This is a genomic window from Aeromonas sp. R3-1 (assembly GCF_040908345.1).
Lineage (GTDB): Bacteria > Pseudomonadota > Gammaproteobacteria > Enterobacterales > Aeromonadaceae > Aeromonas > Aeromonas veronii.
Window position 1 is genome coordinate 1 of sequence record NZ_JBFODN010000249.1, and the last position, 46817, is coordinate 46817.

Annotated in this window: 44 protein-coding genes; 26 read left to right on the top strand and 18 right to left on the bottom strand. The window is 61.4% G+C overall.

The genetic code is table 11. From position 1 onward, the window contains the following. Both AB5Y85_RS16985 and AB5Y85_RS16990 read left to right on the top strand, forming a co-directional pair. The coding region (locus AB5Y85_RS16985) for a DUF188 domain-containing protein (RefSeq protein ID WP_368221839.1) at positions 1-336 on the top strand (336 nt) is incomplete at its 5' end. A gap of 125 nt (positions 337-461) precedes the next feature. Further along, positions 462-962, top strand: a complete 501-nt coding sequence (locus AB5Y85_RS16990) for a metal-dependent hydrolase (protein ID WP_031227918.1) — start codon at positions 462-464, stop codon at positions 960-962. Positions 963-1026: 64 nt separating this feature from the next. Here the strand turns inward: AB5Y85_RS16990 and AB5Y85_RS16995 are convergent, their stop codons facing one another. After that, positions 1027-2232 (bottom strand): NupC/NupG family nucleoside CNT transporter, encoded by a 1206-nt coding sequence (locus tag AB5Y85_RS16995; RefSeq protein ID WP_257686729.1) that lies wholly within the window; start codon positions 2230-2232, stop codon positions 1027-1029. 542 nt (positions 2233-2774) lie between these two features. Here AB5Y85_RS16995 and dbpA point away from each other — a divergent pair. Continuing rightward, on the top strand, positions 2775-4154 hold the full coding sequence (dbpA, locus tag AB5Y85_RS17000; protein WP_005335919.1) for an ATP-dependent RNA helicase DbpA: 1380 nt from the start codon (positions 2775-2777) through the stop codon (positions 4152-4154). Positions 4155-4243: 89 nt separating this feature from the next. Further along, positions 4244-4534, top strand: coding sequence for a YkgJ family cysteine cluster protein (locus AB5Y85_RS17005; RefSeq protein WP_005335921.1), 291 nt, complete (start codon positions 4244-4246; stop codon positions 4532-4534). 27 nt (positions 4535-4561) lie between these two features. Here the strand turns inward: AB5Y85_RS17005 and AB5Y85_RS17010 are convergent, their stop codons facing one another. Continuing rightward, positions 4562-4969: a hypothetical protein gene (locus AB5Y85_RS17010; protein WP_069554668.1), complete on the bottom strand. Its 408-nt coding sequence runs from the start codon at positions 4967-4969 to the stop codon at positions 4562-4564. Positions 4970-5237: 268 nt separating this feature from the next. Between AB5Y85_RS17010 and AB5Y85_RS17015 the strand changes: the two genes are divergently transcribed. Continuing rightward, positions 5238-6632, top strand: coding sequence for a PepSY domain-containing protein (locus AB5Y85_RS17015; RefSeq protein WP_257686727.1), 1395 nt, complete (start codon positions 5238-5240; stop codon positions 6630-6632). Positions 6633-6707: 75 nt separating this feature from the next. Here the strand turns inward: AB5Y85_RS17015 and AB5Y85_RS17020 are convergent, their stop codons facing one another. Further along, complete coding sequence (locus AB5Y85_RS17020; protein ID WP_026034945.1) at positions 6708-7613, bottom strand: 1,4-dihydroxy-2-naphthoate polyprenyltransferase; 906 nt, start codon at positions 7611-7613, stop codon at positions 6708-6710. Positions 7614-7821: 208 nt separating this feature from the next. On the opposite strand from AB5Y85_RS17020, the gene AB5Y85_RS17025 reads away from it, so the two are divergent. The 9 genes from AB5Y85_RS17025 (at position 7822) to AB5Y85_RS17065 (ending at position 19124) form a co-directional block, all read left to right on the top strand. After that, positions 7822-9144 (top strand): isochorismate synthase MenF, encoded by a 1323-nt coding sequence (locus AB5Y85_RS17025; RefSeq protein WP_257686726.1) that lies wholly within the window; start codon positions 7822-7824, stop codon positions 9142-9144. Positions 9145-9176: 32 nt separating this feature from the next. Next, positions 9177-10934 carry a 2-succinyl-5-enolpyruvyl-6-hydroxy-3-cyclohexene-1-carboxylic-acid synthase gene (gene menD, locus AB5Y85_RS17030; protein ID WP_257686725.1) on the top strand — a complete coding sequence of 586 codons (1758 nt, stop codon included), beginning with the start codon at positions 9177-9179 and terminating at the stop codon, positions 10932-10934. After that, positions 10894-11691, top strand: a complete 798-nt coding sequence (gene menH, locus AB5Y85_RS17035; RefSeq protein WP_257686724.1) for a 2-succinyl-6-hydroxy-2,4-cyclohexadiene-1-carboxylate synthase — start codon at positions 10894-10896, stop codon at positions 11689-11691. Before menD ends, menH begins: the two co-directional genes overlap by 41 nt. Continuing rightward, positions 11684-11809, top strand: a complete 126-nt coding sequence (locus AB5Y85_RS17040; RefSeq protein ID WP_257686723.1) for a hypothetical protein — start codon at positions 11684-11686, stop codon at positions 11807-11809. The genes menH and AB5Y85_RS17040 overlap by 8 nt, the downstream gene beginning before the upstream one ends. A 4-nt stretch (positions 11810-11813) precedes the next feature. After that, a complete protein-coding gene (gene menB, locus AB5Y85_RS17045; protein ID WP_197971580.1) occupies positions 11814-12662 on the top strand; it encodes a 1,4-dihydroxy-2-naphthoyl-CoA synthase in 849 nt (282 codons plus the stop codon). After that, positions 12662-13582: an o-succinylbenzoate synthase gene (gene menC / locus AB5Y85_RS17050; protein ID WP_257686722.1), complete on the top strand. Its 921-nt coding sequence runs from the start codon at positions 12662-12664 to the stop codon at positions 13580-13582. Before menB ends, menC begins: the two co-directional genes overlap by 1 nt. Before the next feature lies 1 nt (position 13583). Next, positions 13584-15011 carry an o-succinylbenzoate--CoA ligase gene (gene menE, locus AB5Y85_RS17055; RefSeq protein ID WP_257686721.1) on the top strand — a complete coding sequence of 476 codons (1428 nt, stop codon included), beginning with the start codon at positions 13584-13586 and terminating at the stop codon, positions 15009-15011. A 218-nt stretch (positions 15012-15229) separates the two neighbouring features. After that, on the top strand, positions 15230-17989 hold the full coding sequence (locus AB5Y85_RS17060; protein WP_257686720.1) for a collagenase: 2760 nt from the start codon (positions 15230-15232) through the stop codon (positions 17987-17989). A gap of 187 nt (positions 17990-18176) precedes the next feature. Next, positions 18177-19124: a vancomycin high temperature exclusion protein gene (locus AB5Y85_RS17065; protein ID WP_257686719.1), complete on the top strand. Its 948-nt coding sequence runs from the start codon at positions 18177-18179 to the stop codon at positions 19122-19124. 84 nt (positions 19125-19208) lie between these two features. On the opposite strand, the gene AB5Y85_RS17070 is transcribed toward AB5Y85_RS17065, so the two are convergent. From AB5Y85_RS17070 to AB5Y85_RS17080, 3 genes are all read right to left on the bottom strand, one after another. Further along, positions 19209-19823, bottom strand: a complete 615-nt coding sequence (locus AB5Y85_RS17070) for a superoxide dismutase (protein ID WP_101531140.1) — start codon at positions 19821-19823, stop codon at positions 19209-19211. A 17-nt stretch (positions 19824-19840) separates the two neighbouring features. After that, positions 19841-20320 (bottom strand): hypothetical protein, encoded by a 480-nt coding sequence (locus tag AB5Y85_RS17075; protein WP_005354955.1) that lies wholly within the window; start codon positions 20318-20320, stop codon positions 19841-19843. 176 nt (positions 20321-20496) lie between these two features. Further along, entirely contained in the window at positions 20497-21513 is a 1017-nt protein-coding gene (locus AB5Y85_RS17080; protein WP_005335957.1) for a chemotaxis protein, read from the bottom strand. Between the two features lie 201 nt (positions 21514-21714). Here AB5Y85_RS17080 and AB5Y85_RS17085 point away from each other — a divergent pair, with 201 nt between their 5' ends. Continuing rightward, complete coding sequence (locus AB5Y85_RS17085; RefSeq protein ID WP_101531139.1) at positions 21715-22434, top strand: SDR family NAD(P)-dependent oxidoreductase; 720 nt, start codon at positions 21715-21717, stop codon at positions 22432-22434. Here AB5Y85_RS17085 and AB5Y85_RS17090 read toward each other — a convergent pair. Both AB5Y85_RS17090 and AB5Y85_RS17095 read right to left on the bottom strand, forming a co-directional pair. Beyond that, positions 22421-24487: a tRNA(Met) cytidine acetyltransferase TmcA gene (locus AB5Y85_RS17090; RefSeq protein ID WP_101531138.1), complete on the bottom strand. Its 2067-nt coding sequence runs from the start codon at positions 24485-24487 to the stop codon at positions 22421-22423. The genes AB5Y85_RS17085 and AB5Y85_RS17090 overlap by 14 nt on opposite strands. Continuing rightward, positions 24484-24795: an HlyU family transcriptional regulator gene (locus AB5Y85_RS17095; RefSeq protein ID WP_101531137.1), complete on the bottom strand. Its 312-nt coding sequence runs from the start codon at positions 24793-24795 to the stop codon at positions 24484-24486. The genes AB5Y85_RS17090 and AB5Y85_RS17095 overlap by 4 nt, the downstream gene beginning before the upstream one ends. A gap of 136 nt (positions 24796-24931) precedes the next feature. Here AB5Y85_RS17095 and AB5Y85_RS17100 point away from each other — a divergent pair, with 136 nt between their 5' ends. The 3 genes from AB5Y85_RS17100 to AB5Y85_RS17110 all read left to right on the top strand — a co-directional run bounded on the left by AB5Y85_RS17100 (position 24932) and on the right by AB5Y85_RS17110 (position 26402). Continuing rightward, a complete protein-coding gene (locus tag AB5Y85_RS17100; RefSeq protein ID WP_101531136.1) occupies positions 24932-25138 on the top strand; it encodes a bacterioferritin-associated ferredoxin in 207 nt (68 codons plus the stop codon). 144 nt (positions 25139-25282) lie between these two features. After that, on the top strand, positions 25283-25759 hold the full coding sequence (gene bfr / locus AB5Y85_RS17105; RefSeq protein ID WP_005354959.1) for a bacterioferritin: 477 nt from the start codon (positions 25283-25285) through the stop codon (positions 25757-25759). 184 nt (positions 25760-25943) lie between these two features. Beyond that, complete coding sequence (locus tag AB5Y85_RS17110) at positions 25944-26402, top strand: methylglyoxal synthase (RefSeq protein ID WP_005354960.1); 459 nt, start codon at positions 25944-25946, stop codon at positions 26400-26402. Positions 26403-26491: 89 nt separating this feature from the next. On the opposite strand, the gene AB5Y85_RS17115 is transcribed toward AB5Y85_RS17110, so the two are convergent. After that, positions 26492-27643, bottom strand: coding sequence for an iron-containing alcohol dehydrogenase (locus AB5Y85_RS17115; RefSeq protein WP_257686718.1), 1152 nt, complete (start codon positions 27641-27643; stop codon positions 26492-26494). Positions 27644-27786: 143 nt separating this feature from the next. Beyond that, a complete protein-coding gene (locus tag AB5Y85_RS17120) occupies positions 27787-28242 on the bottom strand; it encodes a hypothetical protein (RefSeq protein ID WP_181222615.1) in 456 nt (151 codons plus the stop codon). A gap of 473 nt (positions 28243-28715) precedes the next feature. On the opposite strand from AB5Y85_RS17120, the gene AB5Y85_RS17125 reads away from it, so the two are divergent. Further along, entirely contained in the window at positions 28716-30188 is a 1473-nt protein-coding gene (locus AB5Y85_RS17125) for a C69 family dipeptidase (protein ID WP_257686717.1), read from the top strand. 60 nt (positions 30189-30248) lie between these two features. Here AB5Y85_RS17125 and AB5Y85_RS17130 read toward each other — a convergent pair whose 3' ends face one another. Genes AB5Y85_RS17130 through AB5Y85_RS17140 form a run of 3 tightly spaced genes read right to left on the bottom strand, consistent with a single transcriptional unit; the run spans position 30249 to position 31850 of the window. Further along, a complete protein-coding gene (locus AB5Y85_RS17130) occupies positions 30249-30995 on the bottom strand; it encodes an SDR family oxidoreductase (RefSeq protein WP_167574336.1) in 747 nt (248 codons plus the stop codon). Positions 30996-31051: 56 nt separating this feature from the next. Continuing rightward, entirely contained in the window at positions 31052-31297 is a 246-nt protein-coding gene (locus tag AB5Y85_RS17135) for a DUF3624 domain-containing protein (protein ID WP_257686716.1), read from the bottom strand. Between the two features lie 31 nt (positions 31298-31328). After that, positions 31329-31850, bottom strand: a complete 522-nt coding sequence (locus AB5Y85_RS17140) for a GNAT family N-acetyltransferase (RefSeq protein WP_167574337.1) — start codon at positions 31848-31850, stop codon at positions 31329-31331. A 186-nt stretch (positions 31851-32036) separates the two neighbouring features. On the opposite strand from AB5Y85_RS17140, the gene AB5Y85_RS17145 reads away from it, so the two are divergent. Next, positions 32037-33476 (top strand): RimK family protein, encoded by a 1440-nt coding sequence (locus AB5Y85_RS17145; protein ID WP_257686715.1) that lies wholly within the window; start codon positions 32037-32039, stop codon positions 33474-33476. A gap of 82 nt (positions 33477-33558) precedes the next feature. Here the strand turns inward: AB5Y85_RS17145 and AB5Y85_RS17150 are convergent, their stop codons facing one another. Together AB5Y85_RS17150 and AB5Y85_RS17155 are read right to left on the bottom strand one after the other, a co-directional pair. Then, complete coding sequence (locus tag AB5Y85_RS17150; RefSeq protein WP_257686714.1) at positions 33559-35187, bottom strand: alpha-amylase family protein; 1629 nt, start codon at positions 35185-35187, stop codon at positions 33559-33561. Positions 35188-35296: 109 nt separating this feature from the next. After that, a complete protein-coding gene (locus tag AB5Y85_RS17155; protein WP_257686713.1) occupies positions 35297-37264 on the bottom strand; it encodes a TonB-dependent copper receptor in 1968 nt (655 codons plus the stop codon). Between AB5Y85_RS17155 and AB5Y85_RS17160 the strand changes: the two genes are divergently transcribed. Continuing rightward, the gene (locus AB5Y85_RS17160) at positions 37253-37513 is read left to right on the top strand and encodes a hypothetical protein (protein WP_127006022.1); all 261 of its coding nucleotides are present in this window, start codon (positions 37253-37255) and stop codon (positions 37511-37513) included. The two genes, AB5Y85_RS17155 and AB5Y85_RS17160, sit on opposite strands and share 12 nt — an antisense overlap. Here the strand turns inward: AB5Y85_RS17160 and AB5Y85_RS17165 are convergent. Further along, a complete protein-coding gene (locus AB5Y85_RS17165) occupies positions 37510-37767 on the bottom strand; it encodes a DUF2442 domain-containing protein (protein ID WP_005335997.1) in 258 nt (85 codons plus the stop codon). The two genes, AB5Y85_RS17160 and AB5Y85_RS17165, sit on opposite strands and share 4 nt — an antisense overlap. 259 nt (positions 37768-38026) lie before the next feature. On the opposite strand from AB5Y85_RS17165, the gene AB5Y85_RS17170 reads away from it, so the two are divergent. Beyond that, positions 38027-39991, top strand: a complete 1965-nt coding sequence (locus AB5Y85_RS17170; protein WP_257686712.1) for an LTA synthase family protein — start codon at positions 38027-38029, stop codon at positions 39989-39991. A gap of 91 nt (positions 39992-40082) precedes the next feature. Here AB5Y85_RS17170 and AB5Y85_RS17175 read toward each other — a convergent pair whose 3' ends face one another. After that, a complete protein-coding gene (locus AB5Y85_RS17175) occupies positions 40083-40553 on the bottom strand; it encodes an Lrp/AsnC family transcriptional regulator (protein ID WP_005336001.1) in 471 nt (156 codons plus the stop codon). Between the two features lie 143 nt (positions 40554-40696). Between AB5Y85_RS17175 and AB5Y85_RS17180 the strand changes: the two genes are divergently transcribed. Continuing rightward, the gene (locus AB5Y85_RS17180; RefSeq protein ID WP_040067125.1) at positions 40697-41215 is read left to right on the top strand and encodes a cyclin-dependent kinase inhibitor 3 family protein; all 519 of its coding nucleotides are present in this window, start codon (positions 40697-40699) and stop codon (positions 41213-41215) included. On the opposite strand, the gene metA is transcribed toward AB5Y85_RS17180, so the two are convergent. Beyond that, on the bottom strand, positions 41216-42163 hold the full coding sequence (gene metA, locus AB5Y85_RS17185; RefSeq protein ID WP_199416194.1) for a homoserine O-succinyltransferase: 948 nt from the start codon (positions 42161-42163) through the stop codon (positions 41216-41218). It lies immediately after the preceding gene. A 144-nt stretch (positions 42164-42307) separates the two neighbouring features. Between metA and AB5Y85_RS17190 the strand changes: the two genes are divergently transcribed. The 3 genes from AB5Y85_RS17190 (at position 42308) to AB5Y85_RS17200 (ending at position 46666) form a co-directional block, all read left to right on the top strand. After that, positions 42308-43546, top strand: coding sequence for a DUF3391 domain-containing protein (locus AB5Y85_RS17190; RefSeq protein WP_005336014.1), 1239 nt, complete (start codon positions 42308-42310; stop codon positions 43544-43546). Positions 43547-43599: 53 nt separating this feature from the next. Then, positions 43600-44748 (top strand): CinA family nicotinamide mononucleotide deamidase-related protein, encoded by a 1149-nt coding sequence (locus AB5Y85_RS17195; protein WP_257686711.1) that lies wholly within the window; start codon positions 43600-43602, stop codon positions 44746-44748. Between the two features lie 250 nt (positions 44749-44998). Beyond that, positions 44999-46666, top strand: coding sequence for a FapA family protein (locus tag AB5Y85_RS17200; RefSeq protein ID WP_199416210.1), 1668 nt, complete (start codon positions 44999-45001; stop codon positions 46664-46666). Positions 46667-46817: the final 151 nt, after the last annotated feature.

Genomic DNA, 46817 nt, shown 5'->3' on the forward strand with positions numbered 1-46817 from the left:
GTGCCCCCCTCGCCTTTCATCAAAACCCAGCAGGTGGAGAAGGGATTCGATGTGGCAGATCATGTCATCGCCCAGCAGGTTCAGCCCGGCGATCTGGTGATCACCGGCGACATCCCCCTCGCCTCCTGGGTGATCGATGCTGGCGGCGAGGCGCTCAATCCCCGCGGCGAGATCTACACCCGCGAGACCATCAAGGCGCGGCTCGGCATGCGCAACTTTATGGAAGAGCTGCGCTCGGCTGGCGTGCAGACCGGCGGCCCGGCCCCCTTCAATGCCGCCGACAAACAGCGCTTCGCCAACGCCCTCGACAAGTGGCTGGTCAAAGGCAAGCTGTAAAGAGACCCTAAAAGCGCCCAACATGGGCGCTTTTTCGCCGTAACATCCTGATTTTTAAAATAAGAGCTGACCACAACCGTCAGGCTGGTAAGATGCGCCGCCATCTTGTCCACGCCGTAATCATCATGACCGCCCAAGGGCACCTGCTCTTCTCCGTTACCTGCACCCTGATCGCCCATAAACTGCAGCTCACTCCGGCGCTGGCCGATGCCAGCCTGTGGCAGACCATCCCTGCCGCGCTGGCCAGCGCCCTGTTGCCCGACCTCGACCACCCCAAATCGGTGCTGGGGCAGCGCCTGCCGTGGATCTCGAAACCTCTGTCGCGGCTGTTCGGCCATCGCGGCTTCACCCACAGTCTGCTGGCGGTCGCCGCCGCTGTCTGGGGGCTGAACCAGAGCCTGCCGCCGGGCACCCTGCCCATGGGGGTCAAGGATGCGCTGATCGTCGGCTACCTCAGCCATCTGCTGGGGGACTGGCTCACCCCGGCGGGCATTCCGCTCTTCTGGCCCATCAAACGCCGTTACCGCCTGCCGGGCTGGCCGCTGCGCAGTGGCGGCGCCATCGAAACCGGCTTTTGCACCCTCACCCTGCTCGTTGCCGGCTGGTGGTGCGGCTGGCGCCTGTAGGCCAGAAACAAAAAAGCCCCTGACGAAGTCAGGGGCCCAAGCAGTGGTGCGAACCACTAGAGGATCAGATCATGATGCCTGCGATAACAGCAGAGAGCAGGCTGACCAGGGTAGAACCGTAGACCAGCTTCAGACCGAAGCGGGAAACCATGTTGCCCTTCTCTTCGTTCAGCGCTTTTACCGCACCGGCGATGATGCCGATGGAGCTGAAGTTGGCAAAAGAGACCATGAAGATGGAGAGGATGCCGACGGTGCGCGGAGAGAGCTCGGCAGCCACCTTGCCCAGATCCATCATCGCCACGAACTCGTTGGTCACCAGCTTGGTCGCCATAATGGAGCCCGCTTGCAGCGCTTCACCACTCGGGATACCCAGGAGCCAGGCGATCGGGTAGAAGAGGTAACCCATGACGAACTGGAAGTTCACGCCAAATGCCATCTCGAACAGGTAGTTGATCAGGGCGATCAGAGCGATGAAGCCCACCAGCATGGCACCCACGATCACGGCAACGGTGAAACCGGCCATGATGTACTCGCCCAGCATCTCGAAGAAGTTCTCTTTCTTCGGCGTGTGGTGCTCGTCACCTTCGGCAATGGCCTTGATGTCGGTCACGGAGTTATCCGGCTCGTAGGGGTTGATAAGCGACAGCACGACGAAGGTACTGAACATGTTGAGCACCAGCGCGGCAACCACGTAGCGCGGCTCGATCAGCTGCATGTAAGCACCGACGATGGACATGGAGACGGTAGACATGGCCGTCGCCGCCAGGGTGTACATCTGCTTCTCGTTCAGGTGCGGCAGGATGTTCTTGAGGGCGATGAAGTTCTCGGACTGGCCGACGATCATCGAGCTGATGGCGTTGAAAGACTCCAGCTTGCCCATGCCGTTGATCTTGGCCAGCACGGTACCGATACCGCGGATCACCAGCGGCAGCAGGCGGATGTACTGCAGAATACCGATCAGCACGGAGATGAAGACGATGGGCATCAGCACCATCAGGAAGAAGGAGAAGGCCCCTTCGTTGACCAGACCACCGAACACGAAGTCGGTACCCTGTTTGGCAAACTCCATCAACTTGGTGAAGCCGGCCGCGAAGCCACCCACCACCGCCAGACCCACTTCGGAGTTCAGCATGAACCAGGCCAGCGCCAGTTCGACCACCAGCAGTTGGCCGATATAACGCAGTTTGATCTGTTTCCAGTTGTGGCGGTTCGCCAGCAGAGAGAGAGCGAGGACCATCACCAGTCCGAGCACAAAGTGAACGTATTCCATACCTGTAGCACCTGAGTAAATTGTAATTTTTGACCGGCGCCATCATAGACATTTGCACATTTAAAAATCAGATAGCCATCACAATCCCGCGCAATATTATGGAGGCAGGATAATACAAACGTTTTTAAATTAATTGTGCAATGAACTGATATTAATCGCGCAACACAGATAACATAAATCCTTTTAAAACATCATGTTGAGTAGTGGTGTCGCCGTTTTCATATTCTTTGAAAATATTTAATCAGCATTTTCGCAACATTCCTTGTGGCGCAGTAACTGCTCGCATAATATTTTCCAGTCATTATATTAAAATACTGAAAATAGAAAACGTTTATCCATGATAAATAATTAGATGAGTGTTTGAAAAATAGTCCTTATCGCATTGTCGGTGATCGTCCGCGATCGGTTTGGCAACAAATGAACCTTTCATGGCCCCTCGTGGCCAGCCGTTCAAAAATCCGCCACATCCGGTGCCACATTCTGGTATGATGCGCGGCCTTAGCGCTCGCGCATCCCCGTTTTCTCCGAAATAGAGTCCTTTTGTGAACAACAGCGAATTTAGCAGCCTCAATCTCTCCCCCGCCCTGCAAGAGAACCTCACCAGCCTGGGTTACCTGCAGATGACCCCGATCCAGGCCCAGAGCCTGCCCCTGGTGCTCGATGGCAAAGACCTGATCGCCAAGGCAAAAACAGGCAGCGGCAAGACTGCCGCCTTCGGCCTCGGCCTGCTGGCCAAGCTCAACGTCAACCGCCTCGAAGTGCAGGCGCTGGTACTCTGCCCGACCCGCGAACTGGCGGATCAGGTGGCTCAGGAGATCCGTCGTCTGGCGCGTGCCCTGCCCAACGTCAAGCTGGTGACCCTGTGCGGCGGCACCCCGACCGCACCGCAGTCCGCCACCCTGAGCTTTGGTGCCCACATCGCCGTCGGTACCCCGGGTCGTATTCTCAAGCATCTGGAGCAGGGCACGCTGGAGCTATCCGGCCTCAAGACGCTGGTGCTGGATGAAGCGGATCGCATGCTGGACATGGGCTTTGGCGAAGATATCAACCGGGTCATCAGCTATGCCCCCCAGCAGCGTCAGACCCTGCTCTTCTCCGCGACCTATCCGGAAGGGATCGCCCAGATGAGCCGCGGCGTGCAGCGCAATCCGGTCGAGGTGAGCGTGGAGTCCCTGCACGAGGGGAGCGCCATCGAACAGAAGCTTTACGAAGTGCCTGCCGGTCAGCGCCTCGACGCCCTCACCTGGTTGCTGAGCCACTACCAGCCCAGCTCCTGCGTGGTGTTCTGCAACACCAAGCGCGCCTGTAACGACGTGGCCGACCATCTGGCCGCCAAGGGCTTCTCGGCGCTGGCGCTGAACGGCGATCTGGAGCAGCGCGAGCGGGATCAGGTGCTGGTGCGCTTTGCCAACGGCAGCGCCACCATTCTGGTGGCCACCGACGTGGCGGCCCGCGGCCTCGACATCAAGGAGCTGGGCGCCGTCATCAACTACGAGCTCACCTATGATCCGGAAGTGCACGTGCACCGCATCGGTCGTACCGGTCGCGCCGGCCAGCAGGGTCTGGCCCTGAGCCTCTATCAGCCGAACGAGGCCCAGCGCGTCAACTTTATCGAAGAGTACCAGCAGGCCCCGATGCCGCTGGGTGATCTCGACAGCATCGGCCGCGATATCAAGCCGATCGCCCCGCAGATGGTGACTCTCTCCATCGATGCAGGCCGCAAGACCAAGGTGCGGGCCGGTGACATTCTGGGTGCCCTGACCGGTGAAGGCGGCATTGCTGGTGCCGATGTGGGCAAGATCCAGATCTCCGAGCAGTACTCCTACGTCGCCGTGAAGCGCAGCGTGGCGAGTGCCGCCCTCAAGCGGTTGCAGGAAGGCAAGATCAAGGGTCGCAGCTACCGCGCCCGCAAACTGGGCTAAGGTTTTTTGCAAGCCGTTAGCCAGACCACAGGCGCCTGACAGGCGCCTGTTTCATATCTCCGATGCCGCCATGCGGCAAGACAGGCACCATGACCCAAGCAATCCAAACCGATGTGAGCTGCCAGAACTGCGAAGCCTGCTGCTGCCGCCTCGAAGTGATGCTCTTTACCGATACCGGCGTGCCGGACCGTTATGTACTGGAACGGGATGGCGAGATACCGGTCATGCGCCGGCTGGACGATGGCTGGTGCGCCGCCCTCGACCGCAACACCATGATGTGCCGTATCTACGAGGTACGACCGCTGATCTGCCGCGAATTCGAAATGGGTGAACCCGACTGCGTTGACGAGCGGGACAAGTGGTTTATCAAGCTGGAGTAAAACCCGTCCACGCGGTGAGCGGGGTGGTCAAGCGCTCGCAGGTTCACAGGGAGCGATGTTGAGCTGCTCCCCCAGCCACTGGATGGCCGCTGCCTCCTGCTCGAAGTAACGTACCGCCCGAAAGGGTAATCCCTTGAAGATGTTATCCGCCAGATAGCGCTTGAAGCCCCCTACGAAAACCACCGCCAGAAACTGACAGCCACTCTCGGCACACCAGCCAAACTGGCGACGAAAACGGGCCAGCACCTCGGGCCCGGCCGCTTCAAACTCGGTCGCGACCTCGACAATCCCCCAGGGGCCATCCATCAATCCGGCCAGTTCGTGACGAAAGCGCGCCTCATAGGCCATGGCACCAGCCAGATTGAAGGGGCCACTCGGGCGGCAGATCAGCATCTGACCCCTGCGCTCCATGTCAAATTGCCCATGTGGCTGCATGACTGCTCCCATTCCGTTACCACCACCATCGCCTGCAAATTGTTACCACAAGGTAATAATTTATAAGGAAAAGTCCAGCAGCAAACAGGCTTTTCCCAAAGCGTGCTCATCCTATCCAGCAAACCGTTGGCACCTCATGTTACCGACATCCCGCACCGAACCGATCTCAAGATGTGTGATTGCAGTTAATGAAACGTTACTGCTATTATCCGCGCCGCTACAAACATTCCACCAGCCGAAAGGTTTGGCACCCCAACAAGGATGTGTAATGAAAAACAGGGACTCGAGTCATTATCAACGGATCTGGCGCTGGCATTTCTACGCCGGTCTCTTTGTCGCCCCTTTCCTGATCCTGCTGTCACTGACCGGGATCGTCTATCTGTTGAAACCCCAGCTCGACAACCTGATGTACCCCGAGTTGATGAAGGTCGCCCCCGCCAGCCAGACCCTGAGTGCCGACCAGCTGCTGGCCAAGGCGATGATGACCATGCCCGATGCCAGCCTGCGTAAATATCTGCCGCCTGCCGCTCCCGACCAGAGCGCCCAGTTCATCGTCAATCAGGGGGATCGCGAGCTGACCCTGTTTATGGAGCCCGCCAGCGGCGCCCTGCTCGGCACCATGGACAACAAGTGGAATCTGCAAGCGGTAGCTCGCTCCCTGCACGCCGACCTGCTGCTCGGCACCACTGGGGATCGGCTGATCGAGCTGGCTGCAGGCTGGGGGCTGGTACTGCTGCTGAGCGGCCTCTACCTCTGGTGGCCACGCAAGGGGCCCGGGGTGGGCGGCATCCTCTGGCCCAGAGTGAGCCAGCGTGGACGCCTCTGGTGGCGCGATCTGCACGCCGTGGTCGGCTTCTGGGGCGCCGGTTTCCTGCTGCTGTTGCTGTTGAGCGGCATGACCTGGACCGGTTTCTGGGGCGATCAGTTTGCCGCAGTCTGGAACCGCTTCCCGGCCGCCATGTGGAACGAGGTGCCCAAATCGGCACCGCTGGCCCGCAGCCTGAATCAGGCCCATGAGCAGACCGTCCCCTGGGCGGTGGAGAACACCCCTATGCCCAGCTCGCAGCCGGTCGATGAGGGGCACGATCACGGCGCCATGAACCACGGCGAGGGTGAGGGTGTGGTGATGGCAAGCCAGCGCATTGCGCTGCAACAGGTCGTCGAGATCGCTAATGAACGGGAAGTCCAACCGGGTTACAGCATCACCCCGCCGGTCGGCGACACCGGCGTCTACACCATCGCCCTGTTTGCCGACGATCCGCGCAACGACGCCACCCTGCATATCGATCAATACAGCGGCAAGGTGCTGGCCGATGTGCGCTGGCAGGATTACGGCACGGTAGCCAAAACAGTGGAGAGCGGCGTCATGCTGCACATGGGCAAGCTCTACGGCTGGCCCCATCAGCTCGCCATGCTGCTCATCTGCCTGATGGTGCTGGCCAGCGCCGTGAGTGGTCTGTGGATCTGGTGGTGCCGTCGTCCGCAGGGCCGTCTCGCCGCGCCGCCGCTGCCTGCAAAACTCCCGCCGATGCGCGGTGCCATCGCCCTGCTCATTTTGCTGGGGATCGCCTTCCCGCTGGTCGGCGCCTCCATGGTCGCCATCTGGCTGCTGGATACCCTGCTCTTCTCCCGCCGCACGCTCAAGGTGGCGCGCGCCAGCTAAACCGGCCAAAACCAAAAAGGGCTCCCATCTCGGGAGCCCTTTTCATTGTTCGCCTTGGCGAGCTGCGACCAGCTGTCAGGAGAGCGCCAACCCGATGGAGAGCAGCAGGCTGAACAGAAAGGCGCTGATGGCGGTCTTCTTGAGGGCGCCGGTCAGCACCTCGCCATCGTAACTTTCGCGCAAGGTGCGGGCCGCATCGCTGAGAGGCTTCATGGCGGGCAGGAAGATCCACGGCCAGAAACTGGCGGGCTGGATCAGGATAAAGGCAATGGTTGCCAGCAGCGCCGCCCCCAGCAGCACCCAGTGATAGGCGATGGCGCGGTTGCGGCCAAGGCGCACCGCCAGAGTGATCTTGCCGCTGGCGGCGTCAGTCTCGATATCGCGCACATTGTTGATATTGAGCACGGCGGTGGCCAGCAGGCCACAGGCGGTGGCAGGCAATAGCAGATCCCACTCCAGCGTCTTGGTGAAGAGGTAGTAGGAGCCGAGCACCCCCAGCAGGCCGAAGAAGAGGAACACAGAGATATCGCCAAACCCGCGATAGCCGTAAGGGGTCTTGCCGACGGTGTAGGTCACCGCCGCGACAATGGCCGCACCACCCAGCACCACAAATGCCAAAATCTGCAGCCACTGACCGCCGAAGGCACAGCCCAGCAACAGCAGGCCACTGGCCACCGCCGCCAGCGCAGTCAGCCCCATCGCCACGCACATCTGCTTTTTGGTGATAAGACCGGAGACCACCGCCCGCTGCGGGCCGATCCGCTCGCCGTTGTCGGCGCCGGAGACCGCATCGCCGTAATCGTTGGCCAGATTGGAGAGGATCTGCAGCAGGATGGCGGTCAGCAGCGAGAGCGCCATGATGGTGCCATCGAAGGCACCACGACTGGCAGCCAGCCCCGAGCCCAGCAGGATGGAAGAGCAGGCGAGCGGCAATGTTCGCAAACGCGCCGCCAGCAACCAAACAGAGAAGGTATTTGTCATTTTGTGATGGCCAAACAATCGGATATTGATCGTGTTAAGGGTTATCGAACCGGATTTGGGTATACTTGGCCCCGGAGAGTGAAGCTCCCGCGGGCGATTTACATGGACGAATGGGCAGATAATATATAGGAAATCATCGCCCTTTGGCATAAACCTACGGCATCCAGCTACCGGATCGCTCGTTACTACCCGGCTCAGACAAGAATCCATGTTGGCTCAGACCCATATCAAGCAACAACTGGACGCCCTGCGTCACAGCAACGTCAGCGGCTTCGTACGGTTGCGAGTGGCGATCGAAATCCGCTCCTTTCTGAGCTGGCTCGCGGCGCAAACCCTCTATCCCCGCATCTACTGGCAGGCCCGTGGAGAGGCTCGTCCCGAGTATGTCGCGCTGGGTGCCATCCATGAACTGACCGAGCCGCACGCCATCAAGCAGGTGTGCACTAACACAGCCAACCAGCATCATGACGACAGCCCTCGCTACTATGGCGGGCTGGCGTTCGATCCGGCCCAGTCCGGCTGGCAAGGGTTTGGCCCCTGCCGTTTCGTGCTGCCCCGCATCGAGCTGGTGCGCCGTGGCGAGTGCGTCAGCCTCTGCCTCAATCTCTGGCTGGATGCAAACAATCTCGAGGCCGAACTGCAGGCGGCCGAAGCCGCCCTCGATGCCCTGCGTCCGGAAGCCCCGCTGCCCGCCCTGCAAAAGCAGCCCTGGCAGCGACAGGATTGCCCCGGCCACGCCCAGTGGCAGACACTGGTGGAGCGCGTCACCGCCCCCGATTTTCAGGCGCACACTCCCAAGGTGGTGCTATCGCGGGAGAGCCTGCTGACCAGTCCGAACCATGATGCGGATATCAATCCCTGGGCCATGCTCGACCAGTGGGCCCGCCACGCCCAGGACTGCTTCCACTTCGGTTTTCAATTCTCCCCCGAGCAGGCCTTTATCGCCTGCTCCCCCGAGCGGCTCTACCGCCGGGAAGATCGCCACCTCTTTACCGAGGCGCTGGCGGGCACCATCCGCCGCTCCGGCGATGAAGAGGTCGATGCCCAACTGGCCGCCGAGCTGCTGACCGACAGCAAGAACCGGCTGGAGAACCGGCTGGTACATGCCGACATCCTCAGCCGACTGGCGCCACTGACCCACGATGCCACCCTGACCGAGCCACGCATTCTCAAACTACGGCTGCTGCAACACCTCAAGTGCGATATCGAAGCCGAGCTCAAGCCCGGGGTCTGCGACTGGCAGTTGCTCGACGCCCTCCACCCGACGCCGGCGGTGGGCGGCGCCCCGCGTGAGGCAGCGCTCGCCTTTATCCGCGAGTTCGAGCCCTACGATCGGGGCTGGTACGCCGGAGCCTGCGGCATGCTGAGTAGGGAGACCTCCGAGTTCTCGGTCGCCATTCGCAGCGCCCGCATTCAGCCGGGCAGCGTCACCCTGTTTGCCGGTGCCGGCATTGTCGCCGGTTCCGAGCCTGTCGCCGAGTGGGCCGAACTCGACAACAAGATCGCCAATGTGCTCTCCCTGCTGGGATAGTCATTCACCCTTTTCACCCTACGAGAGCCCCTATGCCCACCCGTAAAGAGCCTGCCAGCGAAGAGTTTGCCTGCACACCGTTTTCGAGCCAGCACGCCACCTTCAACCACGTCTGGTCCTCCCTCTTGCTGGAGGAGCTCTTTCGCCTCGGGGTGCGCGACATCGCGCTGGCCCCCGGCTCCCGCTCTGCGCCGCTGACCATGGCCGCCGCGGCCCATCAGGGCTTTCGTCGTCACCTGCACTTTGACGAGCGCGGCCTCGGCTTTATGGCGCTGGGGCTGGCCAAGGGGAGCAACCGGCCGGTGGCGGTGATCATGACCTCGGGTACCGCGGTAGCCAATCTCTGGCCCGCCGTGGCAGAGGCCCAGCTCACCGGCGTGCCGCTGATTATTCTCTCCGCCGATCGCCCTCACGAGCTTATCGACAACGGCGCCAATCAGGCGATCGACCAGCAGGGGATCTTCGGCCGCTACCCCGTCTATCAGCAGAACCTGCCGAGCCCCACCCCGACCATTCCGGCCGCCTTCGTGTTGAGTTCGGTGGACCAAGCCTTGGCCAAACAGGTGCTCACTCCCGGGGTGGTGCACTTCAACTGCATGTACCCAGAGCCCCTCTACCCGGGCGAGCACTATCAGGATTTCTCCGACTATCTGGCCCCCCTCGGTGACTGGCTCGGCTCGCACAAGCCCTGGAGCCCGTGGCAGCAAAGCGCGCCGAGCTGCCCCCCTCAGGCGGAGTGGGAAACCTTTCGGCAACAGCGCGGCATTATTGTCGCCGGCAGGATCACTGACCCCGAACAGGCACAGGTGGTCGCCGCGCTGGCGGAACAACTTGGCTGGCCGCTGCTGGCGGATCTGCAGAGCCAGATCCGCTTCGATAGCCGCAACCTCATCCACATGGATCTGGCGCTCAACGACCCTGCATTCGTCACCGAGCTGGGCCGCGCCGAGGTGCTGCTGCAATTTGGCGCGCGGCTTATCTCCAAGCGGCTTGGCCAGTTCATAAAACACCATTCATGGCAGGATTACTGGCTGGTGGATCCGCAACCGGCGCGGCTCGATCCCGACTACCGGCTGCGCAACCGGCTGCTCTGCAGTGCCAGCGCCTTTTCTGCGGCCCATCCGGTCACCACACAAGCCTCTTGGCACACATTGGCCGAGCTGCAACACAACGCCAGCCAGCAGATCGCCGCTGCCTGCGAGCACTTCTCCGAGCTCGGGGTCTGCCATCGCCTCAACCGCCTGATCGAAGGGCAACTGTTTGTCGGCAACAGCATGCCGACCCGACTGATGGATATGCTCGGCGAAACGGGCAAGGGGCCGAGCCGGGTGATGACCAACCGTGGCGCCTCCGGCATCGATGGCCTGATCGCCACCGCCTACGGATTTGCCCAATCGGTCGAGCCAGGCAGTGATGAGCCCACCACCCTGCTGCTTGGGGATCTCAGCGCCCTGCACGATCTCAATAGCCTCGCCCTGCTCAGCAAGGCGAGTCGACCGCTGGTGGTGATCCTGCTCAACAACGATGGCGGCAGCATCTTTCGTATGTTGCCGGTGCCCACCGAAGGGGAGCTGCTGGAGAGCTACTACCGGCTGCCCCACGGTCTCAGCTTTGAACATGCCGCCGCCATGTTTGGCCTCGCCTATCGGGCGCCGACCACCCTGCCCGAGTTCGAACGCGATTACCGCGCCGCCCTCCAACATGGCGTTACCTTGATCGAGATCCGGGTACCGAGCGAGCAGGTGGCCGATGATCTCAAGGCGCTGGGGGCCGCCATCCGTGGTAAATAAAGATGCCAATGTGCCGCTGGTGCTGCTGCACGGCCTGCTGGGGGATAGCGGCGACTGGCAACCGGTGATCGACCGGCTGCCCGCCATCCGCTGCATCGCCCTCGATCTGCCGGGTCACGGCCAGTATCGCGATCTCAACGTCAGCGACTTTGAGCAGAGCCACCAGTGGCTGGTCGCCGAGCTGACCAGCCGCAACATTGAACGCTATCTGCTGGCGGGTTATTCGCTGGGGGGGCGACTGGCCCTCTATCACGCCAGCCGCGAGCCCGCCGGGCTGCGGGGGCTGCTGCTGGAGAACTGCCACCCAGGGCTACCAGACAATGAGCGGGCCGCCCGCATCCAGCACGATGAACAGTGGGCGCGGCGCTTCGAGCAGGAGCCCCTGGCTGACGTGCTGGCAGACTGGTACCGGCAAGGGGTGTTTGCCGATCTCGACGATGCGGCTCGAGCCCGCCAGATCGCCCGCCGCCTTGGCAACGACGGTCAGGGCATCGCCACCATGCTACGCGCCACTTCGCTCGGCAAGCAGCCGGATCTCGCCCCCTGGCTCATGGCGAGCCAGCTGCCGGTTACTTATGTGAGTGGCAAGCGGGATCACAAATTCCATCAGCTGGCTTGCCAGCTGGCGAACCAGGATCGCAGAATCAACCACTTGGTGCTGGATGGCGGCCATAATCTGCACGCCCATCAGCCTGATAACTTTGCCCGACTCCTCGCGGAGTGGGTCAACCAACAAGAAGAGACGAGTCATGATTGAAGCAATGACAGAAGCTGAACTGTATGCACCTGTTCAACATGCCGGGATTGCTCAACTCAGTGGTCAACTCGGTGCTCAACTGCACTCTCCCAGCTCAGAAGGAAAAAACAATGATTGAAGCAATGACGGAAGCGGAACTGTACGCTCCGGTTGAGTGGCAGGATTGCTCCGCCGGTTACGAGGACATCCTCTATCACAAGTCCAACGATGGCATTGCCAAGATCACCATCAACCGTCCCCAGGTGCGCAACGCCTTCCGCCCCCGCACCGTCAAAGAGATGCTGCAGGCGCTGGCCGATGCCCGTTATGACGATCAGATCGGCACTATCATCCTGACCGGTTTTGGCGAGAAAGCCTTCTGCGCCGGCGGCGACCAGAAGATCCGTGGCGACTACGGTGGATACCGGGATGACGAGGGGACTCACCACCTCAACGTACTCGACTTCCAGCGCGACATCCGCACCTGCCCGAAACCTGTGGTTGCCATGGTGGCCGGTTACGCGGTCGGTGGCGGCCACGTGCTGCACATGATGTGTGACCTGACCATCGCAGCCGACAACGCCCAGTTTGGCCAGACCGGCCCGAAAGTGGGCTCCTTCGACGGCGGTTGGGGTGCTTCCTACATGGCTCGTATCGTCGGCCAGAAGAAGGCCCGCGAAATCTGGTTCCTCTGCCGCATGTACGATGCCCAGCAAGCCCTCGACATGGGTCTGGTCAACACCGTCGTACCATTGGCCGAACTGGAGCGTGAAACCGTGCGCTGGTGCCGTGAAATGCTGCAAAACAGCCCGATGGCGCTGCGTTGCCTGAAAGCCGCCCTCAACGCTGACTGTGATGGGCAGGCGGGCTTGCAGGAGCTGGCGGGCAATGCCACCATGCTGTTCTACATGACCGAAGAGGGTCAGGAAGGCCGCAACGCCTTCAACGAAAAGCGTCGCCCCGACTTCTCCAAATACAAGCGGAACCCCTGATGACACTCGCCCTGTATCGCTATCAACTGCCTTTTACCCAGCCACTGACCTTTCACGGCAAGGTGGAGGTGGCGCGCGAGGGGCTGTTGGTGCGCATCAACGACGGCTGGGGGGAAATCGCCCCCCTGCCCGGCTTCTCGAAAGAGAGCCTGCAACAGGCAGAGGCAGAAGCCCTTGCCGCGCTGGCGGCCCTGGCCGCCGGCGACACCCCGAACCCCGTGCTGCCGTCGGTGCAATTTGGCCTCGACTGTGCGCGCCGGACATGGCCCGAACAGAGCAACCCGCTGCCGGAGCCCTATCCCCTCATTCAAGGCTCCCCCCAGGAGCTGCTGCGCAACTGGAAAGAGTGGCTGCACCGCACGCCCGGCAAGGCCAAGCTGAAAGTGGCACGCTACCCGATGCGTGACGAGCTGGCGCTGATCCGCCTGCTGTGCGATCGCCTCCCCTCCCTCAAGCTGGTGCTGGATGCCAACCAGGGCTGGACCCGCGAGGAGGCGTGGACCTTCTGTGGCCACCTCGACCCGAATCGCATCGAGTATCTGGAAGACCCCTGTGCCGACTTTGCCGACATCGCCTTTGTCGCCAACCGCACCGGCATGCCGGTGGCGCTGGACGAACTGCTGGCACAAGGCAAGCCGTGGGAGCCGATCCCGCAACTGCGCGCGCTGGTGCTCAAGCCTACCCTGCTCGGTTCACTCGCCAACTGCGAAGCGCTGATCGCCCGCGCCCGCGAACTGCGGCTCAAGGTGATCATCTCCTCCTGCTTCGAATCGGATCTGGGCCTGAACCAGCTCTTTCATCTGGCGGGCGAATGGGCTCCCGAACAGGCTCCGGGGCTGGATACCCGCCGCTGGATGGCGGGCAATCTGCTGGGGGAAGATGGCAAACCGGATCTGAGTCGACTGGAGCAACTGTATTAACGTGATTGACCCCTCCCGTTCACCCGCACAGACACCTTGCCCGGTACGCCACCGGGCAATCTCAGCCCCGAACCGCATTGCCATCCACACCGCCTCGCCCCTCAGTTACCGCCAACTCGATGCCCGCCTCAACAGCCTGTGCCAACAGCTGGAACAAGCCGGAGTGCATCGTGGCGATCATCTGACAGCGGTGGTGCGTGGTGCGCTGGAAGATGTGCTGCTGGCATGGACCTGCGTGCGCAGCGGCGTGGTGTTCTGCCCGCTCAATCCCGCCTTTCCTCTCGAAAAGCAGCGCGAGCTGGCGTTACAACTCGATGCCGATGCCTTCTGGTCGGCAGGGGAGATCCCGGCAGGCAACTGGCAGCCCTTGTGCCTCGACTTCGCGCGCGAACTGCCAGCAAGCGAGGAAGCGTGGCCGCTGGAATCGACCCAGCTCAACAACATGATCCTCACCTCCGGCTCCAGCGGCACGCCGAAAGCGGTGGTGCACCGGCTCTGCAACCACCTTGCCTCAGCACGCGGCTCTGCCACCCTTATTCCTCTCGATGAGGCCTGCGGCTGGCTACTCTCCCTGCCGCTGTTCCATGTGGGCGGCTACGCCATCCTGTTTCGGGTCTTTCTGGCGGGCGCCACGCTGGTACTGGATCAACGTGAACGCTCCCTCAAGGAGCGGCTGGAGTGCCAGCCCATTACTCACCTCTCGTTGGTGCCGACCCAGCTCTGGCGCCTGCTGGCAGAGGGTTTTGATCCCGCCCGTACCCGCCTGCGCGAGTTGCTGCTCGGCGGTGCCGCCATCCCGCAGCCGCTGGTGAGCCGCCTCTGCGCTATGGGGCTCGAACCCAAGGTGAGTTATGGTCTCTCCGAGATGGGCAGTCAGGTCTGCACCGCTATCCCCGGCGATGCAGGCGTAGTTGGCAAACCGCTACCGGGACGGGAAGTGTGTATCAGGGAGCAGGAGATCTGCGTGCGCGGCGCCACCCTGTTTGCCGGTTACTACCAAGATGGCGAGCTGGAACTGCCTCTCGATGACGAAGGCTGGTTTCATACCCGCGACAAGGGGAGGTTCACTGCGGTAGGGGAACTGCTGGTAGAGGGGCGGCTCGACAACCTCTTTATCTCGGGCGGGGAGAATATCCAGCCCGAAACCATAGAGCAGCGACTGGTGGATCATCCCGCCGTCGCCCAAGCGCTGGTGGTGCCGGTGCCGAGCGACGAGTGGGGGCAACGCCCCGCCGCCTTTATCGACTGGCACGGCGAGCCGGTTCCCGACTCCGAACTGGCAACCTGGCTCCGCAGCACCCTGCCCGGCTTTATGGTGCCCGACCACTGGCTCCCCTGGCCCGATCTTGGCGGCAATCTCAAACCCTCCCGCCAACTGCTGGGCAAGGTAGCCCGACAACAAACCACTCGGGCACGACAAGCTGAATGAGATCGGACTCACAATTTACCGATCTTCTTTGAAAACAAAAAAGAAACATGTGAGTCCTTACTGCGGCGCCAACCCACGATAATTCGATCAGACTCAAAAAGCCACCATCTTATTGATTTATCTGATTTTTAATTGGCAATTGATATCCCTTTGGAACTGTTTAAATTGCCTTGCGATTACTCGCAAGACAATACACAAACAAGAACAAAGGGATAAAAATGAACCGTTCAGGTACCGGGTGGCTGCTGCTGGCAGGACCCCTGCTTTTGGCTACATCCTCGGCGCAAGCCAACTACTCCCCCAATGACTGGCGACAGTATCAGCTGACTGGCGAATCGAGCCGGCAACTGGCTGCTCGCATCACCGAGATCACCTACGAGCTCAAGGCGCGCAGCAGCAATGCTCCTTACCAGCAGCTTAGGGTCTACCGTCGCTTCGACTGGCAGAGCAGCGATCTCGCCGCACTGGCCGAGCAGCAGTGTGGCGAGCCGCAGCTCAAGGTAGATGCGGGCTGGCAGATCCGCTTCGTGCGCTGTGAAGATCGGATTCCGGCGGGCAAGCTCATTCCCGCCAGCAGTTATGACTTTGGTTATGGCCTCAAGCAGGGTCGCTGGGAGCAGCTGGCGGGCACGCCGACCGCCCAGCGGCAGGATCGTCTGCCGCTGCCACAAGCCATCATCCTGGGTCAGAGCGAAAGGGAGCTGGATCGCTGCGAACTCAACGCACAAGGCCGCTGCGCAGAGTCGGAGTGGCACTATCAGCCGCAGGATTGGCAGCAGTTGCAGGTACTTGAAGAGACCCCGAGTGAGCGGGATGGCCGGTTGGAGCAGATCTTTTTCCGTTTGCAACCGGTGGCAGGTAGTCAGGCTGCCGCTCAGGTCAGCGAGATCCACGTCTGGCGCCGCTATCAGTGGCAGCTGGATCAGCTCACACCTCAGCAGGAGTGTGATGAGCCGCAGGAGCGCAAGGAGGGGAGCAACACCATCCGCTATCGCATCTGTCGTCAGGTGATCCCCGCTGGCAGCGAGGTTCAGGTAACGTTGCAAGATAGCGGCTACCAATACCCGGTCGCTGGCGGTGAGTGGCAACCCCTGCCAGAGAGCAAAGCGTGGCAGGAGAGCCGGGTGCTCAATCGCCCCATAGTGCTGGCCAGCAAGGAGGAGCAGCTGGAGTGCCGCCGCGCCAACGGTCGCCTCTGCTCCGAGCCAGAGCAGCCCGATGTGGATCTGCTCGACAGCGATGCCGCCAAACTGGTGGCCGACGTGAGCGGCCAGAATAGCCCTGCCTGGCAGGCGGATTACGGCCACGATGACGCCAAGCTGATGGCGGTGGTGCGCGGCATGCGTGCCCTGCTGGCGGCCAACCAGCCGACCCATCCGGCAATGGACAAGCTGCTCTACTATGTGCGCGCCCACAACTACCACGGCGGCGTTGGCAAGGAGAGTGATCAGGCCGCCCGGGCACTGGCCGGGGTGATGATTGATCTGCTCAACCACCCATTGCTGCTGGGAGCTGAACCACAGGATCAGGCTGGCACAGTGCTGGAAGCCTGGAGCGTAGCGGCGCAGGGACAACTTGGGCAAGCCGCCTTCCGCCAGAGTGCCGCCCCCATGCTGGCCCAGCTCAACCAGGCGCTCGCCTATGCGGTGCAACATGCGGCACAGATCAATGGCCACAAACCCTGGGCCGATGGCCTGTTCGAGCTGCTCAATCTGGTCGATCAGAGCGCCTCTTACGGTCAGCAGGCAGACTTCAGCGCAGCTGTGCTGCAACAGGAGGCGGCATTGCGCCAGAGCCTGCTGCAACTGGGCCTGAGCGAGCTGGCCCTCTGGAAACAGCGCGATGGCTCACGGGATCTGTTTATCTTCAACAACATCCTCGATGCCCATAGCCGTCTCTACCAGATGATGCGCTACCTCCATCACACCAGCCCGGATAAGGCGATCGCCTATCGCCAGCAGCTGGATCGCGATGTCATCGCCATCATGCGCCAGCAAGGGCTGGTCCCGGGCGGCCAGCATCCGGCTACTATGCTGGAAGAGGTATCCCTGACCCTCTCCAGCTACTACCTCACCTACACGGATCGCACCAGCGAAGCCTGTGTCAGCGGCGAGTTCGCCGGGCTTTGTACCCCGATCCGCATGGAAGATATTCTGCCGTTCGAGCACACCTGCTCACCCACCCTGCGTCTGCGCGCCCAGGATCTGACTCAGGCTCAGGCCGAAGGGATCTGCCGCGAGCTGGGTGATGAAGAGCAGCGCTTCCACCAGCAGATGGAGACTGGCTGGCAACCGGTGGCCGATGATCACAACGAGGCGCTGGAGCTGGTGATCTTCAACTCCTCCGCCGACTGGGGCCGCTACGGCAGCGCGCTGTTTGGTGTCTCCACTGACAATGGCGGCATCTATATCGAGGGGGATCCGGCTCGCCCCGGCAATCAGGCCCGCTTCTTCGCCTATGAGGCGGAGTGGAAACGCCCTGCCTTCCAGGTGTGGAACCTGCGCCACGAGTACGTTCACTATCTCGACGGCCGCTTTAACCAGTACGGCAGCTTCGGCCACTATCCGCTCAACCGCACTACCTGGTGGGCAGAGGGGATTGCAGAGTACATCGCCCACGGCCAGTGCTTTGCCCGTGGTCTGGATAACGTGGCAAACCGCCCCGCCAACCAGCGTCCGACACTGGCGGCGATCCTCCACCTTGACTACGACCAGGGTGGCGAGATGGTCTACTCCTGGTCCTATACCGTGCACCGCTTCCTCAACGATACCGGTCGCGGCGCCAGCTGGCTGGCGCTGGCACAAGCGCTGCGCAATCCGGATCGGCAGCAGGCGATGAGCGACTTCGAAGGGGAGCTGGACCGCCTGATCGCCAACGACAGCGACGCCTATCAGGCGTGGCTCGCCCGGGATCTGCTGCCCTGGTGGCAAGCCAACAAGGAGTCAGACGCCTGCAAGGGTAACGACTCCGCCCACTGATAGACCTTCACCTAACCGAGGGGCTGCCGCCGCAGCCCCTCGCTTTATCTTCCCGCTCTCCCGGCCTCTGCTGCGACAACCTCTGCCCGAATGAGGTGCCCGCCCGTTATCAAGCCTGACGCCAGCGGCCGAGTTGTAATAGAATGCCGATAGCCACTCCCAACTTCAGACCCTGACCGCACCGCGCATGAAGAAGTTTGCCAAGATCCTCCTCGCCTGCCTCGTTTTGCTGCTGGCCCTGATTGCCATGCTGCTGGGCTACAGCGAGTGGATCGTCTCGGATGCCCGTCACTACACCTACGATCGGGTGGACAAGGTGCCCTACAACCGGGTTGCGGTGGTGCTGGGCACCTCCAAATATCTCTCCGGTGGCGGCCCCAACCACTACTTCAAATACCGTATCAAGGCGGCGGCCGAGCTCTACAACAATGCCAAGGTGGACTTCATCATCGTCTCCGGTGACAACGCTACCGTGCAGTACAACGAGCCACGCCAGATGCGCCGCGCCCTGATCAAGGCGGGCATCCCCGCCTCCGCCATCTATATGGATTTCGCCGGATTCCGCACCCTCGACTCAGTGGTTCGCGCCAAGGAGGTGTTCGGCCAGGAGCGCTTTACCGTGGTCTCCCAAGGCTTTCATAACGAGCGGGCCATTTTCATCGCCCGCCATTTCGGTATCGATGCGGTCGGCTTCAATGCCGAGGATCCCAGCGCCTATCAGGGGATCCGCACCCGGGTGCGGGAAGTCTTTGCCCGCCTGATGGGGCTGCTCGACCTCTATGTGCTGGACAAGGGGCCCAAGTTCCTCGGGGCACCGGTCCCCATCGGTCTGCCTGTGCCTTGCCAGTCACTGAGTACCATCGGCAGCCTGCAACCCTGCCTCAAACAGCCCAAACCGGCGGTGGATGAGGCAAAGCCAGCGGCAGTCTCTGCCGCTGTTGCCACCGAGTCAGCTACTCCATCAGCCTCGGCCGTGACGGAACAAGTCACGCTAGCTTTATCCGCTGCGGCAACGACTGAGCCGGTCACTCCTGCCAAATCCACGGCAGAAACCGCCGCCGAGATGCCCAGCGCGGCCTTGCCCACATTGCCGGTGGCCCCTTCAGCCGCCAGCGTCAGCACTGACGCACCATAAACAGACGACCCGCCAACTGGCGGGTCTTGTTATTACAACTCGAGTTATGGCGGTGAGCCTGCACACCCATTCCCAGCGACCAGGTCAGCCTCTCGCCGCCTGATAGCGGCGGGCCACTTCGGCCCAATCCACCACCTGATAGAAGGCAGCTATATAGTCAGGACGCTTGTTCTGGTACTTGAGATAGTAGGCGTGCTCCCACACATCCAGCCCCAGGATCGGGGTATGGCCATGCATCAGGGGACTATCCTGATTGGCACTGCTCTCCACCTGCAATCTGCCCGCCTTGTCCACCACCAGCCAGGCCCAGCCGCTGCCAAAGCGGCTCAGAGCCGCCTGAGTGAAAGCCTGCTTGAAGGCATCGAATCCCCCCAATTCCCGCTCGATGGCCAGAGCCAGTTCACCATCCGGCTCACCGCCTCCCTGCGGGCTCATCACCAGCCAGAACAGGGAGTGATTGGCATGGCCGCCACCATGGTTGCGGACCGCCCCCTGCAAGGTGGCAGGCAGAGTATCGAAGCGGCGCAGCAGAGCCTCTACCGGCATTGCGGCCAGCTCGGGCACCCCTTCCAGCGCGGCGTTGAGGTTGTTGATATAGGTCTGGTGATGACGGCTGTGGTGGATCTCCATGGTCAGTGCATCGATATGGGGTTCCAGTGCGTCGTAGGCATAGTTCAGGGCTGGCAGGGTATGGCTCATGATGACCTCTGTTCGGGTTAATGGAGCCGGGATGAGGGCTCGCTCTGACACAGGCAGTGACCGAGCGAACGCATGATCCCGGCGTGGCTGCCGTGGCGCTGTACGAACGTCAGCAACTCGGCACGGGTTGTGCGGGTATGGCGCAAAGCAGCCTCTCGCAGGCGAGAGGAGCAAGCGGGGGAGTGACAGGTCGCCAGCAGGCAGTCGTGCACATAGCAGAGCAGGTCGGCGGCGCGATCGGGCAGAGTCATGGCCACCAGCAGATCCGCCAGATTGTGGTGAGCCACAACCAGCGCCGCCACCGCCTCATCGGCGTCATGCCACTGCACCAATTGCTGACGAGCCAGCCACAGCGCCTGCTGATAATGGGCCAGCGCCTGATGATACTCGCCGCAGTCAAACAGCCGGTTGCCCTCTCTGGTCTGCTGTTTCCAGTGACTCATGCTGCTGCCACCTTCGGTCGACTCGACCCACCCCTTCACCCAGGTTGCTGTCATATGCTTCACACCAACAAATGATAATAATTATCATTACATAAATCATGTCCGGGAGACAAGGGGCGTCGGGAATCGCAGTAAACAACCAAAACAGCGCGGCCACTCCTTGGCAAGGAGTGGCCGCTTGAGGTAACCGGTCAGTGAATTCGACCGGCTAATTGCAAGTTAATGGCAGGTCAGATGTTGTTGGCGGGCGAAGGCGGGGCAATCCCCAGCAGCATATGATCCATCATCCCCACCATGCGCCCTATCTCGGGCTTGGTGATGGTATCGTTGGCCCCCAGTTGCAGCGCTTTCTGGCGGTTGTCATCGCTCATCAGAGAGGAGAACATCACGATGGGCATCTCCTTGTAGGAGGGGGTGTCCCGCAGTCGCTTGAGCAGGTGCATGCCATCCATGCGCGGCATCTCCACATCGGTGATCACCGCGTTGACAAAGCCGGTCACCGGCATTCTCTCCTCCTGGGCCAGACGATCGAAATCCGTCATCATCTCCAGTCCCTCGCCCCCATCCTTGGCCGTGATCACGTTGTAGCCAGCGGTGCGCAGGGTGGTCTCGATCATCTTGCGGATAAAGGCCGAGTCGTCCACCACCAGAATGGTTTTGCCCTGGCGCAGCGCCATCATGCGATCGTCGATAAGCACCTTGCGATCCTGGGTGACGTCGTACTTCTCCATGCTGAGTTCGGGGTTGATATCGGCTATGATCTTCTCGAAATCGAGGATCATGATGAGGTTGCCATCACGCCTGACCACGGCCACCACGCAGTCGTTCTCCCCCGCCTCCAGAAACTGGCTGGGGGACTCCACATCCTCCCAGGAGACCCGGTGGATCCTGCTGACACTGTCGATCAGGAAGCCGTTGGCCATCTTGTTGAAGTCAGTGACGATCACCACCTTGTGGCTGGGGTCAGGGTTGGTCTTGATGCCGAGCCAGCCCGCCAGATCCACCAGCGGGATCAGCCTATCCCGCAGGGAGAAGACCCCCACCATATGACGCTGGGCGTTGGGGTAATCTGTGGTCTCCGGCACCCGGATCACCTCGCGCACCTTGGCGACGTTGATCCCGTAATAAGCGGTTTTTTCACGGCCGTCCGGTAGCTGCTTCTTGAGGTGAAACTCGATGATCTCAAGCTCGTTGGTGCCACTTTCGGTCAGGATAGATTTACGCTCTTCCCCATCTTTGGACATCATAGTGACTCTCATTCTGGTTGCGCGGGCAGCAGACCGCTGCGGTTTTCCCTCAGTATAGGAATGGAATTCACCCAACAGCTCGGATCTCGGCAAGATTGCAGCGTTAACCGCTTGATCCCGCAGGCTGGCACGATCGTATCTGCTAATCAGGACAACATTGGCAGATGGAGAAATCCATCATGTACTCACAAGGAGCCTGAGATGAGTGAAGGTATCGTCGTGATTGGCGCTTCTGGCGGTATCGGGGCGGCTCTGGTGACACACTGGTTGGCGGCGGGTGTCGGGCCAGTGATTGCCATCAGTCGTCAGCCCGCACCAGCAGGAGCCTCTTCGCCAGCCCTGCACTGGCTATGTTGCGATTACAGCGATGAGCAGATGGCAGCTGCGGTAGCCCGCATCGCTGAGTTGGCACCGAGACCGCATCGGGTGGTGATCTGCAACGGCATCCTGCATCAGGGGGAAATCCAGCCAGAGAAGCGGCTCGAAGCAATCAATCTCGATGCCATGACCCGCCTCTACCAGACCAATGCCTTGCTGCCGCTGCGCTGGATCAGCCAGTTGTTACCGCTGTTTGGCCGCGAGCCTTGCACTCTGGCCGTTCTCAGCGCCCGGGTCGGCAGCATTGGCGACAACCAAGCGGGCGGCTGGTATGGCTATCGTGCATCCAAGGCCGCCCTCAACATGCTGCTCAAGTGTGCCGCCATCGAGCTGGCCCGGCGTGCCCCAGGCGTCAAATTGCTGGCCTTCCATCCCGGCACCGTGGATACCCCACTCTCTCGCCCGTTTCACGCCAATGTACCGCCAGGAAATGTGCAGAGTCCCGAGCAGGTAGCCGGCCATCTGATTAACCTGATGAACCGGCTGCAACCGGATGGCGAACTGAGCTTTCTCGACTGGCAGGGCAAACCTATCGAGTGGTAGAGGAACTCAAGAGACGCGCCAGCAGTGCCCGCAACCTCTTGATCACGGCGGGCTTGCCCGCCAGTTGCAACCTCGCGGCCAGCATTCCCCAGTCGGCATATTGCCAGATGGTGGCAATCAGCAGATAACGCTCGTCAGGAGTCAGTGAAGCCAGCACAGCCAGATGGCGTGCCAGCCATAACTGCAAGCTGGATTGGCTCAGTTCGAACGGCTTGTGATGCAGGGCAAAGCACTCAACCTCATCGCGCTCGAACTCGCCAAGCTCCGGCACGGTGACGGTGCTGCCTTGCAGACATTGCCATACCAGCTCGGGCTCCAATCCTTTCAGCTCGCCCGCCAGCAGGGTCGGCAACTGGCGAATGAAACGCTGCTGCCACTGATCCAACTCGGGCTCATGCTCGGGTTTCAGCGCTTTGAGCAGCAGGGCTGCGTGGCAGCCGCTGGCGGCATCCCGTTGCAGACCAATGCGCAGCACCGTCAGTCCTGCCTTGCGCCAGAAGGGGAGCAGGTCGGCGCTGGCCGAAAAGGCAGAACCGAGGTAATCGATCCCCGCCTGACGATAATGTTCTTCAAGCTTGCCAAGCAGCAGCGAACCCAGTCCGTGCCGGTGCAGCTCGGGGTGGATGGCGATACGCATCACCCGGGCGTAGCTGCTCCCCCCCGCCGTTTTGAAACCGGCGTGGGCCAGCAGCGACTGGGGCAGCAGATGGCCGCGCGGACGGCGGCGACCGGCCCAGATCGCCTCGGCCAGTTCGGGCTCTATCTCCCCTTCCCGCGCCACTAGCGCCACACCCAGCAGGCTCGCATCCTGCTCCAGCAGATGGATGTCGAGATCCGGGCTCTCCAGCAGGGATCTGAGATCGCTCGGCGTAGTCTGGTAGTGAGCCAGCACCAGCAGGCCGAACAGCTGGTTGAGCAACTCCTCGTCGCTCGCCAGCGCCCCCTGACTGACCAGACGCCAGCTCAGGCTGGTCGGCGGCAAGGGAGTTGCCACTTCGGCATTGAGGCCGAGCAGGCGGAAAATCAGCGGCTCCAGCGGATCGCGCTTACTCCAGCGAATGGGCTCAGAGAGGTGGATCTCCTGCCACTCCGGCGTCTGACTATCAAGCACCCGCTTGAAGCGCAGGTGAAAACCGCGCCCCGTCCCTTCGTAACCGTGCTCGGTAGTGGCAAACACGATGCGACTGTGGCGGGCCAGCATGGCCTCAAGCAGCGGGGTCGGAATGGCGGCCGCTTCATCCACCAGCAGCAGATCGGGATTCATCGCCTCGTGCACCAGCCGATCCGGCGAACAGTAGCTCAGCCCGCTCAGCTGTTCAGGCGTGGTATCTAGCCCGCTAGCAGCGTGGGCAAACAGGGTCGCTACCGTTGCCTGCGAGGGGGCCGTCGCCACTATGTTCAGCCCGGGTTGCTGGCGCAGCAGCTCGGCGGCAGCCAGGCCCAGCAGCGCACTCTTGCCACGGCCGCGGTCGGCGCTCAGCACCAGTGGCCGACGACGATGGCCGTGCAACACCTTGTGGATGGCGGGCAGTGCCCGTGCCTGATCACAACTCAACGCACGCTCGAGCCCAATCGGTTGCCACGGCTGCGAGCAAACCGGCGGCTCCAGAGAGAGGGCTGGATCACCTTCCAGCAACCGCACCAGCCGGGCGATAAAGCCGTTGCCGGCCCGACTGGCCTCCTCCGGCTGGGCCACCAGCCGGATCCGGTCAGGATCCTGCCATGCGGGCCACTCTACTCTGGGCGGCGTCAGCAGCAACAGCAAGCCACCAGCGCATAGAGTACCTGCCAGCGCCCCGAAGGCGTCGGGGTGAAAACCGCTGAAGGCGTTGAACACCAGCGTGTCGCACTCCTGACCGAGCAGCTGCAGCGCCTTGGCAGCGGGTTGAGGGGCATAACACTCGGGCCCGGCACCCAGCCAAAAAACGGTCTCACCGAGCAGGGATTGGGCGCGGGCAATGCAGTCGGCCTCCTCCCCCTCCAGCCAGATCAGGCGCCGCTCACCGGCGCGGGCCAGCGCCTCGCGCAGCAGGGTGACCTCTTGCAGTGTCATGAAGCTTGGCTGTCAGCCGATTTGCGGGGCTCGAACATGCGATCTCCCATCTGATCGATAAAGGTGTGGGCCTTCTGCACCATGAAACGCTCGGCATCGGTCGGATTGGCAAACAGATCGGAGCGGATGAAACGGTGGGTTTGCAGCACGCCGTCCAGCTCCTTGGTGATGCGGCCCGCCAGCCGATACTGGCCACCTTCTGCCATGGGCTCCGGATAGATGAGATAGCCGGCATATTCGGTGGGAGTGACTTCCGGCGCCTTGGTCGGCTCGCCCCCGAACAGGGCGCTGAACAGTTTCTTGAGCATGGTGATCTCCTCTGGTTGCCAGCATTGTCCCCAAGGGGTTGCACAGTGGCAAGCAGGGGATCTTATTACCAATGGTTATTTGCACTACGAACCATTCTCATTTAGATTTCATCTCATTCCACAAGAGGTGACCATCATGTACGTCTGTTTGTGCCGCGGCATCACAGATACCCAGATCCGCAAAGCGGTGCAGTCAGGTAAAAGCGAATTCCGCCAGCTCAAGCATTCGCTCGAGGTGGGCGCCCAGTGTGGCAAATGCGTGCGCATGACCATGGAGATCATCGCCGCCGAGCTCGACAAGATGGAGCAGGAGCAACCCGTGCTCTACTACGAAGTGGCCTGATCCGGACACCTCTTTTCTGATGCGACCCGCCAACAGGGTCACCTCTTTTCTCAGGCGAGCTGGCTCGCCAGACCCCTTGTTGTCACTTTTCTGGACTAAGCTCTAACGATCGGAGCCTCAGGCACGAACCAAGGAGCACTGTCGATGAAAGGAGATCCCAAGATCATTGCCCACCTCAACAAGGTGCTGGCCAATGAGCTGATTGCCATCAACCAATACTTCCTGCACGCCCGCATCTACGATGACTGGGGCCTCAAGGCGCTCGGGCACAAGGAGTATCACGAGTCTATCGATGAGATGAAACACGCCGACGAGCTGGTCAAGCGCGTGCTGTTTCTCGAAGGGCTGCCCAATTTGCAGGATCTGGGCAAGCTGCGTATCGGCGAGACCGTCGAAGAGATGCTGCGCTGCGACCTTTCGCTGGAGATGGATGCCATCCCCGACCTCAAGGTAGCCATCGCCTATGCCGAGTCGGTGCAGGACTACATCAGCCGCGACCTGTTCCAGGAGATCCTGGAGGATGAGGAGGAGCATGTGGACTGGCTGGAGACCCAGCTAGACCTTATCGATCGCATCGGGCTGGAGAACTATCAGCAGTCGCAACTGCACCACGGCTCCTGAGCCCGCAGGCCAGCAAGCAAAGAGACCCGCCAGCGCGGGTCTCTTTATTTGGACCGCCATATTTGAGTCGCATGACCCGAAAACTTTTCGACAGGATCACAGTTAATACGCCCGACGCAGCATCTGGCATGGCTTTCGATTAGGATACGGCTCTCTGCCAATAACAATGCTACGGACGATTTCCATGGAACAGATTGCACGCGAGATGGCGCCCCACAAACGGGTGGCACTGGTGGCTCACGACAACATGAAGACCCCTCTGCTGAACTGGGTGATGCGCCGCAAGGAGGAGCTCAAGCTCCACCATCTCTATGCGACCGGCACCACCGGCACCATGCTCGGCAAGCAGGCGCAACTGCCCATCACCTGCCTCTTCTCCGGCCCCATGGGGGGCGACCAGCAGCTCGGCGCCCTGATCGCCGAAGGGAAGATCGATGTGCTGATCTTCTTCTGGGACCCCCTCAATGCGGTGCCGCACGATCCGGACGTGAAGGCGCTGCTCCGCCTCGCGGCAGTCTGGAACATCCCGGTCGCCACCAACGAAGCGACCGCCGACTTCATCATGGACAGCCCCCATATGCGCCAGGCGTTCAGCGTGCAGATCCCGGATTACGCCGGTTATCTGAAGGCACGCACCGAGTGATCGGCTAACCCGTCATGCAAAAGGGCCGCAACAAGCGGCCCTCTTTAATTGGGAAAATGAATCAGCCAGGGACACAAACCGGCGCCGGCTTATAGCGCGCGGGCGAGAATGCGTGCCACCCGATCCGGGTCGATATCCTGCTGCTCACCGAGCGCGGTGCGCCCCACCCGCTTGAGATTGGAGCAGACCGCCGGAATGCAACTTTCGCTGAGGCCATAGTCAGCCAGCCGGGTACCCAATCCCATCTTCTGGAAGAACTGCTCGGTACGGATGATCGCCTCTTCGATGCGCAGGGCCTTGTCCTCGCGGGTCGAATGCCACACCCGTTCGGCAAACTGAGCCAGCTTGTCCTGCTTCTGGCTCGCCCGCTCACGCAGCAGTGAGGGGAGCACCACCGCCAGACTCTGGCCATGATCCAGCCCGTAGAGCGCCGTCAGCTGATGGCCGATAGCGTGAGAGGCCCAATCCTGCGGCACTCCGCAACCGATAAGCCCGTTGAGCGCCAGACTGGCGGCCCACATCAGATTGGCCCGCACCTGATAGTTGGTCGGCTCCACCAGCGCCCTGGGGCCGTTCTCCACCAGCACCTGCAGCAAACCTTCCGCCAGCCGATCCTGTACCTCGCCTCCCACCGGGAAGGTGAGGTACTGCTCGGCGATATGGACGAAGGCATCCACCACTCCGTTACCGGTCTGGCGCGGCGGCAAACTGTAGGTGGTCGCCGGATCGAGCACCGCAAATTGCGGCTGCACCAGCGGGCTTCTGAAGGAGATCTTCACATCCCCGCGGCTCACCACCGAAGTGGGATTGCTCTCGGAGCCGGTGGCTGGCAGGGTCAGCACACAGCCCATCGGCAGCGCCTTGTGCACACTCGCCTGTTTACCGCAGATATCCCAGGGATCATCCCCCTCGTAGCAGGCCGCCGCCGCAACAAACTTGGTGCCATCGACTACCGAGCCGCCACCGACCGCCAGCAGGAAGTCGATGCGCTCGCGTTTCACCTGCGCCACCGCCTCCATCAACAGCTCGAATCTGGGGTTGGCGCCGATGCCGGAGAACTCCTGCCACGTCACCCCCTCCAGCGCCCGGGTCAGCTGCTCATAGACGCCGTTTTGCTTGATACTGCCTCCGCCGTAGAGCACCAGCAGCCGGCTGCCGGGCGGGATCAGTTCGGGCAGGCTGGCGATCTGCCCCTCGCCGAAACAGATGCGGGTCGGATTGGCATATTGGAAGTTGTACACGGCGGACTCCTCGACTGGCTCAATGCGCGGACATTGTGCGCTTGTGGGGAGGTGAGGTCAAAAGAGGTGGCAGAAGCTTGCCCATCGGCGGTCGACACTGGCCCATCTGTGCCGACCGGGCATCTCTCACAACAGTGACGGGATCAGGCGGTTTTGGCCTCATCTTTGGATGAGCTCTTCTTGCCGGTCAGGCGATCCATTGCCTCTTTCAGCATCGCATCTTTCTGCTCGTTGAGCGGCTTGCTCTGCTCCGCACGCTCTTCCGGCGTCAGCTTCTTGTTATCGGCGATGGTCTTGAGCTTCTCTTCGATCTCGTTGAACTTCTTGCGATCGAAACCAAGCGCCTTGTCCACCAGCTGCTGCACCACGCCCCCCTTGTCGGAGCTCATATCCAGCGCCGGTGGCAACTTGTTGTTCTTGGCCAGATGTTCGTAGGTCAGCACCTGCTGGGCCTGACCGGTCATGCGCTGGGTGGAGAGGCTGACCATCTCCTCCCAGCCACCGCCCTGACCGCCGCTACTGGCACTGTTGAGGGTAGCGAGGGCGCGGTTGTTGGATGCGCTCTGGGCAAGCTGCTGGCTGTAGGGTTTGATATCCATGGGGGCTCCAATTCAGTGCGCATCTGCGGCAATGGGCACAGGCTGATCCGGTCACATGGGGCGTCAGGCCCCACCATTATCAATTAAACCAGCAAGTTACAGGCCAACTTGTCAGATAGTGCGAGATCCAGAGATATGGCGGATCTCACCACGTCCCCCACGCAAACTGGCGTCAGAATCATGACTCATCTGCTGCCAGTTCACGCTGTTTTGGCACATTTCGCCGTCCGCGTACCACGACGCCAGAGAAAAGTCAGGAACCGCAGCTCGATCACAAAATAAACAACCACTCGGGAATACAATTTTGGCGCACATCACAACCAGCCAGCCGTGTCATGGATGATCTGTTCGAAAAACCAATAACAGGCAGACCAATCTGCCGTGCTCACTCCGCTGCCAGTTCGGAGTTGCAGCCTCCCCACACCTCATCCCCTCGTCTGACTCTCACTCACCACAACCCTTCGGGTACACCTATGAAAAAACACACCTTGAGTCTTCTCTCCGCCACCCTGCTCACCCTGCTTGGCACCAGTGCCGACGCCTGTACCGGCCTCATCGTCGGCAAGGGAGCCAGCTTGGACGGCAGCGTAATGATCGCCAGAAACGAGGATTTTGGCGTCAACAACTGGAACAAGTACCTCGCCTTCCGGCCCGCGCAGCAAAATGAGGGCAAACTCTGGAAACTGGGCAACGGGCTGGAAGTGCCGATGCCCAAAGCATTTTTCGCCTACTCCGCCATCCACGACTGGGATGCCACAACCAGCGACCCGGCAGGCAAATATTATGAGGAGCGCGGCATCAACGAGTTCAACGTCGCCATCTCGGCCACCACCAGTGCCGAGGTCAACGACAAGGCCCAAAAAGCCGATCCGCTGATCGAGAAGGGAGTGATTGAAGCCATCATCCCGACCCTGATCCTGCCGCAGGCCAAGACGGCCAAAGAGGGGGTCGAGCTGCTCGGCCGCTATGTGGAGCAATATGGTGCCGGTGAGGGCAACAGCCTCTATCTGGCGGATGTGAACGAGGCCTGGCTGATGGAGATTGGCTCCGGCCACCACTGGATCGCGGTGCGGGTGCCGGACGACAGCTACGCCATGGTGGCCAACGGCCTGCGCATCCATGGCGTCAATCTCGACAGCGCCGATGTGCTGCACTCGCCCAAGCTGCTGGAATTTGTACGCGCACACAAACTGCTGGATAACGCCGACCCGAAAGATTTCAACTTCGCCAAAGCGTTCGGGGTGATTGCCGATCCCTACAACGTGGATCGGGAGTGGCTCGGCCAGAACATGCTGACCGCCTCCCACAAACAGGCGACCCGGCAGGCACAATATCCGCTCTTTATGAAGCCGGATGCCCCCATCGCCGTGCCGGACGTGGCCAGACTGCTGAGCGCCACCTATGACGGTACGCCGCTCGCGGGCAAGGCGGAGCGGCCGATCCGCGTCGATCGCCAGCTGGAATCCCACGTCATCCAGCTGCGCAAGGAGATGCCCAAAGAGCTGCAGGGGCTAATCTGGCAGAGCTATGGCGTGCTGGCCGAATCAGTGATGGTGCCGCTCTACAACGCGCTGGAATCCTACCCCCTGCCCTATCGCACCGGTAGCGACAGCTACTCCGATGATTCCGCCTACTGGCAGTTCCGCAGCCTGACCGCGCTGGCCAGCACCGATCCGGACAAGTACCTGCCGCTGCTGCGCGGCGTCTGGAGCAAGGAGAGCAGCAAGCTTTACAAGGAGGTGGCATTGCTCGACCAGAGCCTCAAGCAGACCTATACCAGCGACAAGGCTACCGCCATCGGGCTGGCCGCCGACTACTCCTATGGCCAGTTGGAGCAGACCTATCAGATGGCCAAAACGCTGCGCTACAAGCTGATGACGGATCTCACCAAGCGCAGCGAGAAGAAGTATTCGCCGGAGGAGTTCAAGAAGATCATGAGCCTGTGACCGGCTCGCCAACGCAAAGAGGCTCCCACGGGAGCCTCTTTGTTTCAACCAATGCAGCGATCAGCGACGGCTGATATTGAGCGGGCCGAAGGTCTGCGCCACCGGCATGATCTCGATGCTGTTGATGTTGACGTGGGCCGGTTGCTGGCTCACCCAGAGCACGGTATTGGCGATATCTTCCGGCTGGATCGCCTCCACCCCCTGATAGACGGAGGCCGCCTTGGCATCGTCACCATGGAAGCGCACGTTGGAGAACTCGGTGCCGCCACACAGGCCCGGCTCCACGTTGGTGACGCGGATGGCGGTGCCCGCCAGATCGGCGCGCAGGTTGAGGCTGAACTGCTTCACGAACGCCTTGGTGGCGCCGTAGACGTTGCCGCCCGGATAGGGGTAGGTGCCGGCGATGGAGCCGATGTTGATGACGTGGCCGCGATTGCGCGCCACCATGCCCGGCAGCAGCAATCGGGTGAGCAGGGTCAGACCGCTGATGTTGGTCGCGATCATCTGCTCCCAATCTTCCAGATCCGCCTTGTGGGCCGGCTCCAGCCCCAGCGCCAGACCGGCGTTGTTGACCAGCAGATCCACCTCGTTCCAGGCGGCTGGCAGGCCGGCGATGGCGGCGCGGGTGGCCGCCTTGTCCTGCACGTCGAATGCCAGCGGCAGGAACTGCTCGCCCAGCTCGTCAGCCAGCGCAGCCAGCCGCTCGGCACGGCGACCGGTACCGATCACCTTGTACCCCGCCTGCACCAGCTGGCGGCTGATGGCTTCACCAAAACCGGACGAGGCGCCCGTTACCATTGCAATCATCTGAACCTCCATATCTACACCGATATTGTTATTTATCTGTTTGAATCTATTAAGATTCATTCATCGCTCAATTCACGTCCGGTCGCCTTGCGCCAGACAAATACCACCAGATGGAGCAGCAACAGGCCCGAGCCACCCAGCGCAAACAGCAGGCCGGTGAGGGCGTTGACCGAGGTATCGGCGCCGCACCCCCACCAGACCAGCCAGCCACTCAGACCAATGATGAAGGTCTGGATGGCACAGACCGGGCAGCGCCCCAGCTTGGCCCTGATGGCGGTGGCAAGGCAGTTGTCGCAGCTCATCCTGCTCCTCGATTCTGCTCGTTCAACATGATCAGTTAGCCCGTGAAGAGGGCTTGCGCGCCTGAGTGCGAGCCACTCTGCGCCGCTCACGCTCCTCGTCGCTCACCAGCGGCAGCACCAGTCGGTGGGCGTGCTGGTCGCGGCCATAGTAGTCCGCCAGCCGCTGCTGGGGACGAAATCCCAATCCCTGATAGAGCGCCAGCGCCTCTTCGTTGGCATCCGCCACCTCCAGCCGGATCGCCCCCCAGCCAGCGGCCTTGCCCTCGTGGATCACCTGCTCCAGCAGGCGGCGGGCCCAGCCCAGACGGCGCACCGTCCAGCGGATGGCCAGCGCCTGAATGACCAGCCGATCCCAGCCTCTGTGCTCCAGCAGGCAGAGATAGCCCATCAGCTGATGCTTCTCATCCAGCAGCAACAGGGTGCGCCCCTTGGCGTGGGCCAGCAGATAGTGCCAGCGGCTGCGGCCAAAGGCGACTTCGGGAGGAAAACAGTAGCGTTCCAGATTAACGATGGCGCCCAGATCATCAGTTCGGGCCGCACGTACGGTCAACACGGGGAGTCCTTGTTCGGTTATTTATCCTCAGCACCAAAAATGCGACTTGTATCACAAGTTACCAAGGCGTCATATTAGGCACTGTAACCTCTTGTTTCCCCTCGCGCCATTGTCGTGCTTGTCGGTGCATCGAAGCCCACTGGGGATCCTGCCTGTTCAGGCAGTCTGATCTGTGGAGCCGAAAATATGAGTACCTATGTCATCGTCGAAGAGCTGGGCGACTGGCCTTGCCATGCCGATTATCTGCTGACCGCCCGCACCTATCTGCAACATGGCGTGCCGACCACCGGCGGCAGACCCCGCATCATCAACCTCTGCCGCAATCTGGAGCACCTGAGCGCAGGCTACTACTGCTCGCTGCTGGCCCAGGCCCGCGGCCACCACTGCCTGCCTGGTCTGCAAGCCATCAGCCGACTGCAACCCCAGCAGCCACCGGCCAAGCTGTGGCGCAAGGCACAAGGGTGGCTGGCCCAGCAGAGCGAGGATCGAATTAGAGTGCGCGCCATCTTCGGCCAGTGTGAACAGAGCGAGCTGGCGGGGCTGGCCCGCTACTACTATGGCCTCAGCCAGTTGCCGCTGCAGGAGCTGACCCTCAAGCGCGGCCGCCACGGCTGGTCCGTGCGCCAGCAGCAGAGCCTGTCGCAGCTGGAGCTGAGCCCAAGCGAGAAAGAGTTGATGCTGCACCACGCCCAAGCGCTGGTGGGCACCGGTGATGAGGAGCAAGCGGCGCCGCTCTACCAGCTCGCCATTCTGGTCGACCCCGATGATGGCCGTGCCAGCAGTGACGGGCTGGCGCTGGAGCGCTTTATCCGGGCTGCCGCCGCCCAGGGCATCCGGGCCGAGATCCTGCCACCGTCAGCCATCGAGCGGCTGCCGGAGTTCGACACCCTCTGGCTGCGTGCCGAAACCGCAGTCGGCCACTACACCTTCGAATTTGCCCACCGTGCCGAACAGCTCAAGATGCCGGTGATCGACAGCTCCCGCGCCATCCTCGCCTGCAGCAACAAACTCTATCTCTACGAGCTGATGGTGCGCAGCGGCGTGCCCATGCCGCCCACCATGGTGGTGACCCGCCGCGGCCGCCACCATGTGGATGAGCTGGTGCAGCGGCTCGGCCTGCCGCTGATGGTGAAGGTGCCCGACGGGGCACAGGGGCGCGATCTCGCCATGGCCAGCGACGAGCAGCAGCTGGCCCGGCTGCTGGACGAGGGGCTGGGCCGCTCCGCCCTGCTGCTGGTGCAGAGCCGGATCCCCGCCGAGTTTGACTGGCGCATCGGCTTTCTCGACGGCTCGCCGCTGTTCGCCTGCCGCCGCTACCGGCCCGAACCCGGCAACCGCATTCGCCGCCGCAAGCACCCCCTCGACATGAGCCGCATCGAGGCGCTGCCGCTCAACGAGGTGCCGGAGCGGGTACTGCAGACCGCCCGCCGCGCAGTGCATCAGCTCGGCAATGGCCTCTACGGGCTCGATTTGCGCCAGCAAGGGCGCGACTGCGTGCTGCTGGAGATCGTCGATAACCCCTGGATCCGCGGCGATATCGAAGACAAGGAGGCGCAGGATCTCTACGAGCGACTGGCCCGCGCCTTCCGCCAGCGGCTGGAAAACCGGGGCCAGAGCACCGTATAAACACCATAACTTTGTCACCCACAATGACAGAGAGGGCCCCGCGAAGGGGCCCTCTCTCATATCAAAGCGTGCTGTGTCTGACTTATTGCAGACGCAGGAAACGCCCGCTCAAAGGCGGTATCTCCACCGTCACGCTGCTACCGCCGATGGCCAGACTCTCGCCGCTTTGCAGATCCACCAGCGCGCTACCGCTGCGCAGCTTGCCCGCCGGCAGGTTGTAGCTGAGCGCCGTGGTGGAGAGGTTGAGCAGGTAGACTATCTGTTCGCCTGCCGTCTGCTTGATGTCACCATAGAGACTGCCCTCGGCCACCAGTTTGACTCGCTCTCCCTGATAGAGAGCGGGATGCGCGGCACGCATCGCCAGCAGCTGGGCGAGCCACTCTTTCAGCTCGACCTGTTCGCTACCCGGCACAAAACCGGTGACAGCGGGCACCTTGCCATCGCTGCGGGCCACATGGTCGTCGCACAAGCCCTGCGCTGCGCAGTCACCACCAACCTTGGCGGCAAAGCCCGGCACCTCGTCGCCAAACTCCTCGCCATAGTAGAAGGTGATGGGGCCGGAGCGAGCCGCCATAAAGCTGAAGGCCGCCTTGTGGCGCTGCCAGTACTCGGTCGACTTGAAGTTGCCCCGCTCCAGCAGATCGCCAAAACGCACCAGATCGTGGTTGCCCAGCATCAGGTTCGGCATGGCGTGATTCGGGTAGTTCTCCACCTTGTTCCAGCTGGCATCGAGCACGCTGGCCCCCTGCCCGCCCTTGCCAGACTCCTCCACCGCCAGCGCCTGCACGATGCCGTAGCGCAACGGGAAGTCAAAGGCCGAGGAGAGCGCCGGATTGTCGCTGCTGCCATAAGCCTGAGCGCGAATATCGTCAGCCCCCTTCCACACCTCGCCCACCATGTAGCCGAGGGTGCCCCACTGCTGCCCGGCGGCCTTGCGCGCTGCGCTGGCCTGCTCCACCTCGCTGCGAATGGCGCGCCAATCATCCAGCCCAAGCTGATAGGCCTGATCGAGGCGCCAGCCGTCGATGCCGTACTGCTCGACCCAATAGCGGGCCACCTCCTTGAAGTAGGCGAGGCTCTCCGGCTTGCTGTAATCCACCAGCTGGCCGGGATAACCCGCACCGCCGCTGATTAGGGCTGGCAGACGCCCCTTTGGCGAGGGCTTGCTTACCCCCACCTTGTTGACGTGGCCAAACACCCCGTCGAGGAAGACGTAGAGGCCGCGCTGATGCGCTGCATCCACCAGCTGTTTGAGCTTGGCATTGCTGCCAAAGTTGGGATCCACGGTGAAAAAGTCGCAGGCGAAGTAGCCGGTGGCATCGAGCTTGTTATCACCGCCTTGCCCCGCGCAGGAGTCGAACACCGGGGTGAGCCAGATGGCGTTGACGTTGAGACTCTTGATGTGGTCGAGACTGTCGATGATCCCCTGCAGATCGCCGTTGTGCTGGGAGGGGCCATAGCCGACGCCGTAGTTGGCACTGCCGTCACCATCGGCAAACGACTCCACCATTACCTGATAGATGCGCAGGTTGCAGGCGAGTTGATCGTCGCCATAGCAAGCACGACTGGCCGTGGCGACCGGAGGGTGGGTGACCGGCGGATTGACGACGGGGGGAGAACTCTCCCCACCTGAACTACCGCTGCCGCCGCAAGCCGCAAGTAACAGGGCGGCCCCGAGCAGGCCGCCATAGCGTAACGTTACCTGTTTCATTGTTATGTTCCCGCTGTGAGAGCAGGCGTCTGATACGCCTGTTTTTCACCATGATAGCGATGCTCACACAGCGGTGTCTGTGACTGAAAACGTTATCTGACTCAACTGGTTAGAGCACCCCTGCCGAGGCAAAACGGTAGTTGAGCGAGAGCCAGTAGGAACGGCCCGGCTCGGGGATGCGGCCGCTCTGCTCGTAGCCCAGCCCGGCCTGACTGCTGTGCACCGACTTGGAGAGGTGCTCGTAGTAGAAGGTGTCGAACAGGTTGTCTACCCCGGCCGAGAGTTGCCACCCCTTGGCAAACTGCCAGGCGCCGCTCAGGTTCATGGTGAAGAAGCCCGGAGTCTCGCCCTGATCCTGACCCGCAACGGTACCGGACCAGAGATCTACCCGATCCTGCGCCGCCACCGCGCGCCCCAGCAGGGTAAAGCTCAGCGCCTCGTCCGGCTGCCAGCCCAACGCCAACTTGCCATCAAGCGGCGGCATCTGGGCCAGCGGCTTGTTGTCGCTCTGGTTTTCGCCGTAGACCACCGCCAAACCACCATCGAGACGCCACTGCTCGGCAAACTGCCAGCGCCCTTCCAACTCGCCACCCCGGGTCTGGGCATCGATATTGCGCACCTTGTTCGACTTGCTGTTGTAGAGCAGGTAGTCCTTGATGTCGGCGCTAAAGAGGGAGAGGGTCAGATCCAGCTCGCGACTGCGCAGGGCCAAACCAACATCCCACTGGCGACTGCGCTCCGGGTTGAGGGTGAACGGAGTGCTGTCCTTGCTGCGCTCCCAGTAATCCGGCGCCCGCTCTGCCTGCCCCCAGGCCAGATAGCTGGACCAGCGTGGCGACCACTGATATTCGTAGCGGCCAAACCCGCTGTTAAGACTCAGGGTATCGCTGTAGAGGGTCTGTTCACCGGCGCCATAGCGGGTGGTCTCTACCCTATCCTGACGGTAACCGCCCTTGTAGCTGTGAGCCCCCTGCTGACGACCCAGTTCGGCGAAGCCGCCCTGCTGCTCGAAACGCAGGGTGCGCTGGCGATCCTTGGTGGCATAGTCGACCCCACTCCGACTGCGATGCTGATCCCGGTTGCTATCTAGCCCGGCGGTCAGCAGCCAGTCGGCAGGCAGGGCGATATCGTTGGCCCAGCGCCCGCCGGTATTGCGGCGATCCGGGTTGGAGAGCATCTTCATGCCGCTGTTTTGCCGCAGGCTGAAGTTGTCCATGATGTGGTCGATGTAGTTGTCCCACAGGGTCAGCTCGCTGCGCTGCCAGTGAGTGGTGATCTGCTCCTGCTTGAGCTTCAGCCCGAAGGATTCGCGATCAAACATGGGGCCATCCATGGTGCGGTCCGCATAGGCGGCACGGGCATTGCTACGCTCGGCGGTGAGTTCCAGCCAGGTGTGCTCCCCCGGCGTCCAGCCCAGCTGGGCGGTGCCATTCTCGCGGCGATAGAAAGATCGCACCTTGTTACCGTGACCATCGCGGTAATCGTTGCTGTCGGAGTGGGTAAACTGGCCGCGCAGATAACCATCGGTCGAGCCCGCCGTCATATCCACCATCTGATCATCACGGCCAAAGCTGCCATAAAGGGCCGAGGCATCGGCCTTGAGACCCGGCGCGGTGAACTCGGGTCTGTCCCGCTCGAACAGCACGGTTCCCGCCAGGGTGGCACCCTGCTCGAGGGATTGCGGCCCCTTCAGCACCCGGATCCGGTCAAAGGATTGGGGGAACACATAGGCCGTGGGCGGGTCCATCCGGCCGCCACAGCCACCGGCCAGCATGCCGCCATCCATCTGCACGTTGAGGCGTGACATCCCCATCCCCCGCAGCACGGGATCGCCACCGAGCCCCCCTTTGCGCACCATGCTCATCCCGGAGACATTCTTCAGATAACCGGCGCCGTCGGCAGCGGGCATGGGGGAACCGGGCTTCTTGGGATCCAGCGTCACTTCAAGTGTGCTGGCCGGGCGAGTTGCCACCACCACCATGGGATCCAGCTGTTGCACCGGTTCCTGACCGGCAGCGCCGTGACAGGCGAGCCCACCAACCAGCAGGGCAAGGGGTGTGCGCATATGACAAGCCATACATTTTCCTTATGTATTTGTTTGTTTTGTTATTTTCATTCAACCAACCAAACCTTTCAGCAAGGGAAAGGTTTGCCATCAGGCCGCAAAAAAGGCCTGCGGCGCGAAAGCGGCAAGCCTCTGTCAGGTGAAGCGAAGGCAAGTTGGCAAAATGTTGCGCAGGTTTTACCCAAGTTGGCTCAGAAAGGCAAACGGGCAAACATTCCAGCAACAGGAATCTGGCGTTGGCTCACAAAAAATGGGGATTAGCTGAAGGCTTCCCGCTCATCGATGGGAGAGATGAGGTGATAGACCTCATGGGCGGATAGCGTGCAGCCAACAGGCCACTCCAGCTGGTGGTGACGGTTGATGAAGACCCGAGCGCAATGACGCTCGCTCTCCAGCTTTGCAAACAGCGGCTGGGTTCGCCAGGGGGTCAGATCCAGCACCCCCGTGGTGCCATCCGATAACACCAGAAACAGGCGCCATCCCCGCACATACTCGACATCGATAAAGACCGGCATCCCTTCGGCTCCGATTGAGATAATTCGCGGCAATTATAAACACCAGCTCCCCATCCATACACGCTGTGGCTCACATTTTACCCAGCAGATTATGCTGTGCTCATTAGTGGCGTGACATCACACTTCTGGATGATAAATGTGTTAATGCCGACTTTTAACAAACTTGAATGCAACCTTAACCAATTCGATCTGTCATAACCTCACAACAACTAAAAAAACGTCTGTGGACAGACGTTTAGAGTCTCATTCAGGAACAAACATGACAAATCTAAAACAGCGACTCGGCCCGTTCTGGCCCTTCGCCGTCTTCTGCGCGCTCGCGCTTTTTTCTCTCTCTTTCAGCCGAATCGCCCTCTGTCTCTGGCAACTGGAACGGGTGGATGCCGTGGCCGGTTGGCAGGAGATGCTGCTGCAAGGGATCCGGGTCGACTTTGCGACCCTCTGCTGGGTCTGGGGTGTCCCCGCCATGCTCACTCTGCTGCTGGCAGGCCCCCATGCCATCGGCCGGGGCTGGCTGCAACTGATGCGCGTCTGGCTGACAGTCGGACTCTGGCTGATGCTGTTCCTCGAGATCTCCACCCCCTCGTTCGTCACCGAATATGGCGTGCGTCCCAACCGTCTCTATGTGGAGTACCTCATCTATCCGAAAGAGGTGTTCGCCATGCTGTGGGCAGGCCGCAAAGCCGAGCTGCTGCTGGCGTTACTCTTCAGTGGCGCCGTGCTGACCGGCGGTTGGTGGCTGAGCGGCCGTCTGGTACGTGGCCTCAGCTTCCCCCGCTGGTATCTGCGTCCGGCCTTCGCCCTGCTCATTCTGGCCATAGGTTTTCTCGGTGCCCGCTCCAGTCTCGGCCACCGCGCCCTGAACCCGGCCATGGTCGCCTTTGCCGAGGATCCGCTGGTCAACTCGCTCACCGTCAACTCCGCCTACTCCCTCTTCTTTGCCATCAAACAGATGGGTGCCGAGGAGGATGCCGGCCAGTTTTACGGTGAGATGACCCCTCAGAAGGTGCTCGAGGTCATGCGTAAGGAGAGTGGCCGTCCGGCCAGTGATTTCAACTCCGATCTGCTGCCCAGCCAGACCTTCAACCAGGCGAGCTTCCAGGGTAAACCGAAGAATCTGGTGATCCTGCTGCAGGAGAGCCTGGGCGCCCAGTTTGTCGGCTCCCTCGGCGGCCTGCCGCTTACCCCCAACATCGACGCCCTGTCGCAGCAGGGCTGGGCCTTCGAGCAGCTCTACGCCACCGGCACCCGCTCGGTGCGCGGTATCGAGGCAGTACTGACCGGCTTCACGCCGACCCCGGCACAGTCGGTGGTAAAACTCGGCAAGAGCCAGACCAACTTCTTCACCATCGCGGACCTGCTCAAACAGCGGGGTTACGACACCAGCTTTATTTACGGCGGCGAGAGTCACTTCGACAACATGCGCAGCTTTTTCCTCGGCAACGGCTTCACCACCATCGTCGAGCAGAAGGATTTCGACAATCCGGTGTTCAAGGGCTCCTGGGGCGCCTCCGATGAGGATCTGATGGCCAAGGCCGACGAGACCTTCAAGGCGCTGCACAAAGAGGGCAAACCCTTCTTCAGTCTGGTGTTCAGCTCCAGCAACCACGATCCGTTCGAATTCCCGGACAACCGCATCGAACTCTTCGAGCAACCCAAACAGACCCGCAACAACGCGGCCAAGTATGCGGATTACGCCATCGGCGAATTCTTCAAGAGGGCGAAACAGTCCGAATACTGGAAGGACACCCTGTTCCTGGTCATCGCCGATCACGACAGCCGGGTCGGTGGCGCCAGTCTGGTACCCATCCCCCGCTTCCATATTCCGGGGGTTATCGTGGGCGACGGCATTGCGCCGAGGAAGGATCCGCGCGTCGTCAGCCAGATCGACATGGCGCCGACCCTGCTCTCACTGATGGGGATCAGTGCCGACTACCCCATGCTCGGCAAGGATCTGACCCGCATGCCCGCCGACTGGCCGGGGCGCGCCATCATGCAGTACGACAAGAACTTCGCCCTGATGCGCGGCAAGGATGTGGTGATACTGCAACCGGAGCGCGCGGCAGAAGGCTATGTCTACGATGGTGCCAGCGAGAAGCTGACCCTGGCGGCGCAGCCGGACGCCTTGAAGGAAGATGCGCTTGGTCTTGCCCTGTGGGGCAGCATGGCCTATCAAAAGAGTCTCTATCAGACGGCCAAGGATGAACGCACCGCCGCCAATTGAGCCAACTGTGCTGATTCAGCCGATAGCAGAATGGAAAAAACCGCCAGCAGGCGGTTTTTTCCATCTATCCATACCGTCGGCCTACAGGCCGTTATGGCTGGGGAAAGCAGGGCAGGGAGCGGCTGAACTTGTGCTCGAATACCAGCGAGGTTTCGAGGTGCACCACCTCTTCGCGGGAGGTGAAGTGATCGAAGACGAAGTTGCGCAGGTGCTCGGTGTCGGAGACACACAGGTGCACCAGAAAATCATCCTTGCCGCCCATGTGGAACAGGCTGATCACTTCGGGCAGCGCCAGAATGGCATCGCGGAAGGCATCGATGATCTGGCGGCTATGGCGGGCCAGCTGCAGGGAGACCATGGCCTGAATGTGACCACCGAGGGCCTGATAATCCACTTCGCAGTGCGCCCCCTTGAGCACGCCATCCTGCTGCAACTTGCGCACCCGCTCCAGACAGGTGGAGGGGGCAACGCCCACCAGCGCGGCCAGATCCTTGTTGGTCATGCCCGCATCCCGAAACAGATGGGCCAGGATATCCAAATCCAGTTGATCCAGGTTTCTCATCTTAACTCCTTGAACCGCTCAATTTTTTAGACTCTGCCCGTAAACCGGGGCAAACACAACGGCCATTGACATCCCCCCTGCCCCGCCTATCCTTGGCGCCATTCACCGGCCGCAGCCCTGCGGCCACCACGCGAGGATCCGCCATGCACCCGTATCACCCCTTCTGGAGCCTTGAGGTTCCCCGTGTCGACGGTCAGCTGCTGCTGACCCCCTGCCCCGGCACCCAGCAGGTGCCGCTGACCCTGGCGCTCGATCAACTGCGGTTGGCCGGTGCCCACGGGGTGGTGACCCTGATGACAAGCGCCGAGTTGATCCGACTCGAACTGGCGCAGCTCGGCCAGCAGGTCGAACACGAAGGGATGCGCTGGTTCCATCTGCCCATCGAGGATGACCTGGCCCCCGACACCGACTTCGAGGCGGCCTGGCAACAGGCGCTGCCACAGCTGCGCGAGCTGCTGGGGGATGGCAAACATCTGGTCATCCACTGCAAAGGGGGCAGCGGTCGTACCGGTCTGGTCGCCGCCGCGCTGCTGATGACCCTCGGCCAGCCACAGCAAGAGGCGATGGCCGCCATCAAGGCCCACAGACCCAAGGCGTTTACCCTGGCCTGCCACCGCCAATGGCTCGACCAGCTGGCCGAGCGGCTGGCGCAGGGCGACTGACTACTTGCCTCCCTGGTCGTAGGTAAAGACCTTGCCGATATCTTCCACCCGATAGCTGGTGAGCTGATAAACGTAGTAGTTGAGCCAGTTGGCAAACAGCAGATGACCGTGGCTGCGCCAGCTGGCGCGCGGGGTCTTGCCCGGATCGTTATTCGGGTAGTAGTTGACCGGAATGGCCGGTTCGATCCCTGCCGCCAGATCCCGCTGATACTCCCCGTCCAGCGTCAAAGCATCGTACTCCGGGTGCCCGGTGACAAACACCTGACGACAATCCTTGGTCGCCGCCAGATAGACTCCCGCCTCTTCTGACTCGGCAAAAATCTGCAAGTCGGTCTGGGCACGGATCAGATCGCCATCAAACGCCGCGTAACGGGAGTGCGGGGCGACGAACTCATCATCGAAACCGCGCAGCAACGGCTCGTGCTCATCGAGGCGATGGTGGCGGTAAACCCCGGAGAGCTTCTCGCCGTGGGTCTGTTTCTCCATGCCATACAAGGCTTTCAGCGCCGCCTGCACCGCCCAGCAGAGGAACAGGGTGGAGGTGACATGCTGATGGGACCACTCGATGATCTCGACGATGCGCGGCCAGTAGACCACCTCTTCGAACTCCACCAGCCCGAGCGGCGCCCCTGTGATGATCATGCCGTCGTAGTTGTTGCCACGCACCTGCTCGAAATCGTGATAGAAGTTCTCCAGATGGGCCTGCGGCGTGTTCTTTGACTCCCTGTCATCGATGCGCAGCAGATCCACATCCACCTGCAGCGGCGAGTTGGAGAGCATCCGCATCAGCTGGATCTCGGTCTCAATCTTCTTTGGCATCAGGTTGAGGATGAGCACCCGCAGCGGACGGATGTTCTGGGTGACGGCCCGGGATTCCGTCATCACGAAGATGTTCTCCTGCCCCAGCACTTCGGCGGCGGGTAACTGATCCGGGATCTTGATCGGCATGCTTACTCCCTGTACTGCATCAGTAAATATGTCTGGACATCCAGAAGCCTATAATAAAGCTCCTGCCCTGTCATCAGATACCTTTTGTATTCACCCCCGCCTTTGACTAGCATACGGCTCAGTGTGTCTCCTGCTTCCAAGATAATGACCGGTATCAAGATTTCCGTAGATCGACTGCAAGTCGGCAACTATGTATCCCTGCCACTGGGGTGGCGCGAACACCCGTTCCTGTTTTCCAGCTTCAAGATCAAAAGTGAAGAAGAGATCGAGCTGATCCGCCGTCTCGGCCTGAAACTGGTCACCATCATTCCCGACAAGAGCGACGTTCCGCCCAAGCCCCTCAATCAGGTACAGCCTCAGCAACAAGAGAGCGCAGACGCAGCCCAGCGCCAGGCCCAGATGCAGCAGGAGAAGGATCGCCGTATCGAGCAGTTGCAACTCTATCGCCGCAACCTGCAGCAGTGCGAGAAGCAGTTCCAGCAGTCGCTGGCGCAGGTGCGCAGCGTGATGAGCAAGATCCAGTCCCGCCCCCTCAATGCCATCGGCGAGGCGCAGGAGCTGGTCAACGCCATGACAGAACAGCTGCTCTCGGTGGACGAGATGGTGCTCCATCTGGTCTCCGACAGCGAGGATGGCAACAACCTCTACTTCCACTCCCTCAATGTGAGCGTGCTCAGCATGCTGCTGGCCAAGGAGTGCTGCATGACGGCCGACGAGATCCGTCAAGTCGGCATGGGGGCGCTGTTCCACGATATCGGCAAGCTGAAGATCCCGAGCCAGATCCTGCGCAAGACCGAGCCGCTAACCAAGCCGGAGCAGAACCTGATGGCCCAGCACCCGCGCTACGGGCTGGATCTGCTCAATCTGGCCAAGGATTTCCCGGCCGAGGCGAAGGGGATCGTGCTCCATCACCACGAATATCTCGATGGCAGCGGGCCGGAAGGGCTCAAGGGTGGCCAGCTCGATCCGCTGACCCAGATGGTGTCACTGATCAACGAGTACGATAACCTCTGCCACATGCAGGCCAAGGTGCCCTACTCGGCCCTGAGTGGCCTCTACAAGCAGCGCAAGGCGCAGTTCAATCCGGAGTACCTCAGCATGCTGATCCGGTTGATGGGGATCTATCCCCCCGGCAGCGTGGTACAACTCTCCAATGGTCAGGTGGGGCTGGTAATGTCGGTCAACGCTTCCCGCCTGCTCTACCCCTCGGTGCTGGTCTACGATCCGCGCATTCCCCGTCAGGAAGCCGCCATCATCGACCTGCAGCAAGCCGAACTGTCGATCGCCAAGGTGATCCACCCCAAACGGCTGCCGCCCGCCGTGTTCGAGTACCTCAATCCGCGTACCCGGATCAGCTACTACTTCGAGCACAACAAAGCCTGATTGTGTTGGCCCGAGGCCAACCGTTGCCACCCGTTTAATCCAAGGAGCCTGCCATGCGTATCGAGATCATCAGTACCGGAGACGAAATAGTGACGGGTCTGGTGGTGGATACCAACGCGGCCTGGCTCAGCGCTCTGCTGCTGGATCAGGGCTGGCAGGTGCGCCGTCGTCTGACGGTGGGGGACAACCTCGCCGACCTGAAAACGGTGCTGCAAGAGAGTGCCAGCCGCGCCGAGGTGGTGCTGGTGTGTGGCGGGCTCGGGCCCACTGCCGACGACCTGACAGCTCAGGCGGCAGCTGAAACCTTTGACCAACCGCTCACCCTCTTCCCCGACTGGCTCGCTACCATCGAAACGCGCTACGCCAGCCGTGGCCGCCCCATGGCACAAAGCAATGCCAAACAGGCATGGCTGCCACAGTGGTGCGAGATCCTCGACAACCCGGTCGGCACCGCCTGCGGCTTTGTGGTGCGAAGTGGCCAGAGCCAGCTCTTCTTCACCCCGGGCGTGCCGTTCGAGTTCAAACAGATGGTGCGCGAGCAAATTCTGCCGCGCCTCAAACAGCTGGCCGGTGCGCAGATCGATACCGAGCTGCGTCGCTTTTACACCTTCGGTGTCTCGGAGTCGGCGCTCAGCGATATGCTGGATGCCGAACCCTGGCCAGCCAGCATCGAGCTGGGTTACCGCTCCTCCATGCCTCTTATCGAGCTGAAACTGATCGGCCACGGCGCCAGTACCGCTGACATGGAGAGTGCAGAGCGCCGACTGCTGGATACGATCCACCCCTGGCTGGTTGGCAGCGGAGATACGGAACCGGCGCAGCAGATCCTGGCGTTGCTGCAAGGCAAACCGCTGGCTCTACTGGAGGGAGAGAGTGGCGGCGCCCTGCTGGCGCTTTGTCACGGCCATCCCCGGCTGGAGGCCAACTTCAGCACGCAACTGGCCGATGAGCTGGCACAACTGCCTACAGCCGATGCGGGCCTGCAACTGACCATAGGTCGCGAGGGCACTGAGGGTGTACCACTGCTGCTCTGTGCCGATGGCATGCACATCGGTCAGACGGTCAAGGTCAGCCACCCCGACCCGGAGAGCCGCCGCAAGATCCTCGCCTTTGCCGCCCTCGACATGTTGCGCCGCCATATGCTGGGTGAGCCGGTACTCGGCGATTACCTCACCCTGGCCAGAACAGCCCAGCGCAGCTGATAACTACCGCCCCTGCCAGCGACCCTATGTTGCTGGCGCTGCGATCCGCCTTTTCACGCCATTGCCAAACAGCACCCATATTTATCCGGCCGCCATCACCGATTTGACTTCAATTCATTGACCATTCAGAGGAAATATCTGAATACTGCCCACTCTCAGGGTTGGTGACTCGCTTTATTAATCATTGAGAGATTAAATGACAGTAAAGGAGCGAGCCGATCGCTCCGTTCTCATCCAGCAAGGAGATGCGGTGTTAAGCAAAGAGTGGTTGCTGCTATCAAGCGATATGGAACTGGTCTGCCTGCGGATTGCCGCCGGTCTCACCAAACCTGTCACGGAACAGGATGTGCAGGCTCTGCTGCTCGCTTCCAACTGTCGCCGCTATCAGCCGCTGCCCGAGGGGATCAAACAGGCCATCAGCCTGCTCAATACCCTGCTCACCAACCCTGCCGCCCCCGTCCCTGCCAACCCCATCCCCATCGGCAAGCGCCAGGATGCCCGACTCGCCGTAATAGTGGAGAAGGATCGCATGAGCGCCATCGCCCAGATCACTGCCGACTGGGGGGGCAAGTATGTGACGCTGGAACAGCTGAAAGAGGCGATCGCCATCAGCGAAATCAAAAAGGGGGTGAGTGAGCAACTGCTCACCGCTGCCATCCAGTCAGCCAAGGAGGCCGCCCCCGGCAGTCAGCTCAAGCTGGTGATTGCCAACGGCCAGCCAGCCGTCAATGGTCAGGACACTCGCTATGAGCGGCTGGTGGAGACCCCGGCCGAACGGATCCTCAAACCGCAGGAGCTGGGGCATGGCAAGGTCGACCTGCGGGATCTCGGCTCCATCGTCACCGTCAAGGCCGGCGCTCCGCTGATGCGCCGCCATCCGGCCACCGTCGGGGTGCCCGGTTTTACCGTGACCGGTCAGGATCTGCCCGCCAAAGATGGCAAAGACAGCCCGATGAGTGCTGGCGAGGGCACCTTCATCTCCCCCGACGATCCCGACCTGCTGATTGCCGGTCGGGCTGGCCTGCCCTGTCAGGAGAAAGCGGGCATGAAAGTGGACGAGGTGCTCAGCGTCAAACAGGTGGATGCCCGCCACGGTCACATTGATTTTGAAGGGGGCTTAATCGTCAGCGGCGACGTCAACCCGGGTATGAAGATCCGGGTCAGCGGTGACATCGTGATTGGCGGCTTTATCGAAGGGGGCTGGATCGAGGCAGGGGGCAGCATCACGGTACGCCACGGCATCATTGGCCGCCGCAACGAGCAGGGGGAATACCTTTGCCAGCTCAATGCGCAAGGGGAGATCCACGCCAGCTACGCCCAGTATGCCCAGCTGGAAGCGGGGGGGGATATCCAGATCCAGAGCCAGCTCAGCCACTGCTACTCCCGCAGCGGACAAGATATCAAGGTGGGCGATAGCAACATGCGCAAAGGCACACTGCTGGGGGGCACCAGCATTGCCAATCGCCTGATCATGGCCCCCAGCCTGGGGGCCGAGGCCGCCAACCATACCCGGCTGCAGATCCTCGGCGGCTACTTCACCCACAAGGAGCAGGAACACCAGCTCAAGCTGCGCCAGCAGACGTGTCAGGCCCAGCTGGAGAAAATCAAGGAGCTGGTCATGAAGTTGCTGCAACTGCCCGGCGACAAGCGCAATCCGGATACCCTGCGCAAGCTCAAACCGATCCGGAACCATCAGCTGGCCGAACTGGCCCAGCTCGATGAGCAGCTCACCGCCAACCAGGAAGAGCTGCGAAACTTGATGGCTCAGATGGAGGTCATTGCCACCCAGCACCTCTACTCCGGCATCGAGGTCGAGATGGCCAGCTTCAAACGCAAAGTTACCATCACCCGAGGCCCTACCCGTCTGACCATCCATGATGAAACCCTGGAGATGACCCCTTACGAGGGACACAAATAGCTCAACCGGCACGGCCCCATCGCTGAACCGGCCGTGATCCCGCCGCCGATTTTCGCTACACTCGCCACTTCCTTGGCCCCACCGGGCGGGCCACCCAGACTCAGGTAGTGAGAGATGTACAAGCTGATCGCATTGGATATGGATGGCACCC

Coding starts and splice junctions, on each gene's coding strand:
- AB5Y85_RS17070 (WP_101531140.1), bottom strand. CDS start 19,823: ATGAGCCATACCCTGCCAGCCCTGAACTATGCCTACGACGCACTGGAA.
- AB5Y85_RS17165 (WP_005335997.1), bottom strand. CDS start 37,767: ATGCCGGTCTTTATCGATGTCGAGTATGTGCGGGGATGGCGCCTGTTT.
- AB5Y85_RS16990 (WP_031227918.1), top strand. CDS start 462: ATGACCGCCCAAGGGCACCTGCTCTTCTCCGTTACCTGCACCCTGATC.
- AB5Y85_RS17060 (WP_257686720.1), top strand. CDS start 15,230: ATGAACCGTTCAGGTACCGGGTGGCTGCTGCTGGCAGGACCCCTGCTT.
- AB5Y85_RS17145 (WP_257686715.1), top strand. CDS start 32,037: ATGAGTACCTATGTCATCGTCGAAGAGCTGGGCGACTGGCCTTGCCAT.
- menH (WP_257686724.1), top strand. CDS start 10,894: ATGATCTCAAGGCGCTGGGGGCCGCCATCCGTGGTAAATAAAGATGCC.
- AB5Y85_RS17065 (WP_257686719.1), top strand. CDS start 18,177: ATGAAGAAGTTTGCCAAGATCCTCCTCGCCTGCCTCGTTTTGCTGCTG.
- AB5Y85_RS16995 (WP_257686729.1), bottom strand. CDS start 2,232: ATGGAATACGTTCACTTTGTGCTCGGACTGGTGATGGTCCTCGCTCTC.
- metA (WP_199416194.1), bottom strand. CDS start 42,163: ATGCCGATCAAGATCCCGGATCAGTTACCCGCCGCCGAAGTGCTGGGG.
- AB5Y85_RS17125 (WP_257686717.1), top strand. CDS start 28,716: ATGAAAAAACACACCTTGAGTCTTCTCTCCGCCACCCTGCTCACCCTG.
- AB5Y85_RS17180 (WP_040067125.1), top strand. CDS start 40,697: ATGCACCCGTATCACCCCTTCTGGAGCCTTGAGGTTCCCCGTGTCGAC.
- AB5Y85_RS17100 (WP_101531136.1), top strand. CDS start 24,932: ATGTACGTCTGTTTGTGCCGCGGCATCACAGATACCCAGATCCGCAAA.
- AB5Y85_RS17090 (WP_101531138.1), bottom strand. CDS start 24,487: ATGACACTGCAAGAGGTCACCCTGCTGCGCGAGGCGCTGGCCCGCGCC.
- AB5Y85_RS17075 (WP_005354955.1), bottom strand. CDS start 20,320: ATGACAGCAACCTGGGTGAAGGGGTGGGTCGAGTCGACCGAAGGTGGC.
- AB5Y85_RS17005 (WP_005335921.1), top strand. CDS start 4,244: ATGACCCAAGCAATCCAAACCGATGTGAGCTGCCAGAACTGCGAAGCC.
- AB5Y85_RS17085 (WP_101531139.1), top strand. CDS start 21,715: ATGAGTGAAGGTATCGTCGTGATTGGCGCTTCTGGCGGTATCGGGGCG.
- AB5Y85_RS17175 (WP_005336001.1), bottom strand. CDS start 40,553: ATGAGAAACCTGGATCAACTGGATTTGGATATCCTGGCCCATCTGTTT.
- AB5Y85_RS17010 (WP_069554668.1), bottom strand. CDS start 4,969: ATGCAGCCACATGGGCAATTTGACATGGAGCGCAGGGGTCAGATGCTG.
- AB5Y85_RS17080 (WP_005335957.1), bottom strand. CDS start 21,513: ATGATGTCCAAAGATGGGGAAGAGCGTAAATCTATCCTGACCGAAAGT.
- AB5Y85_RS17190 (WP_005336014.1), top strand. CDS start 42,308: ATGACCGGTATCAAGATTTCCGTAGATCGACTGCAAGTCGGCAACTAT.
- AB5Y85_RS17025 (WP_257686726.1), top strand. CDS start 7,822: ATGTTGGCTCAGACCCATATCAAGCAACAACTGGACGCCCTGCGTCAC.
- AB5Y85_RS17020 (WP_026034945.1), bottom strand. CDS start 7,613: ATGACAAATACCTTCTCTGTTTGGTTGCTGGCGGCGCGTTTGCGAACA.
- AB5Y85_RS17150 (WP_257686714.1), bottom strand. CDS start 35,187: ATGAAACAGGTAACGTTACGCTATGGCGGCCTGCTCGGGGCCGCCCTG.
- AB5Y85_RS17120 (WP_181222615.1), bottom strand. CDS start 28,242: ATGGATATCAAACCCTACAGCCAGCAGCTTGCCCAGAGCGCATCCAAC.
- AB5Y85_RS17095 (WP_101531137.1), bottom strand. CDS start 24,795: ATGCTCAAGAAACTGTTCAGCGCCCTGTTCGGGGGCGAGCCGACCAAG.
- menC (WP_257686722.1), top strand. CDS start 12,662: ATGACACTCGCCCTGTATCGCTATCAACTGCCTTTTACCCAGCCACTG.
- menB (WP_197971580.1), top strand. CDS start 11,814: ATGACGGAAGCGGAACTGTACGCTCCGGTTGAGTGGCAGGATTGCTCC.
- menD (WP_257686725.1), top strand. CDS start 9,177: ATGCCCACCCGTAAAGAGCCTGCCAGCGAAGAGTTTGCCTGCACACCG.
- AB5Y85_RS17195 (WP_257686711.1), top strand. CDS start 43,600: ATGCGTATCGAGATCATCAGTACCGGAGACGAAATAGTGACGGGTCTG.
- AB5Y85_RS17160 (WP_127006022.1), top strand. CDS start 37,253: ATGACAAGCCATACATTTTCCTTATGTATTTGTTTGTTTTGTTATTTT.
- AB5Y85_RS17040 (WP_257686723.1), top strand. CDS start 11,684: ATGATTGAAGCAATGACAGAAGCTGAACTGTATGCACCTGTTCAACAT.
- AB5Y85_RS17110 (WP_005354960.1), top strand. CDS start 25,944: ATGGAACAGATTGCACGCGAGATGGCGCCCCACAAACGGGTGGCACTG.
- AB5Y85_RS17130 (WP_167574336.1), bottom strand. CDS start 30,995: ATGATTGCAATGGTAACGGGCGCCTCGTCCGGTTTTGGTGAAGCCATC.
- AB5Y85_RS17015 (WP_257686727.1), top strand. CDS start 5,238: ATGAAAAACAGGGACTCGAGTCATTATCAACGGATCTGGCGCTGGCAT.
- bfr (WP_005354959.1), top strand. CDS start 25,283: ATGAAAGGAGATCCCAAGATCATTGCCCACCTCAACAAGGTGCTGGCC.
- AB5Y85_RS17135 (WP_257686716.1), bottom strand. CDS start 31,297: ATGAGCTGCGACAACTGCCTTGCCACCGCCATCAGGGCCAAGCTGGGG.
- AB5Y85_RS17170 (WP_257686712.1), top strand. CDS start 38,027: ATGACAAATCTAAAACAGCGACTCGGCCCGTTCTGGCCCTTCGCCGTC.
- AB5Y85_RS17155 (WP_257686713.1), bottom strand. CDS start 37,264: ATGGCTTGTCATATGCGCACACCCCTTGCCCTGCTGGTTGGTGGGCTC.